The following is a 42,243-nucleotide window of genomic DNA, read 5'->3' as shown; positions in this document are numbered from 1 at the left end:
GGTAGTTCAGTTGGTTAGAATACCGGCCTGTCACGCCGGGGGTCGCGGGTTCGAGTCCCGTCCACTCCGCCACTTATATTAAGCCTCAGCCGAAAGACTGGGGCTTTTTTCGTTTTGGTTACCCGACTTCCCTTACCCCCATTTCCATATTGAAACCTTGCATCGAGAGGCAGGCTCTTCTCTCGCTATTCTTTCTAAGCCCTGTCATGAACTAGTTGATGCCAGTCTCGAGCTCTCGTTTTGAGTACCAGCACGTGCTTACCAAAGATTCCTCTATAACATATTAGAAATATCTAGCTATGTGACAGAACTTAGTTGTTCGAGGTGTCGCTTTGTTTCTATCTCGAAAACAGAACAACTTTGAATATAAGTTCAGTGTCGCTGAGATCAAGTATGAGGACTCTAAACTTCTGCTAAGGGCTTGAACAACCTGAGTGCTGGCTCAGACCTTAGTTTGGTGGGATTTCAAGCCCGTTTGGGGGAGTGATCTCGCAATCATCCTAAATGCTTCTTTCTCTATACAAATACAAAGTCGCTCATTGTTAAGTGTTGTGGAAGTTTAGCTGTGGTGTTTACAGGGAGCCTATATTGCCAAGGGAAGGGAAGTGATGATGAAAATGCTTAAACTAAAAGACTCCCTCTATGGATACTATCTATCGGCAATAGTTAGTATCTATGAAACCGTAGCGTGACGATTATTCGGATATTTAACTGTATATCAAAGAGTAACAAGCGTTTTGTTCTTGAAGGGGAGTCCGAAGATTAGATATAAAAAAAGCAGCTAGATAGCTGCTTTTTCATCTATTAAGTTACGTGTCTTTAAGAGTCCACTGGCTCCGTATGCTCTGGAGTGGTTATTGCTTGGTTGTTCTCTTCCATTTTCTTCTCTTCATCTTTTGCTTTTTCAATCATTGGGGTGATTGTTGAGCCTTGAATGAGGATAGAGAAAACAACGACGGAGTAGGTCATTACAAGAATAATCTCTTTTACATCGATTAACTTATCTTGAATCACCCAAATACCTGATGGAATGGAAAGTGCCATTGCCAATGCAAGGCCCCCGCGTAAGCCGCCCCACGTCAAAATACGTACTGACCACGGGTTATATTTTCTGTAACGCTTAAAGCCAATGTACGAGAGAAATACGCTTAGATAGCGAGCTGCTAGTACAAGAGGGACTGATATAGCCATCATGATCCAGTCTTCTTTGTGGAATTCAAATAGCAGCATCGACATACCGATCAGTAGGAATAACACGCCATTCAAGAACTCATCGACGAGCTCCCAAAAGTGGTCAAGGTGGTCTTCACTCTCTTTCGAAAAGCCAATAAAACGTGTCCAGTTGCCAATCATAATACCAGATACAACCATCGCTAATGGTCCTGATACATGGATGTATTCAGCAAATGCGTAACCTGCCGTTGGGACACCAATGGTAAGTAATAACTCCATTGAGTGATCATCGGTGGCACTGATTAAGTAGTGGAATAGCAAACCGAGTACGAAACCATAAGTGATACCACCGATAGCTTCTTGGATGAAGAGTAAGGTGACACTACCTACAGTTGGTGCCTCAGTACCAAATGCAATCGTAAATAGAGTGACAAAGATAACCAAACCGAAGCCGTCATTGAAGAGCGACTCTCCTTCAATCTGGGTGGAGATACGTTTGGGAGCATCGAGCTTTTTAACTATAGCCAGTACAGCGATTGGGTCAGTTGGCGATATAAGTGCACCGAAAAGTAAGCAGTAGACTAAATCAAATTGGATGCCAATTAACTGACAGAATCCGTAGAGCGCAAACCCGATAAAGAAAGTGGAAAACAGGGTGGCTCCAAGGGCTAAAACAGTGATCTCCCACTTTTGATCTTTAAGGTTCGGGAGTTTGATGCCTAATCCACCCGCAAATAGTAAGAAGCCAAGAATGCCTTTGAGCAAGAAATCTTCGAAGTTGATCCTTGTGACCGTCTCCGTCGCAATTTCGGTGAGATGGAACCAGTTGTTTTGACCCGCAATTAAGATTAGAAGTGAAAGCACCATTGAACCTGCGGTAATCGCAATGGTGGTTTGCATCTTTCCTATCTTGCTGTTTACAAAAGCAATTAGCATTGCAGCTGCGGATAGAAAACATAAAGTATGATAGACCGACATAGAGCTCTCTATTTGTAACATTTTATGAATGGGATTCTCGACTGATGCTGCTTAAATAGCAAACATTTTTTCGCGATTATTTTGTAAGCTAAGAAGGAGATAAAATAATCATTAATTCCACGTTTAGACGTCTAGACTCCTGAAGTTTGTGTGATAGGATGGAAAGATAACTAAAGGAATGAGGCTGTACTGTGGGAAGTAACGTAAGACAACAGATTGAAGCTCAATTGAAGCAACGTATTCTTTTGATTGATGGTGGTATGGGAACCATGATTCAGGGATACAAACTTGAAGAGCAAGACTATCGAGGAACGCGCTTTGCGGATTGGCATTGTGATCTAAAAGGTAACAACGACCTGTTGGTTCTAAGTCAGCCTCAACTTATCAAGGAAATTCACGCTGCATATTTAGAAGCGGGTGCAGATATTCTCGAAACCAACACGTTTAACGCAACAACCATTGCGATGGCTGACTACGAGATGGAAAGCCTAAGTGAAGAAATTAACTTTGCTGCTGCCAAGCTTGCACGTGAAGTTGCAGACGAATGGACCGCAAAAACACCCGATAAACCGCGTTATGTCGCAGGGGTTTTAGGGCCGACGAACCGCACTTGTTCTATCTCTCCTGATGTAAACGACCCTGGATATCGAAATGTCTCTTTCGACGAGTTAGTTGAGGCTTACTCTGAATCGACTCGAGCGCTTATTAAAGGTGGTTCTGACCTTATTCTTATCGAGACTATCTTCGATACTCTTAACGCTAAGGCTTGTTCATTTGCTGTTGAAAGTGTGTTTGAAGAGATGGGTATTGAGTTACCTGTGATGATCTCGGGGACTATTACTGATGCTTCTGGTAGAACATTATCAGGTCAAACTACAGAAGCGTTTTACAACTCATTACGTCATGTTAAACCGATTTCGTTTGGTTTGAACTGTGCGCTGGGCCCAGATGAGCTTCGTCCTTATGTTGAAGAGCTTTCGCGTATATCAGAATCTTTTGTTTCCGCTCACCCAAATGCCGGGCTTCCGAATGCATTCGGCGAATACGATTTATCGCCAGAAGATATGGCTAAGCATGTTCAAGAGTGGGCTCAAAGTGGCTTTTTAAACTTGATTGGTGGGTGCTGTGGTACAACTCCTGAGCACATTCGCCAAATGGCACTTGCGGTTGAAAATATCGCCCCTCGTCAATTACCTGACCTTCCCGTCGCTTGTCGCTTGTCTGGCCTAGAGCCACTCGCTATTGATAAAGACTCTTTATTTATCAATGTCGGTGAGCGTACTAATGTAACCGGTTCTGCGCGTTTTAAGCGCTTGATTAAAGAAGAGCTGTACGATGAAGCGCTCGATGTGGCTCGTCAACAAGTTGAAAATGGCGCTCAAATTATCGATATCAACATGGATGAAGGCATGTTGGATGCACAAGCTTGTATGGTTCGCTTTTTAAACCTTTGTGCGTCAGAACCTGAAATCTCAAAAGTACCAATCATGGTTGACTCTTCCAAGTGGGAGGTTATTGAAGCCGGTCTTAAGTGCATCCAAGGCAAAGGCATTGTTAACTCGATCTCTCTCAAAGAAGGCAAAGAGAAATTCGTTGAACAAGCTAAGTTGATCCGCCGTTACGGTGCGGCTGTGATTGTGATGGCGTTTGATGAGATTGGGCAAGCAGATACACGTGAGCGCAAAGTAGAAATTTGTACCAACGCTTACCGAATTCTTGTTGATGAAGTGGGCTTTCCACCAGAAGACATCATCTTTGACCCAAACATTTTTGCCATTGCTACGGGTATCGATGAGCATAATAACTACGCGGTGGATTTCATTGAAGCCGTTGGCGATATCAAACGTGATTTACCACATGCGATGATCTCGGGTGGTGTTTCTAACGTCTCATTCTCTTTCCGTGGCAATAACTATGTACGTGAAGCGATTCACGCGGTGTTCCTCTATCACTGTTTTAAAAATGGTATGGATATGGGGATTGTGAATGCGGGTCAGTTAGAAATCTACGATAACGTGCCTGAAAAATTGCGTGAGGCTGTGGAAGATGTCGTTCTTAACCGTCGTGATGACGCCACTGAGAGATTGTTAGATATCGCGGCGGAATACGCAGGCAAAGGGGTAGGTAAAGAGGAGGATGCCTCTGCACTTGAGTGGAGAACTTGGCCTGTTGAAAAGCGTTTAGAACACGCGTTAGTGAAAGGAATAACCGAGTTTATCGTTGATGATACCGAAGAAGCTCGTGTCAATGCTTCAAAGCCATTAGAGGTGATTGAAGGCCCACTAATGGATGGGATGAACGTCGTCGGAGACTTGTTTGGTGAAGGTAAAATGTTCCTTCCTCAGGTCGTAAAATCTGCCCGAGTGATGAAGCAAGCAGTAGCGCATCTCGAGCCCTACATCAATGCAGAAAAGCAGGTGGGACAAACAAACGGTAAGATCTTGTTAGCGACGGTAAAAGGTGATGTACACGATATCGGGAAAAATATCGTAGGCGTTGTATTGCAGTGCAATAACTACGAAATTATCGATCTTGGTGTCATGGTTCCTTGCGAAAAGATCTTAAAAGTAGCGCAAGAAGAGAACGTCGATATTATTGGTTTGTCAGGGTTGATCACGCCTTCATTAGATGAAATGGTGCATGTTGCCAAAGAGATGGAGCGTCTCGATTTTAACTTACCTCTTCTCATCGGTGGCGCAACAACGTCAAAAGCTCATACAGCAGTTAAGATTGAGCAAAATTACAAGCATCCAGTTGTTTACGTGAATAACGCCTCACGTGCGGTGGGCGTATGTACTTCTCTATTGTCAGATGAACGTCGTCTTGAATTTGTTGAGAAACTTGAAGCTGATTACGACCGAGTACGTGATCAACATAATCGAAAGAAACCGAGAACCAAACCAGTGACATTAGAAGCGGCTCGAGCGAATAAAGTTGCGATCGATTGGGAAGCTTATACTCCTCCAGTGCCTGTTAAGCCTGGCATTCATATCTTCGATGATTTTGATGTGGCTATATTACGTCAATACATCGATTGGACACCATTCTTTATGACTTGGTCACTTGTGGGTAAGTATCCAACAATTTTCCAACATGAAGAAGTTGGTGAAGAAGCAAAACGTTTATTCGAAGATGCCAACGAGTTACTTGATCGAGTTGAGCGAGAAGGCCTGTTAAAAGCGCGTGGAATGTGTGGCTTATTCCCTGCTGCGAGCGTGGGGGACGACATTGAAGTTTATGCTGATGAAACTCGTACCGACGTTGTGAAAGTATTACGTAACTTGCGACAACAGACCGAGAAACCAAAAGGATTCAACTATTGTTTATCTGACTACATCGCACCTAAAGAGTCGGGTAAACATGATTGGATAGGGGCATTTGCTGTCACTGGTGGTATTGGTGAACGAGAGCTTGCTGATGAATACAAAGCGCAGGGAGATGATTACAACGCAATTATGATTCAAGCGGTGGCGGATCGCCTAGCCGAAGCGTTTGCTGAGTATTTGCATGAGCGTGTCCGTAAAGAAATTTGGGGTTATGCTGCGGATGAAGATTTATCTAACGATGATCTCATTCGTGAAAAATACCAAGGTATTCGCCCTGCGCCGGGTTATCCAGCGTGCCCTGAGCATACTGAAAAAGGACCGCTTTGGGAGCTACTTAATGTGGAAGAGAGTATTGGCATGACTCTAACCTCCAGTTATGCAATGTATCCGGGCGCGTCAGTCTCTGGTTGGTATTTCTCTCATCCTGACTCACGTTACTTTGCGATCGCACAGATCCAAGAAGATCAGCTAGAGAGCTACGCCGATCGCAAAGGGTGGGATAGGATCGAGGCTGAAAAATGGTTAGGGCCAAACATTAACGGTTAAATTGATGTTTACCTCGTTCAAATGTAACAACTATTGAAACAACAAAGGGCTGCAGATACGCAGCCCTTTGTTTTATTGAGTTGAACTTACTTCTCAAACAACTCGGTGTGGAGTTTTTGTATGGCTTGTTTCGATACCGATTCATGGAGCAAAAAGCATAAGTTGTGAGGGCTAGCGCCATAACAAATCATGCGTAGGTTAAAGTCTTCTAGCGTGCCAAAAACCTGTTTCGCGTAGCCTTTACTCTCACTCATGTTGTTACCAATGAGAGCAACGAGGCATAGGTCATGTTCAACTTCTACCTTACATAACTCTTCTAACTCTTCTCGTACAGCTTGCGGCAGCTGTGGTGCTCCGCCAGAGGTATCAGTTTGATCAAGTGTTAACGATACACTGATTTCAGATGTCGTGATCAAATCGACAGAGATCTTATGTTTTGCAAGGATCTCAAAGACCTTTGCTAAGAAGCCGTATGCGTGGAACATATTGGCGCTGCGTAGCGTTACCATGGTTTGGTTACAACGCAAAGCTAGCGCACGGAACAACGGTGAGCTTTCGACTTGGTGGCGAATCCAAGTTCCTCCTTTTTCTGGCTCTTTCGATGACCCTACAAATACCGGAATGTCGTGGCGCAATGCGGGTACTAGCGTAGAAGGGTGAAGGATTTTAGCGCCAAAGTTAGCCATTTCTGAAGCTTCACTAAAGCTGATCTCGGGAATTGGTGAGGCTTTTGGCGCAATTCGCGGGTCTGTTGTGTAGATGCCCGGTACATCAGTCCAGATTTCTAACCCTGCCGCTTTGACGCTCTCAGCAATTAAGGCGGCGCTGTAATCGCTGCCTCCTCGACCTAGTGTTGTTGTATTACCTGCTTCGTCAGATCCTATGAAGCCTTGAGTAACAACAACGGATTGTTGGCAAAGTGGTACGAGTTTATCTTGCGCAAGCGTCGAAATTGCTTCAATGTTTGGCTCCGCGCGACCAAAGTTGTCATCAGTACGCAGCACATCGCGGATATCAAAGCGCACTGCTTGAATGCCTCGCTCACACATTAACTGAGCTAGAATGTGCGTCGACATGAGCTCACCACATGCGACTAAATGATCGGTTAACTTCGCACTAGCTTGGATAGATGCAGCCTCGGCAAGGCTGGTTACGGTATCTAATATGCCATACACCTCGGCAGCAGTTTTTGTGCTGTCTTCGAGCTGAGTTAAAATGGCGTCATGAATGTTGGCCAGATTTTGCAGCAGCTCAGTACGGTGCGTTTGATCCTGTACACCATTGGCAAGTTCCACCAATAGGTTGGTGACGCCAGAACAAGCGCTGCTCACGACCAGGCGAGTATTTGGATTGTTTTCGATAATGGTGGCACAACGACTCATTGCCTCAAAGTTGGCAACACTGGTTCCACCGAATTTAGCTACGTTAAATGCGCTCACTGCGTTCTCCCACGACTTCCTAAAAAATTGTACATCCAATGTTTAGTGAGAAAAGGAACAGAGCAAAAAGAGAGGTATTTAGAATGCTATTTGAAAAATTTACCCTCAGAAGCCCTTCATCAGACAGCGCTGATGACAGTTGATGGGATTCAGCCCAATTCAACCGACAAGTCAAATCCTGCAACTTTGACTTACCTCGGCACTACTCCCCCTCAATGATTGGTGTTGGAATTGCGGTTCCACAAATCATCTACCTGGGTAGCGCTCCTCTTCTACATAAAGCTCAAACATTGAACGGTTTTGAGGCCTTAATGTCAATCAATATTTCAACCTTTATGGTGTTTTTTATTAACGATTTTGTGACACTGGTTTGACCTCCATACTTACGGCTAATTGCTGATAGAGGAAAAATCTATTAGGGTGAAGAACCCTACACCTGAGCCATGTTATTGAATAGAACTTTTAGAATGCTCAGGATAAAAGATAATCAAGGAGCTGACATGTCGATCCAAAGCTTTATTCCACCTCACCGTATTTTAATGGGACCTGGTCCTTCTGATATTTATCCTCAAGTGTTACAAGCGCTAAGCCGTCCTACCGTAGGTCACCTTGATCCTCTGTTTATCGGTATGATGGATGAGCTCAAGCAGCTATTGAAGTATGCCTTTCAAACTGACAATGAGTTCACTATTGCGGTTTCAGCGCCAGGTAGTGCAGGGATGGAAACCTGCTTTGTAAACTTGATCGAGAAAGGCGACAAAGTGATCGTCTGCCGTAACGGTGTATTTGGTGAACGCATGCGCGAAAATGTCGTCCGTGCTGGTGGTGAAGTTGTTATCGTCGATGATGAATGGGGGACGCCTGTTTCCATTGATAAAGTCGAGCAAGCACTCGAACAGCACCCAGATACAAAAATTCTTGCTTTTGTGCATGCGGAAACCTCAACTGGTGCAGTCAGTGATGCTCAAGCATTGGGTAAGCTGGCGAAACAGCATAATGCATTATCTATTGTTGATGCGGTGACATCGCTTGGTGGTGTGCCGTTAAAAGTGGATGAATGGCAACTGGATGCGGTTTACTCTGGTAGTCAAAAATGTTTGTCATGTGTACCTGGGCTCTCACCAGTGACGTTTTCTCCTGCCGCGATTGAAAAGATTCAAGCAAGAACAACACCAGTACAGAGTTGGTTCCTCGATCAGAGTTTAGTTTTGGGGTATTGGAGTGGAGAAGGCAAGCGTAGTTACCATCATACGGCGCCAGTTAATAGCTTGTACGCGCTTCATGAAGCTTTATTGATACTGAAAAATGAAGGATTAGAAAACGCTTGGGCTCGTCACCAACTGATGCATGAAAAACTCAAAAATGGCTTACAAAAGTTAGGCTTTGAGTTTGTTGTGGACGAAGCCCATCGGTTGCCACAATTAAATGCGATTTACGTGCCTGAAGGAATTGATGAAGCAAAAGTTCGTGCTCACTTGCTAGAAACCTATAACCTAGAAATTGGTGCAGGCCTTGGGGCATTAGCTGGTAAAGCGTGGCGTATTGGCTTAATGGGTTACGGTGCTCGATCTGAAAACGTTGCGCTGTGCTTAAAAGCGTTAGAAGAGTCACTCACTGAATAAAACTATACCGCAATGAGATAAAGAAAAGCGAAGGTCATCCCTTCGCTTTTTTGTACTTATTACTCAGCTCTTGAAGTGGGTGCTGGTGAGGCAGAGATTGCTTGAGACGGTGGTTGGTAATTGACGCCACTGAAATCAATCTTAGGGAACAAAAACTGTGCTTCAGCTCTAATTTGCTCCGCTTTACTTGAGTCATCTAAGCCTTGGTAGGCCAAAATCAAATTATTATAAAATGCAGGGCGAGGCTTATCTTTGATGATTTTTAGTGACCAATCGATATAAGGCTGAATCAAGGTTGCATCTTGTTGGTACAGCCCAATGTTTAAAAATGTGCTATAGACATCCCAATCAAACCTGTCTTTCCAAACCACAGGGTTACTGACTTGATTCAGAATATCAGGGTTAGTTGGCCTAGTGGTCTCAAACTTCGTCAATACATAGTTCGTATGCAATGCGCTTACCATGTAAAACGTAAACGCAACGGGAAGTACCAAACTAAAAACACGCAGCAAGCTTTTGGTCACATTACTAAAGCCGACTTGTCGATAACGAGAGACGCGCTGATCTACCCAGTACAGCAGGATAACGAAGATCAACCAATGCACGAGAGAGTGGTAGAAAGGGTATTCCAGTTGCGAGTGCAATACGATAGGTATAAACAAGGCCAGCAACGCAAGACGAGTTCCGCGTTTGGCTTGATAGATTCGATACAGTACCAGTGCCATCGCTAAGAAGATGCCGAGTATTGGCAGCAAGCCACCTTCTACTCCCCAGTAAAGTAGCTCATTATGCGGATGATCCATGGCTGGCAAACCAACTGGGTAATTCTCATTTAGGGCATGTTGACGAGCCGTATACAGCATGTACTCAGATTCAAACTTGCCATATCCATAACCAGTAAAAGGCTTTTCAATCACCATGTCTAATGTTTGTGGAAAAGTATACGCTCGAGGAGACTCCATATTTACTTTTTCTGCGGCTAACCCACCTCCATCAGGAAAGGCAAGATGCATGACAACTACTGAGAGTAAGAGCCCAGTGACAAGTGACACAACCCAGCGGATAAAGCGCCCTTTGGTTGCAAAGCGGTACATGTATGGAATGACCAACAACACGGCGATGACCGAGGCTAACCAACCAGTGCGTGAAGCCAACGCCACAATTAGTGGTAAGGTTAAAACTGGTACGGCATAGAGAAGGTAAACATCGCTTAACTTACGGTCGTATTTGTAGGGCTGACGTGCAAGTAAATAGCTAGCAATCACCAACCCTGTCGCAAGAAAGCTGGCCATTACATTGGGCTGTTGGAAAATACCATAAGGACGATTGGCCACCGTGTCGTAACCAAACGGATTGCCTGGTTTGAGATACAGATATTGTGTCAGACCAAAAATGGCTTCGATAACAACCGCAAGGACAATGAACCATAATAGGCGTTGGCGATGTTTATTACTGAAATGAAATTGTTGTAAGACAATAAAGAACAGGACACCACACCACAGGCCAATGAGCTTATTGGCTGCCAAACTGCTATTCGCATTTGGGTACAGAATGGGCACTGTCATGATAAGAGCACTAATGAACAAGCCGATGGTTAATTTTGAGTAACGTAGCGCTCGATTATTCGCGAGTTGGTAGCACCCAATGCCTAATGCAAAGCTAAAAGCAATCCAAGTTGTCGCATTGAAGGAAAGTGAAAGCCCTGAACCGCCGGGGTTGGGCATGAAAAAGTGCATTGCCAACACAAATAGTGTTGCCAAGGCAATGAGAAACTTGCGATTGAGGGGAACCTGTACTTTTTCGGGAGAAAGCTTTGTTCCACTTACATGTATAGTAGCCATAGTTATTGCGTTGTTTTGAATGAAAAAAGACCAGCACTTGCTGGTCTCGGTACTTTACCTGTTTTTTCTACTTCAACATAGGCTTAAGGAAGTGAGCTGTGTGCGAGCCCTCGATTTGCGACACATCTTCCGGTGTGCCTTGAGCGATTATCTCGCCTCCACCCTGTCCCCCTTCAGGTCCTAGATCGATAATCCAGTCCGCAGTCTTAATGACATCTAGGTTATGCTCGATCACCACGACAGTGTTTCCGTGGTCGCGAAGTCTGTGCAGCACGGTGAGCAACTGCTGGATATCATGGAAGTGCAGGCCGGTTGTTGGTTCATCCAAAATGTACAAGGTTTTTCCTGTATCGCGTTTGGATAGCTCTCGCGCCAATTTCACACGCTGTGCTTCACCACCGGAGAGTGTCGTTGCCGCTTGACCTAGGCGAATGTAAGACAAGCCAACATCCATTAGAGTCTGTAGCTTACGTGCTATAGCAGGTACGGGTTCAAAGAACGTTCGGGCGTCTTCGACCGTCATTTCTAGCACTTCATCAATGGTTTTGCCTTTGTAACGTACTTCAAGTGTTTCACGGTTGTAGCGTTTACCCTTACACACATCACATGGCACATAAACGTCTGGTAGGAAATGCATTTCAACTTTAATGACACCATCACCCTGACAGGCCTCACAACGACCACCGCGTACGTTAAAGCTAAAACGTCCAGGCTTGTAACCGCGAGAACGCGACTCTTGTGTGCCTGCAAACAGTTCACGGATTGGGGTAAAGATCCCCGTATAGGTTGCAGGGTTAGAGCGAGGTGTACGACCAATTGGGCTTTGATCGATATCGATAACCTTGTCGAAGTGCTCTAGGCCTTTAATCGATTTATAAGGTGAAGGTTGAGCCGCTGTTGCTCCGTTGAGTTGGGTGTGAGCAATTTTAAAGAAAGTATCATTAATCAGCGTTGATTTACCTGAGCCAGATACCCCTGTAATACAGCTGAATAACCCAACAGGAATAGAGAGATTAACGTTCTTAAGGTTATTACCTGTTGCGCCTAAGAGCTCAACCGTTTTTTTCGGATCACGCGGCGTGCGATCTTTCGGTACTGCGATTTCTTTAACGCCACTTAAGTACTGACCTGTCAGAGAATTCGGATTTGCGATTATCTCTTCCATGGTGCCTTCCGCGACAACATTACCACCGTGTACGCCAGCGCCAGGACCGATATCTATGACATGATCCGCACAGCGAATAGCATCTTCATCGTGTTCTACCACGAGTACGGTATTCCCCAAGTCGCGCAAATGAGTAAGCGTTTTTAATAAGCGTTCATTATCTCGCTGGTGGAGACCAATCGACGGTTCGTCCAGAACATACATCACACCAACAAGACCCGCCCCAATTTGGCTTGCTAAACGAATACGTTGTGCTTCACCACCAGAGAGCGTTTCGGCGCTGCGAGAAAGGTTCAGATAGTTCAAACCAACGTTAACCAAGAACTGCAGGCGATCGTTGATTTCCTTCATCACTTTTTCAGCGATTTGGGCTCGTTGACCTTCCAGTTTCAAGGAATGGAAGAATTCCAATGCATCAGCAATGCTGAGTTCAACAATCTCAGGTAGCGTCGTATCAGCAATAAACACGTTACGTGCTTCAAGGCGTAGACGAGTACCGCCACAGCTTGAACAAGATTTAGTGGAGATGTACTTCGCAAGCTCTTCACGGACAGAGTTGGATTCTGTATCACGATAGCGACGTTCTAGGGTATTCAGAATACCTTCGAATGGATGGCGTTTAACGCGAATATCGCCACGATCGTTGATGTATTTAAACTCAATCTCAGTACGACCTGAGCCCTTTAGAATGACATCTTGCGTTTTCTTTGGCAGAGAATTAAAAGGTGCATGGAGATCAAAACCATAATGATCAGCCAATGACGTGAGCATTTGGAAGTAGTAATAGTTCTTTTGATCCCAACCGCGAATCGCACCTTGTGCCAAGCTTAATGAATCATCTTGAATTACTCGGCTTGGATCGAAGTATTGCTGCACACCCAAACCATCACAAGTGCCACATGCACCAGCAGGGTTGTTGAATGAGAAAAGTCGCGGCTCTAACTCTTGCATGCTGTAACCACATTGTGGACAAGCGAAGTTGGCGGAGAAAATAATCTCTTCACCGTCTCCATCCATTGGCGCGACAACCGCAATTCCTCCTGATAATTCGAGCGTTGTCTCGAAAGATTCCGCTAAGCGCTGTTGCAGATCGGGACGAACTTTAAAGCGGTCTACCACGACTTCAATGGTGTGCTTTTTATGTAGCTCTAGCGTTGGAGGATCAGATAGATCGCATGTCTCTCCATCAATACGCGCACGAATAAAGCCCTGAGCCGCCAGGTTCTGAAGCGTTTTAACATGCTCACCTTTACGCTCTTTGACAATAGGGGCCAACAGCATCATTTTGCTGCCTTCTGGCATCTCCAGAACTTTATCCACCATTTGACTGATGGTTTGTGCGGCAAGAGGGGCATGGTGCGTTGGACAGCGTGGTTCACCCACACGAGCATACAACAGACGTAAGTAGTCGTAGACTTCGGTAATTGTACCGACGGTTGAACGCGGGTTATGAGAAGTAGACTTCTGTTCAATAGAAATCGCGGGTGATAACCCTTCAATGTGGTCGACATCGGGTTTTTCCATCAGAGACAAAAACTGACGAGCGTAGGCAGAGAGAGACTCTACGTAGCGTCGTTGGCCTTCTGCATACAATGTATCGAAAGCGAGAGAGGATTTACCGGAGCCACTTAGTCCAGTAATGACAATCAGTTTATCGCGAGGGATTGTAAGATTAATGTCTTTGAGGTTATGGGTTCGGGCACCGCGAACTTCTATTTTATCCATCGTTTTTGCTCTATGTATAACCAAGTGGGGCAAGTATTACATAGTGTGAGAAATGTGCAAAGAAAATTACTGGATAAAAAAACAGTAAAAATAAAAGCCCAACATAATGCCGGGCTTTAGAAACAATAATTTCGTACTACGACGATGCTTTATACCGCTTTTTGTGTTGCGTGTTTACCTAACTCAGAGGCTTTTTCATCTTTTAGATAAAGGTTTTCAAAACAGTAGTTGGTTGCTTCGATGTAACCTTCAACACTACCACAGTCAAAGCGTTTGCCTTTGAATTTATAAGCCAAGACACAGCCCGCTTTTGCTTGTTTAAGTAGCGCGTCAGTGATTTGAATTTCACCACCTTTACCTGGCTCTGTGTTTTCAATCAGTTCAAAAATATCGGGAGTCAGGATGTAACGACCAATGATCGCAAGGTTACTTGGTGCCGTGCCTTTCTCAGGTTTTTCTACCATGTCGTCTACGCGGTAGATGTCATCTTTGATCATTTCACCAGAGATAACGCCGTATTTGTGAGTCTCATCTTCTGGGACTTCTTGTACGGCAACGATAGAACAACGGAACTGTTTAAATAGCGCCACCATTTGAGCTAGCACGCCTTCTTCTTCGTTGACACAAAGGTCATCAGCAAGAACGACGGCAAATGGTTCGTCACCCACCAGTTCACGCCCGGTCAGAATCGCGTGGCCTAAGCCTTTCATCTCGCGTTGACGGATGTAAGTGAAGTTTGCAGATTCAATGATTTCACGGATATCTACCAATAGCTCTTCTTTATTGGTACCGCTAATCTGGTGTTCTAGTTCGTAGTTCTTATCAAAGTGGTCCATGATAGAGTGTTTGCCACGACCTGTCACAATACACATGCCGTTCATACCAGCTTGAATTGCTTCTTCAACGCCGTATTCAATAAGCGGTTTATTCACGACTGGCATCATCTCTTTTGGCATAGATTTCGTTGCTGGTAAGAAGCGTGTGCCATAGCCTGCAGCAGGGAACAGACATTTTTTAATCATTGGGGGAATATCCTATCTCGTTATTATCAAGAATCTGCGCATAACTTTAACACGAGAGCCGTCAATGAATCATGAATAAAGTAGGAAAAAGTGTGAGACTCAGTGCGGAAAAAAGATGAGCGACTCGTCATTTTAGTCATAAGAGTCGCGGCATCGCATCATGACATTAAGTTTTGATCTGCCCAAGCGATTGCCTGAACGCGATTCTTCACTGATAGCTTTTTGAATATCTGATACAAGTGAGATTTGATGGTGAATTCACTGACAAATAATTCCTCGGCCATTTGGCTGTTTGAGGCGCCAGCTTGCAAGCAACGCAGTACTTGCAGCTCGCGAATGGTTAGGTCTACCGTGGCTGGGGCAGTATGAGTGTTAATGACGTTACGGTAATAGTGTAAAAGTTGACTGGTTACATTACGTGGCAGCCAGTTTTGACCGTTAACAATGCCTTTTAATCCTTCTCCAATTTGCTCTAGCGTATCTTCGGAATAGAACAGCCCCTTTAGTTGACCAAATGAAAGAAGCTCATCCGTGGTCAGCCTTTTAGGGACATTGAACACAACGGTTTCAAAGTTCTTCCATACCAGCGGTAAGTTTTTGATCGATTGAACGAGTGATTTATGTTCACTGAAGTCGATCAGTAGGATTTTATTACGATGCTGTGGCTTAGCTTCCATGAGTGCTTCGGTCGAAATCACCGGGATGCTCATATCAATGTATTTTTCGAGTGCCGCCACCTTTTTTTCCGCATTATCTTCCATACTGATCAGAAATAGCTTTCTTGCGTAAGCCGACTTTCTCACGTGTTCAAATCTCCCAGCGTTCAATAAAGGCCATAAGTTGGCATTAAAGAGAGGTTATAACCATAGCTTTACTGAATAAATGCGTTCGAATTCAAAGCTTCACGAAACGATGTCTGCAAAGCGAATCAAAAATGCTACATGCGTAAGTTGAAATGCGATTTGGGTTCTAGTAGGTGACTCATTAGATCACAATGGTATTAGACTTTAATCAAAACATTAAAGCGTGCTATTCTAATGCGCTAAAATTTTATATATCCAGAGTGAAACGGAGCACATCATGGCCAGCCGTGGAATTAACAAAGTTATTTTGGTGGGGAATCTAGGTAACGACCCTGAAATTCGTTACATGCCGAACGGCGGTGCAGTAGCAAACATTACTATTGCGACTTCTGATTCATGGCGTGATAAAGCGACTGGCGAACAGCGCGAAAAAACGGAATGGCACCGTGTTGTGTTGTTCGGCAAGCTTGCGGAAGTAGCAGGTGAGTACTTGCGTAAAGGTTCTCAAGTATACATTGAAGGCCAACTGCAAACTCGTAAATGGCAAGACCAAAGCGGTCAAGATCGCTACTCAACTGAAGTCGTTGTTCAAGGCTTCAACGGCGTGATGCAAATGCTTGGCGGTCGTGGTCAAGGTGGCGGCGCACCAATGGGCGGTCAACAGCAGCAGCAAGGTGGATGGGGTCAGCCTCAACAACCAGCTCAGCAGCAGTACAATGCGCCTCAGCAACAGCAACAACAGCAGGCTCCGCAGCAACCACAGCAGCAGTACAATGAGCCACCAATGGATTTTGACGACGATATCCCGTTCTAAATTCTGCTTATGCTTGAATCGAAAAGGCCGCGAATATCGCGGTCTTTTTTATTGTCACTATCTAATGATCTCAAAGGCTTATCTCAGCAAGGTTAGGCGTAACAATAAAACTTATCAATGAGTGTGATGTTCTTTATGCTCCAGCCTCTCACTATCAGACGAATCCGATTGTTTGATGAACTCTTATCAAGTATAAATATTTCAATAAGGTATATGATGAATAAAAAAGGAATTTGGTATTCATGAGGTATACCCCAACTCTTAAGTTAAGCACACGGCTGGTGGCTTTTGTCACCATGATCGTCATCTGCGCCATGTTTATCTTGTTTGTCGGTGGCACCCTCTCTTTTAAACGTCTTGGGCAGGAATATCTCACCCATTATTTAGAAGGGATCGTAGAGGTGGTCGACAAGGAGATGGAAGATCCTGACGCTGCTTATTCTATGCAGCGCTGGATGCCGAAAATGCTGCAGGCTTCCAATATTGTCGAAATGACATTGTCGACCAACAATGCGGTTGTTTATCGCTTCAAAGATACTTCTCATCAAATGGAAGCGTCAGTCTTGTTTGAGACAGAATACCAACTGACTCACAATCAAGATTACACGATTCATTTTAAAGCGATCCCGCCTTACTTAGGTTACAGCTACTCAATGCAGGCGCTTTGGTCGATCACGCTTGCCGTTATCCTGATCATCTTCTGTTTAATGCGCGGTGTTGCGTGGCTTAAGGAGCAATTAGAAGGCTCTGAGATGCTCGAAGAGCGAGGCAGGATGATCCTTGCTGGTCGGGTAGAGCAGTATGCAAAAGGTGACAAAAAAGAATGGCCTTATACTGCCAGTGAAGCGCTCGATGTGTTAATTGAAGAGTTACAAGATGCGCGTCAAGAGCGAAGCCGATTTGATACCTTTATTCGAACTCAAACCTTCCTTGATAAGTTAACAGGTACCGCCAATCGAGTGCTGTTTGATAGCAAACTGGAATCGGCGTTGTTAGAAAGTGGGGCTCGCGGTGCCGTGTTGCTGGTGCGCATTCAAGATTGGAAGTTGGTTGAAGAAGAGCAAGATAAGCAAATTACGGATGAGTTTATTGTTGAAGTTGGGAGTTTATTATCCAACTTAGTTCAGCGATACCCTGATGTTGTGTTTTCTCGTTATTACGATGCTGATTTTGCGTTATTTCTGCCGCATCAAAGTGCTAAAGATGTGGCTAATTTGGCATCACAATGCATTCGCCAGTTAGAAAAATTAATTCCGCCAGAGCCACTCGACCCAGACAACTGGTGCCATATAGGCATCACTACTTATAAAGAGGGTGAGCGACACAGCCAAATCATCGATGAGGCAGAGACAGCTTTGCGTAGTGCGCAACTACAAAATAACAATAATTGGAGTCGCTTCAAAAAATGGAACCACGATGAAGAAGCTCGCGGAAGTGTGAGGTGGAGAACGTTATTTGACACAGCACTTACACCAGAAAGTGTGATACTCTACGCACAATCTGTACACCCAATAAGTGACGCGACGCATAAAAAATCATTATATGAAGAGTTAACATGTCGGATTCGCGATCCTGAGAATGGCATTGTTAAAGCGTCTCGGTTTATTTCTGCGATCAGACAGGTTGGTTATGAAGCGCAAATGGATAAGTCAGTTATTAATAAATTCTTAAGAGAATTTAAGGATAATTTTGATAACTCAAGATCGTATGCGCTCAATTTGAATGTAACGCCTTTTTCTAACCGAGAGTACTTTAAATGGTTTCGTGATGAACTCTTACAGTTGTCACGTGAACAGAGAAAGTGTCTCAGTTTTGAGTTTGTTGAAGCACAATTTGTAAGACACTTAGACTTTATGCGACCAGTCGCTAAAATGCTGGCCGGTTTAGGGTGCCACTTAATGGTTGGGCAGGCTGGACGAACCATCGTCAGCACTCACTATTTAAAAGAAGTGGATATTCGTTACCTTAAACTTCATCGCAGTTTAGTAGCAAAAATCGACCAGCGACATGAGAACCAGCTATTTGTCCGCAGCATGCTAGGTGCCGCGGCAAACAGTAAAACTAAAATCATAGCAGTGGGAATTGAGAATCAAAACGAGCTCAACACGTTAATTGAGCTCGGGGTTTATGGTGGGCAAGGGCGCTACTTTTCTGCAGAGCAGCAGTTTCTTCCTCGTCCACAAGCATTGCCAAGTTCTCAATCAGAATCCCAAGTGAAATTGGGAAGACGAAATCGCTGGCGTAAAAAATAAAGATAATAATCATGGATTTCAAAGCACTACTCGACAAGCTCAAACGATCATCTGGTGGTGGTCGTTCCTGCTTTTTGGTTATTCAGCCAGACGCCGTTTATTTATCATCTTCAATAAAAAGTGGCCGCCCATACCAATTTGATATTTCTGAATCCAATTGGGAGAAAGCCGTAGAGCAAGCATTGAGCGTTGCTGCGAGTGCGTATGATTCTCTAACGGTTGTCCTTTCTCATAACTATTATCAGATGTATCAAATCGACAAACCTGTCATGCCGCGCCAAGAATGGCCTGCAGCATTACCGTTTTTGTTGAAAGAACTGATCTCTGAGCGTGCCGTTGACATCATTGCAGATGCGGTAGAGCTACCCAATTCAACCAAAGTGCAAGCTTACGTCTTATCACGAAAAATGTTGGATAAGATCGTGTTACTGGCCAGTCGCGCCCAGTTGCCATTAGAAGCTATTCTTCCTGAAGACGACATTTGGGGAGAGACCGCAGGTGAACTAGGTAACTTCCTATTATTACAACGCAGTGTGCGTGGTCACTTCCGTATTAGCGCTTTTGTCGAAAATACTATCGCGTTCCATCGTTCGATTCGAAGTGTGACGCCACCGTTAACGGGGGTTCCGTCTAGCGAGTTACAGATGGATAGCCTCTCGTTAGAACTGCAACGTTCGATTGATTATCTTTCTTCTCAGTTGCGCCATGTGCAGCTGCATCAATTGAAAGTGTGTTGTGATGAGGAGGATGAGAGTGAGCTTGTTCAGTCTCTGAACTACCGTTTAAGCACTAAAGTTTCTCCGTTATTACCACCAGAACATGAGTTATCAGGACACGTTTTAGCAGATGCTGCTGCGGCTTCTAATACTCGACGCGTTAACTTATACCCTGATTACTTAAAGCCGAAAAAAGAGCTCCTGACACTAAGAAATATCGCGTTATCTTGGGGTGTCGCGGCTGCGGCCATTCTACTCTCTTACGGCTATGTGACTTGGCAGAGCAGTGGTTTAGAAGATGAAATTGCTATTGTAAAAAGCAAAGGCGATATCATGAAGTCAGAGCTTGAACGCTATCAAGTCAAGCTACGTAAGCATCAACCCGACAATAATAAGCTGGCAGCTAAAGCCCGCTTAGAGCGTGAAGTCAAGGCGAAGCGAGACTCGCTTAAAGCCGTCGGGAAATACGATGACTCGCAGCGCACGGGTTACTCTGGCGTGATGCAATCATTAGCTAAGCTAGGAAACCAAGAAATTTCTTTGTCCGAAATTCGAATCAATAACCATACCTTAGATCTGAAGGGACTGGCGAAAAAGCCGAGCTCAGTACCAAGTTGGGTTAACCAATTTAAAACTGAGATTAGCTTGGTTGGCCGGACATTTGACGACGTCAAAATTGGCCGAAATGATAAGGATATTGTGACGTTTGAGCTAAAAACGCGCGAGGATAAAGAGAAATGAACGAATTCTGGCTCTCATTAGAAGAGCGCTTTGGCGAAATGAGCGCGCGTGAAAAGTTGCTTATCGCGCTGTGTGGTTTAGTTGTCGTGATCATGTTGCTTTTTACGCTGGTACTGGAACCAAAGCTTAACGAGATCATCAGTAATGAGAGGCAACTAAGCAATTTAAAGCAAGCCAATCAAAAGATTGAAATCGACACGCTACGTATTCAAGCGCAGCTGAAGAAAGATCCAAACGCTGAGATTGATCGCTCGATATCTAACCTGCTAACAGAAAGTCAGCACCTTTCGATGCAGCTAGCGGAGATCATCGAACACCTTATTACACCTTCGCAAATGGCTGAGCTGCTGGAAAATGTATTAGAGCAGCAAAGTGGCATTCACCTTTTGTCTTTGCAAACTTTGCCATCTGAGCCAATTACGGAAGATAAAGAAGCATCGCAATACTCTGGTTACTACGTACACCCTGTACGTATGGAGCTGACTGGCGACTACTTTTCTATTGCCAATTATCTAAATAAGTTGGAGAGCCTTCCTGCCAGTTATTATTGGCGCAGCTTTAGTTACAAAGTCGAAGAGTACCCGAAAGCGAAGCTTGTGTTGGAAGTCTACACACTAGGATCTCGAGAGGAGTTTATTGGTGGTTAAAAAACTCATCATCTCATTGCTTGTCATGGCTGCGACAGGAACCGCTTGGGCGAACCAAGATCCAACGGCACCACTTGGCTGGGAAAAGCCTGCGGTTGAAACGTCAGCGAAACCAAAAGCAAAACAGTACCGACTGCCTACGCTCAACAGTATTGTGTGTAAGCCAAGTACTGCTTGTGTCGCGATTATGGATAACAAGCTTGTTGAAAAAGGCGAGCTATTTAAGGGTTATCGCGTCGCGAGCATTAATAGTGAATTTGTAACTTTAAAGCGTGGTAACCGTCAGTGGGACCTAGAGCTTTTTGGTTTAAACGTAAAAAAATAATAACCAGAGCCTGATCAGATATGCGCAAATTAGTTGTAGGAATAACGATTGCTTCTTTAATGGGATGTTCAATGGGTCACCGTGACCCAGTGGAAGTCAAAGAAGCGCTCAATGAATCTATCAATCAAGCGAACAGCCGCACGTTAGAAGAAATTCCTTCTTCTGTCGAAGCGGACCTGATGCCTAACTTAGACTCGAATGTTGCTTCAGAGCAAGGCACCTCGAAGCGTTTCCGTATTCAAGCGAATGCGGTCGATGCACGAAGCTTTTTTGCCTCGCTAGTCAAAGGTACTGAGTACAGCGTGGCGATTCATCCAGCGGTACAAGGTAATATCACCGTCAACTTGTCAGATGTTACGTTGGATGAAGTCCTGAGCGTTGTACAGAACATGTATGGCTATGATGTGGTGAAGTCTGGCAAAGTTATTCAAATCTACCCTGCAGGTATGCGTACGGTAACCATTCCTGTTGATTACCTCCAGTTCAAACGCTCTGGTCGATCATTGACGAGCATTGTCACGGGCTCAGTGACCTCGGCTGGTACGTCTAATTCTGGCGGTAGCTCAGACAGTTCTGACTCATCAGACTCTGACAATGGAAGTAACAGCGGCGATAGCTCAACGACCTCTACGGGCGGTACGCGCATCGAAACCATCACTGAAAGTGACTTCTGGCCGATGCTGCAGCAAGCCGTTGCTAATCTAATTGGTTCAGGCAAAGGACAAAGCGTTGTCGTAACACCTCAAGCAGGAGTGATTACGGTTCGAGCGTTTCCAGATGATATTCGAGAAGTCCGTGAGTTCTTAGGTGTATCGCAGGAGCGCATGCAGCGTCAGGTCATTCTTGAAGCTAAAATTCTAGAAGTGACGTTGAATGATGGCTACCAACAAGGCATCAACTGGTCGAACTTATCGGCGTCAATTGGTAACTCGGGTAGTGTCGTAGTGAACCGCCCTGCGTCGGCATTACCACCGTTGGATGCGATTGGCACGCTATTGGGCGGCCAAACCAACGTGACTATCTCTGATGGCAACTTCAATGCTGTGTTGAGTTTTATGTCTACACAAGGTGACTTGAACGTTCTTTCGAGCCCTCGTATTACCGCTGCCAACAACCAAAAGTCGGTCATCAAAGTGGGTACCGATGAGTACTTTGTTACCGAGCTATCGAGCAATGCAGGCAACGGTGAAAACTCAAATGCCGTTCCAGAAGTGGAATTAACACCATTCTTCTCAGGTATCTCTCTCGATGTGACTCCGCAAATTGATAACAAAGGCAATGTGTTCCTGCATGTTCACCCTGCGGTTATTGAAGTCTCGGAAGAAGTGAAGAAATTGAACTTGGGCGGTGAGTTCCAAAACATCCAATTGCCACTGGCAAAAAGCTCTATTCGTGAATCAGACTCGGTTATTCGTGCTAAAGATGGCGATGTTGTGGTTATCGGCGGTTTGATGAAACAGCAAAATCGTGAGCTTGTTTCTAAAGTCCCATTCTTGGGCGATGTGCCCGCATTGGGGCATTTGTTCCGCAACGTAAATAACGTGACTGAGAAAACAGAATTGGTCATCTTGCTAAAACCGACCGTAGTTGGTGTGAACTCTTGGCAGAAAGAGCTAGAGCGCTCTCGTGATCTGCTGCAAGAGTGGTTCCCAGATGCGCAATAAGCGCGGGGAAAGGTTCCGTTTTTCAATGAGTTTGTGATTCGAGTATGTACTTGTCACATTTTGGATTTCGAGTTCAGCCTTTTTCGTTAACCCCAAACACAGAAATGTTCTTGGGGTTAGTCCCTCACTATGAGGCGATCCAAACCATTTTAGCCGCTGTGCAAATGGGAGAAGGGGTGATTAAGGTTACGGGAGAAGTCGGCACCGGAAAAACCATGGTGTGTCGTAAGTTAATTGAGCAGATTGAATCTGAAGTCGAGCTGATTTACTTACCCAATCCAGTTTTGAATGGAGAGCAGTTGCAGTTTGCTGTCGCCAGAGAGTTAGGCATCGAGAACGATGACCCGCTACGTATTGTTTCTCTCATTCAAGAACACCTGATTCAAGTGCATTCTGCGGGAAAGAAAACCGTCTTGATCGTCGATGAAGCACAAGCTCTTTCTCCACAAGCTTTAGAAACATTGCGTCTGTTCGGTAACCTAGAAACGGAACAAGATAAACTCATTCAACTGGTGCTATTCGGACAACCTGAGTTGGATGAACGATTGGCCAGCCACGAGCTAAGGCAGTTTCGTCAACGTATTACGTTTAGTTGTCAGCTGCGTCCTCTTTCTATCGATGAAGGCGTGGCTTACATCAATAATCGTTTAGACAAGGCAGGCAATGGAGCGCACATTTTTTCTATTGAGCAGAAAAAAGCGATTTGGCGTTCATCCATGGGGATTCCACGTTTGATCAACCAAATTAGCCACAAGTCGTTGCTTGCGGCATTTAATGAACGTTGCACACTATTAAAAAATCATCACGTTTACGCAGCTATGCACGATACGTTTGATGCCCGTAAACCTAAGTTTAAAACACCCGTATTTTGGGGATGGAGTCAACCTTGAGTGCCATCAATAAAGCATTATCAGAACTCACTGAAAAAACATCACCGTCAGAGCTTACTCGTGCGGACATTCCCAACGTTTCACGCAGTAAACCTTGGCTTTGGCTCGTTGCCGGTTTCTCGTTAAGCCTTGCGGTGGGCGGCTGGGCGGTCTCTCGCGGTCCTATCCCTTCAGGCGAGCTTTCACCTGCTCAAACAGAAACCATGCCATTGTCGTCAGTGAATGCTTCGTCAATCACATCATCAGAGCGTACTCATTCGCCAACGAGTAAAATGACGCCCGAGACAGCCCATGTGGTTTACACGAAGCCAGTGACACAACCGGCAGCTCAACAGCTTCATATGCCAGAGACTGATAGGTTCACGCCAAGAGCGGAGGTAAATACGGCCTCTGAAGATGCATTGCTACTCGCGCAAGTGGCAACGATGCCAAGCGATGAGCAATCTAATCACGTAACCCGCACGACAGCAGAAAACAGTTCAATGCGTATTGAGCAGGTTGAGCTGACGCACCGCCAGTTATCTCTTAAAGCGGTTAGCCGAGCGGAAAAAGCACTGGATGCTAATGATATGCAAACGGCGTTGTCCGCTTATGCTGAGGCGTTACGTTATGAGCCAATGAATGCAGACACGCGTCAAAAATTATCGGCGTTGTACTTTGGCAAAGGCGACACGCGTAAAGCGTATGAGATTATCCAAGAAGGCATCAACCTTGACACGAACAACCAAATACTTCGCTTGGCCTTGTCTAAGTTGTTAGTGAAAGCCAATCAACCTGAAGCGGCTCTGAGTCCGCTTGTGCATTTGCCTCCAAGACCAAGTCGAGATTACTTGGCGATGCGTGCGGCATTAGCACAAAAACACAAGCAGAATGATATTGCGCTTGAGAGTTATCAACTCCTCACTCAGCGTGAGCCGGAAAATGCGCGCTGGTGGCTAGGTTTAGCGATTCAACAAGAGCGCGCGCTGACGTTTACCGCCGCGATCAACTCTTACAACCAAGCTCTGGGTAAAGTTGGCATTTCGAATCAATCGCAAGCGTTTATTCGTGACCGTTTGAGCATCTTGAAACAGCTGGAGAATGCACAATGAAAATTCAGTTGAGAAAACGCTTAGGCGATCTTCTGGTTGAAGAAGGCATCGTCTCTGAAGAACAAATCCAGCAAGCACTAAACGCACAACGTAGTACCGGGCAGAAGCTAGGCGATGCGTTAATTGATCTCGGCTTTATTACTGAGAAGCAAATGTTGGACTTCTTGTCCCAACAACTTGGTTTGCCATTGATCGATCTTGGTCGCGCCCCTGTGGATGCGGAAGCGGTACAGATTCTACCTGAGGTACACGCACGTCGCTTACGTGCGATGGTCGTTGCTCGAAATGGGGACACGTTGCGCGTTGCCATGAGTGACCCTGCGGATTTGTTCATCCAAGAGTCACTGATGAATTTGCTAGGTGAATACAACCTTGAGTTCATCGTGGCTTCAGAGCGCCAACTTATTTCAAGCTTTGACCGTTATTATCGCCGCACTAAAGAGATCGCTTCTTTCGCGGAACAGTTGCATGAAGAGCATAAAGACGAGCAAAGCTTCGATTACGGTATTGATGGAACCGACAGTGAGGAAGTTACCGTTGTAAAGCTGGTTAATTCCATGTTTGAAGATGCGGTACAAGTCGGGGCATCGGATATTCATATTGAGCCAGACGATCAGATTTTGCGCTTACGTCAGCGTATTGATGGTGTACTGCATGAAACCATCCTGAATGAAGTGAATATCGCATCGGCTTTGGTTCTTCGATTGAAGTTGATGGCGCACCTAGACATCTCTGAGAAGCGTTTGCCACAAGATGGCCGATTCAATATCAAAGTGCGTGGTCAATCAATCGATATTCGTATGTCGACGCTACCAACGCAATACGGGGAGTCCGTAGTAATGCGTCTGCTTAACCAGTCTGCTGGTTTGCGTCCATTAGAAGAGTCAGGTTTGCCGCCAGATTTGCTTGCTTGTTTACGTCGACAGTTGGCTCGTCCGCACGGCATGATCTTGGTGACGGGGCCGACAGGTTCAGGTAAAACCACCACGCTTTACGGCGCATTAAGTGAGCTCAACGAGCCAGGGAAAAAGATCATTACAGCAGAAGATCCGGTCGAATACCGTCTGCCTCGCATCACTCAGGTACAGGTAAACAGTAAGATCGATCTGACCTTCTCGCGTGTGCTTCGAACCTTTTTACGTCAAGACCCAGACATTATTCTCGTCGGTGAGATGCGTGACCAAGAAACGGTAGAAATTGGTCTACGAGCTGCACTAACGGGTCACTTAGTATTGAGCACTCTTCACACTAACGACGCGGTTGACAGTGCCTTACGCATGATCGATATGGGCGCGCCGGGTTACTTGGTTGCCAGTGCGGTCAGAGCCGTAGTGGCGCAGCGTCTTGTTCGCCGTGTTTGTCCAGATTGCAAAACAGAAGACCATCTAGACGAGTCACGCCAACAGTGGTTAGCTGGGCGTTTTCCAAACCAAGTGGGCACCACTTTTTATAAAGGTGCAGGCTGTCAAAACTGTAACTTGACTGGCTATCGAGGCCGAATCGGTGTGTTTGAAATGCTCGAACTGGAGCAAGAAATGATGGATAAACTGCGCGCCAACGATGCGGTCGGTTTTGCCCAAGCCGCGCGTCGCTCAGAAAACTATAAGCCACTGCTTGCTTCTGCAATGGAACTGGCGCTACAAGGCACCGTCAGTTTGGATGAAGTGATGACCCTAGGTGAGGGTGATGCTTCTGGTAAGACTGATCCCATTTTCATATAGGTAAGTGAATGCCAACTTTTCGTTATCAAGGCCGCGCGCTAGACGGCTCATCCACTAACGGCAAAATCGAAGCAGTGAACTCAGAGGCTGCGGCGGAAGCATTGATGAACAAAGGGGTCATCCCGCTCAATGTACGGTTAGAGAAAGAGTCGGCAAAAAGCCAAGTGAGCTTGTCTAAGCTATTTGTGCCAGCCATTCCATTGGAAGTGATCATTCTTTTCTCTCGCCAGTTGTTTAGCTTAACTAAAGCGGGCGTACCGTTGCTGCGTTCTATGCGTGGCCTGCTGCAAAATTGTGAAAACAAACAGCTCAAAGAGGCACTGGAAGATGTCGTTTCTGAACTGAGTAATGGCCGAGGTTTGTCTTCTGCGATGCAGCAACACAGCAAAGTATTCAGCCCACTGTTCGTTTCTATGATCAATGTAGGCGAGAATACGGGTCGACTCGATCAAGCGCTATTGCAACTGGCAAATTACTACGAGCAGGAACTCGAGACTCGCAAACGCATCAAAGCGGCGATGCGTTATCCGACGTTTGTGATTATCTTTATTACCATCGCTATGTTTATATTGAACATCTTGGTGATCCCTGAGTTTGCTTCCATGTTCACGCGCTTTGGTGTTGAGCTGCCATTGCCGACGCGTATTTTGATCGCTACTTCTAATTTCTTTGTTAATTATTGGGTGTTGTTGATTGTGGCAATGATTGGCGCGTTTGCGGTTTTCAGAGCCTGGGTGGCGACGGCTGATGGTCGGGAAAAGTTCGATAAGTTTCGGCTTCGGCTTCCAATTGTGGGCGATATCGTTAATCGCGCTCAGCTTTCCCGTTTTGCCAGAACCTTCTCGTTGATGCTGAAGTCAGGCGTTCCACTTAACCAGTCTTTAGCTTTAGCCGGGGAAGCTCTGGGGAACCGCTTTTTAGAAAATCGAATTCTTGAGATGAAATCCGCGATTGAAGCGGGTAGCACCATCTCGGTTACCGCTATCAACAGTAAAATCTTTACCCCCTTGGTGATTCAGATGATTGCAGTAGGGGAAGAAACCGGTCGTATTGATGAGCTGCTGCTAGAAGTGTCGGATTTTTACGATAGAGAAGTTGATTACGATCTAAAAACACTAACCGCAAGAATAGAACCGCTACTTTTGGTGATTGTCGCCGGCATGGTCATGGTGCTAGCACTGGGTATCTTCCTGCCAATGTGGGGAATGCTAGACATCATCAAAGGCGGCTAATAGGTGGTTGAAAATCAAAGTCGAGCGACGCTAATCGTTTTTGGGGTAATTGCTACCATCATTGCTGTTGGCTTGGCGGTCAAATTACGTCCTGTTACTGAGCAGGCGCAAGTGACCGGAGCGAAGTTGGCGAGAGTTTGGATGCAAGATAGTGTTCAGCGTTATCGTCAAGCTTGGTTAGTACAAGGCGAGCCAAAACATATGCTGATGGATGGTTTTAACCTTACTATGACTGAGGGCGGGCTAGTGTCTCCCTTTACTCAACAAGGTGTTTTAGATTGTGGTTATTGGCTAGCAGTGCATTATCCACAACGTAAAATAATGACTAATAAGTTAATAGATATCAGTGGGGCCATCAAAACTGATCGTTATGTCTGTCAGTATACTTATGAAAATGGTCAGTCGATTGTAGTTATTTCAACAGCTAATCAACTGAAAATAGACGTCGAAATGTCGGCGGAGTGAATTTTTTGACACCTAATCACTATAATTGGTATTGAAAGTCGGTATAATGCAATCATTACCATAAGTAAGACGTTGTAATAGAGGGTAAACAATAATGTGTTTTTCTCATTGCAGCGTGAACTGAATAATGGCGAATCGTCATTCTGCTCAAGCGGTAGATACAGTATCCACTTCACGGTCAGTTTTAGTGAACGTTGCTGCCCCAAACCGTTTTGACAATATCCAAAATGGTCGCGTGACCTAAACGAAACTTTGCAGTTGTACTGCATGCTTACATAGAGAGAGTAAACAATGAAAAGACAAGGTGGTTTCACCCTTATCGAATTGGTAGTGGTAATTGTAATCCTAGGTATTCTAGCGGTAACTGCAGCACCACGTTTTTTGAACCTACAAGATGATGCTCGAGAGTCTGCAGTTCAGGGGCTGAAAGGCGCGATGGACGGTGCAGCAGGTATTGTATATGGTAAAGCAGCTATTGAGAACCAAGACGGAGCTACTGGAAAGCTTACAATTAATGGTGAGACTCTTGACCTGATTCATGGTTTTCCTCAAGCTACCTCTTCGGCACTTAATTTAGCTGTTGATGGTTTACAAGATTGGGCTCTATTGATTGATAACAATAATGGCACGACAGCAGGCTCTAGCATTACTTACGGTTTAAAAGGATACACTGACAAGTGTGTGAAATATACTTCAGCTTCAGGAAAGGATAGCCCTGCAAAAACTGAAATAACAGATACTTGCTCTAAATAAAATTTTAAAGGCCAGCTAGTCTGGCCTTTAACTCTATATTTTGATTGATCTCGGAATAGTTCATATGCGTAAATCATCAGGTCTTAGTGCAATAGAGTTTGTAGTTGTGCTGATTATCTTGGGTGCGATCGGTTATGTGGTATTACCAAGATTTATCAGCTTTGAACCAGAAACTTACGAAGCAAAGTGGGAGCAAACCAAGCAAACCGCTGAGCATGTTTCTGAAACATTGAGCAATAAAGAAACTTACGATCGAATTGAAGAAGAGATTGGTCGTTCAAAAGGGCAAAATAACTAGACATTGGTTATTTGTTCGTCTGTTCACACTTCGAATCGAAAAATTATAAACCTATCATTAATCTCATAATTTCATCGTATACTTATCTCGCTTGTTCTAAGCCTAAGGTTGGGTTATGAAAATTCGCAGCTCTGCATTAGGGTTCACGTTAATGGAGTTAATCCTCGTGATTGTTCTCCTCTCTATCCTTTCACTTTTTGCAGCCAGCCGTTTTATGGGCTCTGGCAGTTTCTCTGCATATGCATTACAAGAACGCGTGATTTCTGTAATTCGCCAAGTACAGGTGAATCGTATGCAGTCGAATGTTGCAAGTCCGGATAACAACTTTCGTTTGCTAGTTTCTAGCTCATGTGTTGGTTCGGTTGCTGCCTGTGCACTAACAGGTAGTGCACAAGACGCCCGTAGTGACGTGGTTATCGATAAGTCCGCAAAGTTTTCACTGACCAATGCTGTAACTAATCCAATCGAGTTTAATTTGTTGGGTAATCCAATAAACTCAGCGAGTGGTGGTGTTTCAATCCTGATTGAAGATAAGCATGGTCGAAGCCGTTGCCAAGTTGAAATTAATACTCAAGGTTATGTTTCTAAAGGTACATGCTCATGAAGAAATCTAGCGGCATGACTTTGATTGAAATGATCATTGCAATCGTTTTAATGGGCATTGCGATGGTGGCGTTTACTTCTTTTCTTGTCCCTCAAATTCGAGATTCAGCTATTCCTCATTATCAAACCCGCGCCGCCGCATTAGGCCAAGGTTTTATGTCTCAGATATTGGCGCGAGGCTTTGATGAAAACAGTGATTTTGATGGCGGCACCATTCGATGTGGTGAGAATGGAGTGAGCTGCACTGACGTAAATAAATTAGGTGCGGATAAAAGACTAGACGGTTCCTTGGAAACAACGCCTAGTGATTTCAATGATGTCGATGACTATATCGGGTGTTGGAGCACATCTACAACAGCTTCTCAGTGTGATGGTGCCTCTAGAGGGAATATCAGTGATGTACTTGGTGCGGACAGTACTGAGCAGTACAAAAACTTTAGATTAGAAGTTAGCGTTGCCTATGATGATCTGACGGATAAAGCTCCCGATGAAATAACCGAATACAAAAAAGTAACATTAAGGATTTTTGCGGGGAACACGCAGCCCCTTACTTTAACAGCTATTAAGGGGAACTACTGATGAAAGATCGTGGTTTCACCTTAATGGAAATGATAGTTACGATTGTGGTCGGCAGCTTCATCATGTTGGGGATAGCTGGGTATGTCCAGTTAGGAATGAAAGGTTACGTTGATACTATCGATCGCCAACGAATACAAACACAGGCTCAGTTTGTTTTAGAAAAGATGACGCGTGAAATCCGCCATGCTGTACCTAATAGTTTTCATGTTCCAAAAGGAACAACTAATTGTCTAGAGTTTGTGCCGATTGAATATTCTGGTTTTTACACGTTTAAGAATAATGACTTAGAGTTTTTGCTAGGTAATGACTCAACGCTTAATCCTATTCCTGTGAATCGCAGGATGGTGATAAATCCGAGCCGATATGAAGATTTACAATCAACTTCTTCGCAAAATATAGCCATTGGTGGTTTATCAAAAAACGGTAACGTTTTTGTCGTTAGTGGGGCGGCAAATACGATTGCGGGCAACTCTGTTTCGAGCCGTCTTTATATTTATAAAGAGAAGTCAGAGGTTCGCTACTGTTTCGATGCCAAGCAAGTTACGCGGAATGGTATTACGGTTGCAGATAGTGTCGATACGTCCGTAAGTGGTATGCGTTATCTAGAGCCTACTCTGCAACGAGGTGGTTTAGTTCATATAAATCTAGAGTTTGAGCAGGATGGTGAACGTAGTGTGTATCAACAAGATGTGCAGGTGCTCAATGTCCCATAGAAGAAACTCCAGCGGAAATGTACTAATCATCGTGTTATTCGTCATTATTGTAATGGGATATTTGGCTTCCTCTTTAATGAAAGTGACATGGTCGAATCAAAGCGGATTAACAAGAGAGTTTTTGGGAACAAAAGCTTGGTTTGTTGCTCAGTCTGCAAATGAGTGGGCACTGACCAAGATGTATCCGTTAAATGCCAGTACAACAGATATCGCGGCCGTATGCAGTGGGGAGGTCAGCGGTGCCGTTCCGCAAGTAGCTGTGGGAAGTGGGTGCAAGGTTAATGCGATGGCATGTACAAATATAGGTACTTTCAATGAGGGTACCCTTGATGCTGAATCTCTGTTTAGGGTGCAGGCCACGGCAACGTGTGGTTCTGGGGTTATACAGGTACAGCGTCAGCAAGAGGTTTGGGTAAAGGATTAGAATAATGAAAAAGACCATACTATTTTTAATTTCGCTATCACTGTCTGCCTTTTCATACGCGGATACCTGGCAAGCTACGGAGTCTTGTTCGGTTCAGCTAAAAGATTCGTTTGCGTTCGAAGCTGAATATCAAGCTAATCAACAGAATGGCGTGATCTATTTAAGAAAACAAGGTGGCGGAAATGGCCGTGGAAATGGCAATGTGATTTTGCATCCGCTTTGGTCGGCAGATGATCAGGTTTCGGGTATTTTTGGCGAATATGATTTAAATGACGGTCAGATTTATACCCTGCGCATTGAGTACCACAATGTAAGAAAGCACGGTAATACCTATTCTGCCGACTTGGATTATTTCCTTTATCACAATGGTGTACAGGTTAAGGCGGCCAGTGCAGAGAACCACTATTTCACCAACATGTCAGATCGGGCCGATGTTTTCTTTGATAACGGACGTGGGCTTTCTGGTTTAGATTGTAATCCTGGCCCGAGACCGACGCCTAACCAGACTCCCAGCTTTGCGGTGCCGGATAATGTGTGTCAGCTCTTCCCTGAACCTGTCCAAGGCTGGCAGCTGGAAGAAAGCAAACTGATTGTGACTAATTCAACTGTCAGGGCGTTGGGCTGGTCTGACGAATATCTGGCGGACAGCCGCAACTTCTACACCTACAAACAGAACTGGGACAGCGGCAGCGAGTGGCGCAACCTGCGCGTGGGCTTTGATAGCGGTGAGCAGGCCTCACAGTTGTACAAGGACAAAACCCCTTATATCTGTAATAACGAGTTTGGCTGTTTCCCGAAAGATGGTTTGGCGGGAGATGGCAGTTTGGCGGGTGGTGATGGCCTGACAGAGCGACGCAAAGCGGAAAAACCGAGTGCTCTGAACGCAACCTTTAACGCCACTAAACAACAGGCTATTCGTACGAATCCAAGTGCAAAAAAATACTATGGCAAGGTTTGTGGTAATGGTTCAGATGTTTGTAGTTACCAAGAATTCGGCGATCGCGTTGTCATCAGCTTGAAGCGCGACCTTAAACGACTAAAGATTATTGAAAGTGCAAACAGTCAAAAGGTTGAACTGAAGATCGTTGGTGAACGAAAAATAGAAGAGTTGGTTTACGAGTCTAAGTCCAATCTCTCACTATATTTGGCCGATAACACCAACCTGACAGTGAAAACTTTCAAAAATATAGGCGCCAAGCCGAAGCTGATTTTTGGTAGCAACGTTACCTGGAATGTGGTGGGTACGAATCAGACGCCCGGCTCGTATACCGGCAACAATGCTGATTTTAAACTCGAAGATGCCTATTTTGATTACCGTACCACACAAAGTGATTTGGTATTGCCGGTGATCTATGGGCCACAGGCGAGTGTGCATTTCAAAACCGCCGCGTCACAACAGTTTAAAGGCTTTATTCTTGCCAAGAGCCTGGTGCTGGATACCGGCGAACAAATTGACGGTGCGGTCACCAGCCGCTGGTTAGATATGCGAGGTTTGACCCAAGTTGCCAAACCGGACTATCCGCAGCCGTGCTGGACGCCGCCGCAGCCTAAGCAGTGTAAGCCATTACCACCCGAAAACTTCGATAACGGCAGCCTGGCCAACTGGTCAGTGATGGGTTTTGAAAGCAGTACCCAGCCGCAGACGAACAATGGGCGTTTCAGGCTGAATGAAAGTATACGTCGTCAGGCCACGGCGTCGGCCTACAATTATGTCTTTCCATCGGCACAAAACTATTTGCAGATTGAGTTTGATCATTACGCCTTTGGTGGTGATGGTGCTGATGGTATAGCTCTGGTGCTGTCGGATGCCAATGTGCTGCCGAAAACCGGTGCCTTTGGCGGCCCGCTGGGCTACGGGATGAAGCTGCAGAAAAACCACAGCGAAGAAGTGACTAAAGACATTGAAGGCTTTGCTGGAGGCTGGCTAGGAATCGGTCTTGATGAATACGGTAACTATTACCGTACTGGTGGAGAGGTTGTTGATAAATATTCACCACGAAAACAGAACTTGATAGGTGTTCGTGGTCCCGGCTCCACGGACTCAAATGGTCAGTGGCTTAAGGGCTATAAATACATTAAGGGCTATGAACCTAGTCGAAAAGATCTACCAGTTGAAGATATTGATGGTCCCCGCAGTGGCTTACATAAATACAGAATCGTGCTCAACTCACGTGAGGCAGGTAAATATTATCTCTCGGTCGAAAGAAAAATAGATACAGGAGAATGGAAAACACTAATCGAGAAGTTTGATGTACTTCAGCAGGGCAGCTTTAATACGGTGCCAGAGAATTTCCGCCTTTCTGTCACCGCATCAACCGGTTGGTCGACCAATACTCATGAGATTGATAACTTCCAGGTTTGTGCCGATGAGGCCATCCCGCTGACCGAAGGCATCCACCACTTTGAGTTTGATTATTCGGGCTCAGGCAGCACTTGTCAGGCCTCTCAAGTGGAGCTGCGAGCGTGCATGAATGCGGACTGTAGCAAGCGCTATCCGCGTGACGCATACAATAACGGGATGCTTAAGCCACTCAATGTGACGCTGACGCCTTCGGCGGGGCATGACATTGCTAACTGGGTCGGTGGTACACAGGTAACTGTTCAAAACCAGAAGGAATTAGCGCTAAAGGCTTCGGAATCTGGCACTATTACCATGGGCGTGGCCAGCAGCTCGGTACCGCAGTTTGGTTTTGAAGGTGCACGCTGTCGTATTAATGGCGGCGAGCTCTCGGCAGAGAACTGTGAGGTGACTTTCGTTAAGAATGTTTTAGCGGTCAACGTGGCCGATGTGGTGGCCAACCGCCAAAGCCAGGGTGAGGATCACTTGTCGTTCTGTTCTGCTCAGGCAGATGCGGACGGTGAGTCGCGCAACGTGAGAATGTCGATGGCGTATGAAGTTGCACCGGTTGATAAAACTCAGCCGGTGTCGATCTGGTACAAGAGAAAGGTCGGCAACAACACGATCGACTGGACAAGTGAGCCAACTTTACTTCAGACACAAAGTACAGTGTTGAATAATGTGTATTTTGACTCGCAGGGCAAGGCGTACTTTAAAATTAAGTATCCGGAAGCCGGCAAAGTGAAACTCAATGCGAGCGTCGATGGTGTGGGCGATTCTGCCGGCTTTGCCAGCTTTGTCAGCTTCCCTGAGTATCTGAAGCTAACGGCAACCAAAGCGGATAAAAAAGGTACCTGCACCAAGGCCGTTTCTGGCTGTAGCAACAGTTTTGTTGCCGCTGGTGAGTTGTTTGACCTGACCGTGACCGCCTATCAGGCGGCGGATGGAAATACAGAAAAGGTCGCAAAAAACTACCAGGAGCCGGCCATTACTATCGCCAACAGCGTGAAATACCCGGCTGAGGGGGCTTCAGCCACTCTGTTGAATACATCACTGCCGGAGGGGAGCAAATGGGCAAATGGTAAGGTGATGCTGCCGCAGTCGGTCTCGGAAGTCGGCGCATTTGCATTTAGCGTAGCTGCACCAGTTGCGAGTGATGAAAACGGCAAACCGCTGGCTACCTCAAGCTATTTAGGTAGTAGCGCGTTCAAAATTAAGGATGCAGTAGCGACAATAGGCCGCTTCTATCCGGCTTACTTTAACGTTACGGAAACCAACTGGGACTATCCGGATAACCAGGGCGAGTCGGCCTACATGGGGCAGGCATTCGATTCGGTAAGCTTTGCTGTGACCGCCTATAACGCCAGTGGCGGCGCGACACAAAACTACGGTTTGTTTGCCAGTGGATTAAAAGCCGATTTCTATCTGTCCGGTGAACATTCGGATCGCTTGAATATCGCGAATGCGGATCTCGGCGATAAAAACTGGAGCGGCGCGGTGTGGCGTAAGCAGTGGGATAATTCGGTTCAATGGAGCAAACCAATTTTGCCCGATGGGCCGTTTAACTCGAAAGTGGTGGTGGACAAATCTACCAGTACCTCGATTGGCCTGTCATTGAGCAACTCAGGTGGTAAAACCAGTAGCTATGTTGACCCGACATTATTCAGGTTTAAAAGTAGCGTTAATGGCAATGAACGATTGACTACCAACGTGGCTCAAGCATTGCTGGCACAACCGGATGTGCGCTTTGGTCGCATCGCTCTTGATGATGTTGGTGGTAACCAAGGCTCGACATTACATGTGCCACTTCGAGTTGAATACTGGAATGGTAGCCGCTTTATTGTTAACCCGAACGATAGCCAAACAGAAGTAACAGGTGTTAAAGCTGCGCAACAGCATATTTGGCCGACAGATCAGAGTGCAAAAGATGTAATTCTAGGCGACGGTGGTACCGTTTCCTCAGGTTCTTCTCGCTCTGTTACTGCAACTCAAGCTGAACCATACCGTCAGCAAACGCGCGTTTGGTTAGATCTTGATGATTCAAAAAATGGCTTACCTTGGCTCAAGTACAACTGGGATAATAAGAGCCCTGGTGAAGAAAACCCATCCTCTGTCGTCACCTTCGGTATTCATCGTGGTAACGATCGCGTGATTTACCGTGGTGAGCCAGGGTTAACCGGACAGTAACAACTTAGGTTTTTGCCCTTAAGTTAGGAAACTGCAAGAAATTGAGGCTTTCTGCTCATGTTTGTGTACCAATACCTTGCTGTGACAGCGAGGCATTGGTACATTTAGAGCAATTTTTGTCTTCTATATTTTTGCAGGATGAGCGAAGAGTATGTTTAAGAAACTTCGTGGCATGTTTTCTAACGATCTATCTATCGATTTAGGTACAGCCAACACTCTAATTTACGTAAAAGGGCAAGGTATTGTCCTTGATGAACCTTCTGTAGTTGCTATTCGTCAAGATCGTGTAGGTTCTGCAAAAAGCGTTGCTGCAGTCGGTCACGCAGCAAAACAGATGCTTGGTCGTACACCTGGCAACATTTCCGCTATCCGCCCAATGAAAGACGGCGTAATCGCTGATTTCTACGTAACCGAAAAAATGCTTCAGCACTTTATCAAACAAGTGCATGACAACAGCATCCTAAAGCCAAGCCCACGTGTTCTTGTTTGTGTTCCTTGCGGTTCTACCCAAGTTGAGCGCCGCGCAATTCGTGAATCAGCACTCGGTGCTGGCGCGCGTGAAGTTTACCTAATCGACGAGCCAATGGCGGCGGCAATTGGTGCTGGTCTGCGCGTGTCTGAGCCGACAGGTTCAATGGTGGTTGATATCGGTGGTGGTACAACTGAAGTTGCCGTTATCTCTCTAAACGGTGTGGTTTACTCATCGTCTGTACGTATCGGTGGTGACCGCTTTGATGAAGCCGTGATCAACTACGTACGTCGTAACTACGGCAGCTTGATTGGTGAAGCCACGGCTGAAAAGATCAAACATGAAATCGGTTCTGCTTACCCTGGCGATGAAGTTCAAGAGATTGAAGTTCGCGGTCGCAACCTTGCAGAGGGTGTGCCACGCAGCTTTAGCCTGAACTCAAACGAGATCCTAGAAGCGCTTCAAGAGCCGCTATCTGGCATCGTCTCAGCAGTCATGGTTGCACTAGAGCAGTGTCCACCAGAGCTTGCTTCAGACATTTCTGAAAACGGCATGGTTCTGACTGGTGGTGGCGCGCTACTGAAAGATCTCGATCGACTATTAATGGAAGAAACCGGTATCCCTGTGGTTATCGCGGAAGACCCACTAACGTGTGTTGCGCGTGGTGGCGGTAAAGCACTAGAAATGATCGACATGCACGGTGGCGATCTGTTCTCTGAAGAATAAAGGTTTAGGTGAAGCTCATGTCGGGCTTCACCTTCATTTCTGCTCTCTCTGTAATTCAAACATGCTCCATACCTAAAAGTATTTATTTAAGTATTTTTAGGTTGCCAAGTAAGGCTCAATAATCATGGAAGCAATCAGGTCAAAAACAAGATGAAACCGATTTTTGGCAGAGGTCCGTCTCTGCAATTACGTCTGTTTTTTGCTGTCATCGTGTCGGCGAGCTTAATGCTGGCTGATAGTCGTCTAGATACGTTTTCCAACGTCCGATACTTATTGAACAGTATGGTTGCGCCCATTCAATACGCAGCCAATTTGCCTCGCAGCATGTTCGATGGCGTATTTGAACGTTTTAATACTCGTCAGGCATTAGTTGAAGGCAATCGCAACTTAAAGCGAGAAGTGCTACGCCTGAAAAGCGAGCTGATCTTGCTCGATCAATATAAAGAAGAAAACCAACGTCTACGCAAATTGTTAGGCTCTTCATTTGTCCGGGATGAAAAGAAAGTCGTAACTGAAGTGATGGCGGTTGATACCTCACCTTATCGTCATCAAGTGGTGATTGATAAAGGACAAATAGACGGTGTGTACGTCGGACAGCCAGTGATCAACGAAAAAGGCATTGTTGGTCAGGTCACGTTTGTCGCAGCGCACAACGCACGTGTTCTGTTGCTAACGGATGCGAAAAATGCGATTCCTGTCCAGGTGATCCGTAACGATATTCGAGTGATCGCGTCGGGCAATGGTGAAATGGATGAAATCCAACTGGAGCACATTCCAACCAGTACTGATATTCAGGTTGGCGATCTATTGGTGACATCCGGCCTAGGTGGGATTTACCCAGAAGGGTACCCAGTCGCGACGGTTAGCAATGTGGATCACGATACGCGCCAAGAGTTTGCGTCAATCAAGGCTGAGCCAGTTGTAGAGTTTGATCGTTTACGTTACCTACTGCTGATTTGGCCGAATGAAGATCGTCAACACAAAGTGCTGCGATCCAATGTGGATGAAGGGCTAGAGCAAGAAGAACAAGAGGTAACTGATGGCCAATAATGTAGTGAGCAGCCGAATGGTGATTGGTGTCAGTTTCTTCGTTGCGCTGGTATTGCAAACCATTCCGTGGCCAGGTGTGTTGGATGTTTTACGTCCATCATGGTTGTTCCTTGTCACGTGTTATTGGGTGTTGGCACTGCCGCACCGAGTGAACGTTGGAACCGCGCTAGTGCTGGGCTTATTATGGGATATCTTGATCGGCTCAACGCTTGGAATTCGCGGCATGATGATGTCGATTGTCATCTATCTGGTGGCGTTGAATTTCCTATTGATTCGTAACATGGCATTGTGGCAACAGTCGATTTTAATTGCCTTTTTTACTGCGTTATTGGAAGTTTTGATATTCTGTGGGGAATATTTGAACCAGGACGTAGTATTTAATCCATTATCTCTGTGGACGGCAGCAATAAACTGTATACTTTGGCCATGGATGTTTTTATTAATGCGACGAGTTCGTCGTGCATGGCACGTAAGGTAAAGCGGTGAAGAAAAGCTTATCTCTCGTTCTTGCTTCGGGTTCTCCGAGAAGAAAAGAGCTGCTTGCTCAACTAGGTTATGACTTTGAGATCGTATTGCCTGATATTGAGGAAGCCAAACAGGCTCATGAGCAAGCACGAGATTACGTGCTGCGTCTTTCTTTGGAAAAAGCTCAGGCAGGCTTAGCATTAGCTAAGCCTGATTCCGTTGTATTGGGCTCTGACACGGTCGTAGTATGCGATGACCGTGTGCTAGAAAAACCAAAAAGTTTTGAAGATTCAAAGCGTATGCTTACTGACTTATCCGGTCGTCGTCATCAAGTGATGACTGCGGTGAGCGTCGTATCATCGGAACAACAACATTCAGTGGTCGTCACCACTGACGTGTGGTTCAAGCAACTGACTCACGAAGAAATCGAACAATATTGGCAGTCAGGAGAGCCATGCGATAAAGCTGGAAGTTATGGTATTCAGGGACTCGGAGGGCGATTTGTCACCCGAATCGAAGGCAGTTATCACGCTGTAGTAGGCTTACCTTTGTTCGAAACCGATCAGCTAATTCAAGAATTTTTATAATTGTTTTGAGGTGTGCACATGAGTGCAGAATTGCTGCTTAACGTGACCCCGAGTGAAACTCGTGTGGCCATGATTGAAGGTGGAGTACTACAAGAAATACATATCGAGCGCGAATCGCGTCGCGGCATTGTGGGCAATATATACAAAGGCAAAGTCAGCCGAGTACTGCCAGGTATGCAAGCGGCTTTCGTCGATATCGGTTTAGATAAAGCGGCGTTTTTACATGCGTCAGATATTGTCCCGCATACCGAATGTGTGGCAGAGAACGAAAAACAGCAGTTTCAAGTCCGTGATATCTCTGAGCTGGTACGTCAGGGACAAGACATTGTTGTACAAGTGGTCAAAGATCCGCTCGGCACGAAAGGCGCGCGTTTAACGACTGACATCACATTACCTTCACGTTATCTTGTCTTTATGCCGGGTGCCAGCCATGTTGGTGTCTCGCAGCGTATTGAGAGTGAGAAAGAGCGCGAGCGTCTGAAAAAAGTGGTGAACCATTACTGTGATGAGCACGGTGGTTTTATCATTCGTACCGCAGCGGAAGGCGCAGATGAAAAAGAGCTTTCTCAAGACGCGGCATTTCTTAAGCGCTTGTGGCTAAAAGTCATGGAGCGTCGTTCAAAATACAAAACGCGTTCAACGCTTTACGGTGAGCTTGGTTTGGCCCAGCGCATTCTGCGTGATTTTGTCGGCACAGAGCTCGATAAAATCATGGTCGACTCCCGCCTCGAATATGAAAACCTGAAAGAATTCACTTCTGAGTATGTACCTGAGTTAACAGACAAGCTTGAGCTTTACGAAGGTGACAAGCCAATCTTTGACATGTACGACACCGAGAATGAAATTCAGCGTTCTTTAGAGCGCAAGGTTGAGCTAAAGTCGGGTGGCTACTTGATCATCGATCAAACTGAAGCCATGACAACTATCGACATCAACACTGGTGCATTTGTTGGTCGTCGTAATCTTGAAGAGACCATCTTTAATACCAACATTGAGGCAACGCAAGCTATTGCTCGTCAGCTGCGTTTGCGCAATCTCGGCGGCATCATCATTATCGACTTTATCGATATGGCGTCTGAAGAGCACCGTCAGCGAGTGCTTACCTCATTGGAAACCGCACTGGCTAAAGACCGAGTAAAAACCAACATCAACGGCTTTACTCAGCTCGGCTTAGTCGAGATGACGCGTAAGCGCACACGAGAAAGTATTGAACATATCTTGTGTTCTGGCTGTCCTACTTGTGAAGGCCGTGGTAGCGTGAAAACGGTTGAAACCGTGTGCTTTGAGATATTACGCGAGATTACTCGTGTAAACCGTGCTTACGACGCCGATAATTTTGTTGTGTACGCATCGCCGTTTGTTGCTGAAGCGCTGTTGGGGGATGAGTCTCATGCATTGGCTGAGCTCGAAGTATTTATTGGCAAGCAAGTGCGAGTTCAGGCTGAGCCCCTGTACATTCAGGAACAGTTTGACGTCGTAATGATGTAATTTGGAACATTTGTGAATTCTGGTGTTAACCGTTTTGGGCGTTTTTGTGCGTGGAGTTTAGTTACTGTATTGGTGTTATTGGCCATATTAGTAACCACACTGCGCGTCACATTGCCACAACTTAACCACTTCCAAGATGAGATCAAAACCTGGGTCAAGCAGGACACAGGTTTTGACTTTTCTATCGCCAACGTCGCAGGGACGTGGCGCAATAATCACCCCTCCATCGCGCTACTCGGTTTAGAAGCGAACCTGCCGAATATTCAGGATGCACGCTTTGCCGTTGAAGAAATCCAAATTGAATTCGATCTCATTCAATCTCTTTTGCAACTCAAACCGGTGGTCGCAGACCTCACCATCCATAACCTCGCTCTGGATATTCACACCGTAGACATTCTGCCGACCTCTAGTCGTCAAGAGCAGGAACCGAGTGTGGACAAGAGCGAAGTGAAGCTCATCGACCAACTCGACTCACTTCTTTTACGTCAGTTTGAAGACTTCACCATTACCGACTCACGGATTTGGTATAAATCGGTATCTGGTGAGACTCGCCGTTTAGATATCGAGCAGCTCCGTTGGAGCAACCAAGGCAAGCACCACTTAGCAGAAGGCACCGTGAACATTGCCGATGTTCGTCTGAATTCATTGTTAGTGAGCGCTAACTTTAAAGACCATGGTTCGCTGCGTGATGTGTCTGGTGAGTTTTACGTGAGTGCCCAAGATGTCTCAGTGACGCCTTGGTTAACCACTTACATGCAAGAAGAGTCGGGTGCTGAGTCGGGTAAGGTCAGCTTAAACACTTGGCTGACGCTGAAACACAGCCAACCGAATGATGCGTATGTTGAACTATTACCTTCTGAGCTGGTGTGGAATGAAAACGGTCGTCATGAGCTGTTTATCGAGTCAGGTATTTTCAATCTTCGACCAGATAAACAAGGTTGGAAAGTAAATGGTCACTCACTGCGGATCCGAACCGACAACACCCCTTGGCCGGAATTAGACGCAGCGTTTGATTGGCAACCGAATGGTTGGACGCTCAACCTTTCTCAACTCGATATCGAAGCACTTATTCCGCTCATCAAATTGGCTCCAGAGTCAGAATCGACCAGTGACCTTATCAACAAATTGGCACCGAAAGGCCGAGTTGAAGATGTTCGCTTGTCCATGAACGGTGGTTTAGACACGTTACGCTACTCCGCGGAACTGGATGAACTTGCGATGACGCAATGGGAACTGCTACCAGGATTCCATCATGTACAGGGCAGTGTATCTGGTGATTTAGATCAAGCCAAAGCGAAAGTAACCGTCATTGATGATGTCTTTCCGTACGGTGATGTATTTCAAGCTCCGCTGAATATCAAACAA

Annotated in this window: 32 protein-coding genes and 1 riboswitch (1 of these 33 cut by a window edge); of the genes, 26 read left to right on the top strand and 6 right to left on the bottom strand. The window is 45.6% G+C overall.

The window, feature by feature from the left end:
- Positions 1-819: 819 nt before the first annotated feature.
- On the bottom strand, positions 820-2,151 hold the full coding sequence (locus MSG33_RS21025; RefSeq protein WP_041852885.1) for a sodium:proton antiporter: 1,332 nt from the start codon (positions 2,149-2,151) through the stop codon (positions 820-822).
- Between the two features lie 191 nt (positions 2,152-2,342).
- On the opposite strand from MSG33_RS21025, the gene metH reads away from it, so the two are divergent.
- Positions 2,343-6,023, top strand: a complete 3,681-nt coding sequence (gene metH / locus MSG33_RS21020) for a methionine synthase (RefSeq protein ID WP_248382009.1) — start codon at positions 2,343-2,345, stop codon at positions 6,021-6,023.
- 86 nt (positions 6,024-6,109) lie between these two features.
- Here metH and lysC read toward each other — a convergent pair whose 3' ends face one another.
- Positions 6,110-7,462: a lysine-sensitive aspartokinase 3 gene (gene lysC / locus MSG33_RS21015; protein WP_248382005.1), complete on the bottom strand. Its 1,353-nt coding sequence runs from the start codon at positions 7,460-7,462 to the stop codon at positions 6,110-6,112.
- Positions 7,463-7,563: 101 nt separating this feature from the next.
- A riboswitch (Lysine riboswitch) is annotated at positions 7,564-7,742 on the bottom strand.
- A gap of 220 nt (positions 7,743-7,962) precedes the next feature.
- Between lysC and MSG33_RS21010 the strand changes: the two genes are divergently transcribed.
- Positions 7,963-9,084, top strand: coding sequence for an alanine--glyoxylate aminotransferase family protein (locus tag MSG33_RS21010; RefSeq protein WP_017821323.1), 1,122 nt, complete (start codon positions 7,963-7,965; stop codon positions 9,082-9,084).
- 59 nt (positions 9,085-9,143) lie between these two features.
- Here MSG33_RS21010 and MSG33_RS21005 read toward each other — a convergent pair whose 3' ends face one another.
- The 4 genes from MSG33_RS21005 to MSG33_RS20990 form a co-directional block, all read right to left on the bottom strand.
- Positions 9,144-10,925, bottom strand: coding sequence for a PglL family O-oligosaccharyltransferase (locus MSG33_RS21005; RefSeq protein WP_248382004.1), 1,782 nt, complete (start codon positions 10,923-10,925; stop codon positions 9,144-9,146).
- Positions 10,926-10,992: 67 nt separating this feature from the next.
- On the bottom strand, positions 10,993-13,815 hold the full coding sequence (gene uvrA, locus MSG33_RS21000) for an excinuclease ABC subunit UvrA (RefSeq protein ID WP_248382002.1): 2,823 nt from the start codon (positions 13,813-13,815) through the stop codon (positions 10,993-10,995).
- A gap of 149 nt (positions 13,816-13,964) precedes the next feature.
- Positions 13,965-14,837, bottom strand: coding sequence for a UTP--glucose-1-phosphate uridylyltransferase GalU (galU, locus tag MSG33_RS20995; RefSeq protein WP_005397418.1), 873 nt, complete (start codon positions 14,835-14,837; stop codon positions 13,965-13,967).
- A 158-nt stretch (positions 14,838-14,995) separates the two neighbouring features.
- Positions 14,996-15,640, bottom strand: a complete 645-nt coding sequence (locus MSG33_RS20990; protein WP_065645062.1) for a LuxR C-terminal-related transcriptional regulator — start codon at positions 15,638-15,640, stop codon at positions 14,996-14,998.
- 277 nt (positions 15,641-15,917) lie between these two features.
- On the opposite strand from MSG33_RS20990, the gene MSG33_RS20985 reads away from it, so the two are divergent.
- The 24 genes from MSG33_RS20985 to MSG33_RS20870 form a co-directional block, all read left to right on the top strand.
- A complete protein-coding gene (locus MSG33_RS20985; protein ID WP_012841367.1) occupies positions 15,918-16,454 on the top strand; it encodes a single-stranded DNA-binding protein in 537 nt (178 codons plus the stop codon).
- Between the two features lie 242 nt (positions 16,455-16,696).
- Positions 16,697-18,706 carry an RNase E specificity factor CsrD gene (gene csrD / locus MSG33_RS20980; RefSeq protein ID WP_145533524.1) on the top strand — a complete coding sequence of 670 codons (2,010 nt, stop codon included), beginning with the start codon at positions 16,697-16,699 and terminating at the stop codon, positions 18,704-18,706.
- An 11-nt stretch (positions 18,707-18,717) separates the two neighbouring features.
- The gene (locus MSG33_RS20975) at positions 18,718-20,163 is read left to right on the top strand and encodes an MSHA biogenesis protein MshI (protein WP_085344275.1); all 1,446 of its coding nucleotides are present in this window, start codon (positions 18,718-18,720) and stop codon (positions 20,161-20,163) included.
- Positions 20,160-20,810, top strand: a complete 651-nt coding sequence (gene gspM, locus MSG33_RS20970) for a type II secretion system protein GspM (RefSeq protein WP_047009166.1) — start codon at positions 20,160-20,162, stop codon at positions 20,808-20,810. The genes MSG33_RS20975 and gspM overlap by 4 nt, the downstream gene beginning before the upstream one ends.
- The gene (locus MSG33_RS20965) at positions 20,803-21,135 is read left to right on the top strand and encodes a hypothetical protein (protein ID WP_012841368.1); all 333 of its coding nucleotides are present in this window, start codon (positions 20,803-20,805) and stop codon (positions 21,133-21,135) included. Before gspM ends, MSG33_RS20965 begins: the two co-directional genes overlap by 8 nt.
- A 20-nt stretch (positions 21,136-21,155) precedes the next feature.
- Positions 21,156-22,799, top strand: coding sequence for a pilus (MSHA type) biogenesis protein MshL (mshL, locus tag MSG33_RS20960; protein WP_046873589.1), 1,644 nt, complete (start codon positions 21,156-21,158; stop codon positions 22,797-22,799).
- 44 nt (positions 22,800-22,843) lie between these two features.
- Positions 22,844-23,689 carry an AAA family ATPase gene (locus MSG33_RS20955; RefSeq protein ID WP_145473455.1) on the top strand — a complete coding sequence of 282 codons (846 nt, stop codon included), beginning with the start codon at positions 22,844-22,846 and terminating at the stop codon, positions 23,687-23,689.
- Positions 23,686-24,780, top strand: a complete 1,095-nt coding sequence (locus MSG33_RS20950; protein WP_248382000.1) for a tetratricopeptide repeat protein — start codon at positions 23,686-23,688, stop codon at positions 24,778-24,780. The genes MSG33_RS20955 and MSG33_RS20950 overlap by 4 nt, the downstream gene beginning before the upstream one ends.
- Complete coding sequence (locus tag MSG33_RS20945; protein WP_248381998.1) at positions 24,777-26,501, top strand: GspE/PulE family protein; 1,725 nt, start codon at positions 24,777-24,779, stop codon at positions 26,499-26,501. The genes MSG33_RS20950 and MSG33_RS20945 overlap by 4 nt, the downstream gene beginning before the upstream one ends.
- A gap of 8 nt (positions 26,502-26,509) precedes the next feature.
- A complete protein-coding gene (locus MSG33_RS20940) occupies positions 26,510-27,733 on the top strand; it encodes a type II secretion system F family protein (protein ID WP_248381996.1) in 1,224 nt (407 codons plus the stop codon).
- A gap of 3 nt (positions 27,734-27,736) precedes the next feature.
- Complete coding sequence (locus MSG33_RS20935) at positions 27,737-28,198, top strand: hypothetical protein (RefSeq protein ID WP_012841372.1); 462 nt, start codon at positions 27,737-27,739, stop codon at positions 28,196-28,198.
- A 291-nt stretch (positions 28,199-28,489) separates the two neighbouring features.
- Positions 28,490-28,951: a type II secretion system protein gene (locus MSG33_RS20930; protein ID WP_248381994.1), complete on the top strand. Its 462-nt coding sequence runs from the start codon at positions 28,490-28,492 to the stop codon at positions 28,949-28,951.
- 64 nt (positions 28,952-29,015) lie between these two features.
- On the top strand, positions 29,016-29,249 hold the full coding sequence (locus tag MSG33_RS20925) for an MSHA biogenesis protein MshA (protein WP_248381992.1): 234 nt from the start codon (positions 29,016-29,018) through the stop codon (positions 29,247-29,249).
- Between the two features lie 115 nt (positions 29,250-29,364).
- Complete coding sequence (locus MSG33_RS20920) at positions 29,365-29,853, top strand: type II secretion system protein (protein WP_248381990.1); 489 nt, start codon at positions 29,365-29,367, stop codon at positions 29,851-29,853.
- The gene (locus MSG33_RS20915) at positions 29,850-30,431 is read left to right on the top strand and encodes a type II secretion system protein (RefSeq protein ID WP_114323986.1); all 582 of its coding nucleotides are present in this window, start codon (positions 29,850-29,852) and stop codon (positions 30,429-30,431) included. The genes MSG33_RS20920 and MSG33_RS20915 overlap by 4 nt, the downstream gene beginning before the upstream one ends.
- Positions 30,431-31,144, top strand: a complete 714-nt coding sequence (locus tag MSG33_RS20910; RefSeq protein ID WP_248381988.1) for a prepilin-type N-terminal cleavage/methylation domain-containing protein — start codon at positions 30,431-30,433, stop codon at positions 31,142-31,144. The genes MSG33_RS20915 and MSG33_RS20910 overlap by 1 nt, the downstream gene beginning before the upstream one ends.
- The gene (locus tag MSG33_RS20905) at positions 31,134-31,568 is read left to right on the top strand and encodes a hypothetical protein (protein ID WP_025625468.1); all 435 of its coding nucleotides are present in this window, start codon (positions 31,134-31,136) and stop codon (positions 31,566-31,568) included. Before MSG33_RS20910 ends, MSG33_RS20905 begins: the two co-directional genes overlap by 11 nt.
- A 4-nt stretch (positions 31,569-31,572) precedes the next feature.
- Complete coding sequence (locus tag MSG33_RS20900; protein ID WP_248381986.1) at positions 31,573-36,093, top strand: DUF6701 domain-containing protein; 4,521 nt, start codon at positions 31,573-31,575, stop codon at positions 36,091-36,093.
- Positions 36,094-36,244: 151 nt separating this feature from the next.
- Positions 36,245-37,288 (top strand): rod shape-determining protein, encoded by a 1,044-nt coding sequence (locus tag MSG33_RS20895; protein ID WP_005381144.1) that lies wholly within the window; start codon positions 36,245-36,247, stop codon positions 37,286-37,288.
- A gap of 150 nt (positions 37,289-37,438) precedes the next feature.
- On the top strand, positions 37,439-38,338 hold the full coding sequence (mreC, locus tag MSG33_RS20890) for a rod shape-determining protein MreC (RefSeq protein WP_104974767.1): 900 nt from the start codon (positions 37,439-37,441) through the stop codon (positions 38,336-38,338).
- Positions 38,328-38,816: a rod shape-determining protein MreD gene (gene mreD, locus MSG33_RS20885; protein ID WP_012841380.1), complete on the top strand. Its 489-nt coding sequence runs from the start codon at positions 38,328-38,330 to the stop codon at positions 38,814-38,816. The genes mreC and mreD overlap by 11 nt, the downstream gene beginning before the upstream one ends.
- 4 nt (positions 38,817-38,820) lie before the next feature.
- Positions 38,821-39,390 carry a Maf family protein gene (locus MSG33_RS20880; RefSeq protein ID WP_104970986.1) on the top strand — a complete coding sequence of 190 codons (570 nt, stop codon included), beginning with the start codon at positions 38,821-38,823 and terminating at the stop codon, positions 39,388-39,390.
- Between the two features lie 18 nt (positions 39,391-39,408).
- Positions 39,409-40,878 (top strand): ribonuclease G, encoded by a 1,470-nt coding sequence (gene rng, locus MSG33_RS20875; protein ID WP_005381138.1) that lies wholly within the window; start codon positions 39,409-39,411, stop codon positions 40,876-40,878.
- 12 nt (positions 40,879-40,890) lie between these two features.
- Positions 40,891-42,243, top strand: the beginning of a protein-coding gene (locus MSG33_RS20870) for a YhdP family protein (RefSeq protein ID WP_248381984.1). It continues 2,529 nt past the right edge of the window; the window shows 1,353 of its 3,882 coding nt (coding positions 1-1,353); it begins with the start codon at positions 40,891-40,893; its stop codon lies beyond the right edge, outside the window.

The sequence above is a fragment of the Vibrio sp. 1CM7H genome (genome assembly GCF_023161645.1).
Taxonomy (GTDB): Bacteria; Pseudomonadota; Gammaproteobacteria; order Enterobacterales; family Vibrionaceae; genus Vibrio; species Vibrio diabolicus.
This window is presented reverse-complemented; position numbering and strand designations above follow the sequence as displayed.

Coding starts and splice junctions, on each gene's coding strand:
- MSG33_RS21025 (WP_041852885.1), bottom strand. CDS start 2,151: ATGTCGGTCTATCATACTTTATGTTTTCTATCCGCAGCTGCAATGCTA.
- MSG33_RS21010 (WP_017821323.1), top strand. CDS start 7,963: ATGTCGATCCAAAGCTTTATTCCACCTCACCGTATTTTAATGGGACCT.
- MSG33_RS21005 (WP_248382004.1), bottom strand. CDS start 10,925: ATGGCTACTATACATGTAAGTGGAACAAAGCTTTCTCCCGAAAAAGTA.
- uvrA (WP_248382002.1), bottom strand. CDS start 13,815: ATGGATAAAATAGAAGTTCGCGGTGCCCGAACCCATAACCTCAAAGAC.
- galU (WP_005397418.1), bottom strand. CDS start 14,837: ATGATTAAAAAATGTCTGTTCCCTGCTGCAGGCTATGGCACACGCTTC.
- MSG33_RS20985 (WP_012841367.1), top strand. CDS start 15,918: ATGGCCAGCCGTGGAATTAACAAAGTTATTTTGGTGGGGAATCTAGGT.
- csrD (WP_145533524.1), top strand. CDS start 16,697: ATGAGGTATACCCCAACTCTTAAGTTAAGCACACGGCTGGTGGCTTTT.
- MSG33_RS20975 (WP_085344275.1), top strand. CDS start 18,718: ATGGATTTCAAAGCACTACTCGACAAGCTCAAACGATCATCTGGTGGT.
- gspM (WP_047009166.1), top strand. CDS start 20,160: ATGAACGAATTCTGGCTCTCATTAGAAGAGCGCTTTGGCGAAATGAGC.
- mshL (WP_046873589.1), top strand. CDS start 21,156: ATGCGCAAATTAGTTGTAGGAATAACGATTGCTTCTTTAATGGGATGT.
- MSG33_RS20955 (WP_145473455.1), top strand. CDS start 22,844: ATGTACTTGTCACATTTTGGATTTCGAGTTCAGCCTTTTTCGTTAACC.
- MSG33_RS20945 (WP_248381998.1), top strand. CDS start 24,777: ATGAAAATTCAGTTGAGAAAACGCTTAGGCGATCTTCTGGTTGAAGAA.
- MSG33_RS20940 (WP_248381996.1), top strand. CDS start 26,510: ATGCCAACTTTTCGTTATCAAGGCCGCGCGCTAGACGGCTCATCCACT.
- MSG33_RS20930 (WP_248381994.1), top strand. CDS start 28,490: ATGAAAAGACAAGGTGGTTTCACCCTTATCGAATTGGTAGTGGTAATT.
- MSG33_RS20925 (WP_248381992.1), top strand. CDS start 29,016: ATGCGTAAATCATCAGGTCTTAGTGCAATAGAGTTTGTAGTTGTGCTG.
- MSG33_RS20920 (WP_248381990.1), top strand. CDS start 29,365: ATGAAAATTCGCAGCTCTGCATTAGGGTTCACGTTAATGGAGTTAATC.
- MSG33_RS20915 (WP_114323986.1), top strand. CDS start 29,850: ATGAAGAAATCTAGCGGCATGACTTTGATTGAAATGATCATTGCAATC.
- MSG33_RS20910 (WP_248381988.1), top strand. CDS start 30,431: ATGAAAGATCGTGGTTTCACCTTAATGGAAATGATAGTTACGATTGTG.
- MSG33_RS20905 (WP_025625468.1), top strand. CDS start 31,134: ATGTCCCATAGAAGAAACTCCAGCGGAAATGTACTAATCATCGTGTTA.
- MSG33_RS20900 (WP_248381986.1), top strand. CDS start 31,573: ATGAAAAAGACCATACTATTTTTAATTTCGCTATCACTGTCTGCCTTT.
- MSG33_RS20895 (WP_005381144.1), top strand. CDS start 36,245: ATGTTTAAGAAACTTCGTGGCATGTTTTCTAACGATCTATCTATCGAT.
- mreC (WP_104974767.1), top strand. CDS start 37,439: ATGAAACCGATTTTTGGCAGAGGTCCGTCTCTGCAATTACGTCTGTTT.
- mreD (WP_012841380.1), top strand. CDS start 38,328: ATGGCCAATAATGTAGTGAGCAGCCGAATGGTGATTGGTGTCAGTTTC.
- rng (WP_005381138.1), top strand. CDS start 39,409: ATGAGTGCAGAATTGCTGCTTAACGTGACCCCGAGTGAAACTCGTGTG.